Raw genomic sequence first — 54982 nt, forward strand, 5'->3', positions numbered from 1 at the left:
GGGTGACCATAGATTTTTTATGCACCTTCGGTGTCGCTGGCCAGATTACTGCGCCCGTTTTTATCGTAGCGATGTGTCGGTGCTGAATTTGAAGATATTTTTGCAGACCGTTTCTGTGAAGCGTGTAAACTGATAGCTCATCAGCTGTCGCTCAAGACGTTGACCAGGCACCAGTGGCCGGTGGCAACGGATGCTTAAGAGATAGCAACGCTTTCTGATAAGCTTTTGCGTAATTCTCAACATCATATGGGGAACAAGATGCGGATTAAAGCCTTACTGGGTCTCTCGGCAGCGGTGCTGCTGGCAGGGTGCAGCAGCACCAATGAACTGACCTCCGCAGGTCAACAGGTCAAATTCACCGATACCAAGCCCGCGGCAGAATGCCAATTGGTCGGCGAAGTGACCGGCACTCAGAGCAACTGGTTGTCCGGGAGCGGTGGTGAAGGCAGTTCCATGCGTGGCGCGGCCAACGATCTGCGCAACAAGGCAGCGGCAATGGGCGGCAACGTGATTTACGGTGCGACCAGCCCAAGCCAGAACCTGCTTTCAAGTTTTGCACCGCTGGACAGCAAAATGATCGGCCAGGTGTATAAGTGCCCATAACGCAGGCATCAGCAGCCGTATAAAACAAAAGAGGAATGCCCAGGCATTCCTCTTTTTGCATTGATGCTGGCAACTCAACTTTGCATCAGGCGCAGATCTAGCGGGGTTTTGCTTGGCTCGCCGCCAACCTCACGGGTCAGGCGCGGTACCAGATAGCCGGAAACCTTGCTGAGCAAACTTTTCATGATTGCTCGGGCCTCGTCGTCGCTGACCATGAAATGCGCCGACCCCTGCACTTTATCCAACACATGGATGTAATAGGGCAGGATCCCCGCATCAAACAATGCGTTGCTCAGCGCCGCCAGCGTATCGGCATCATCATTGATCCCTCGCAGCAGCACGCTCTGGTTCAGCAGCGTTACTCCTGCATTACGCAACTGTGCCATACTGGCGCGCAGCGATTGGTCAATCTCGTTGGCATGATTGATATGAGTGACCATCAGCACCTGCAGGCGCGATGCTGAGAAGCGTTGGCACAGCGCGGCGGTGATACGGGCTGGTATTACTACCGGTAAACGGGTATGAATACGCAGGCGTTTAAGATGTGGGATAGCTTCCAGTTCCCCGATCAGCCAATCCAGTTCATGGTCTTTGGCCATCAGCGGATCGCCACCGGAGAAAATAATTTCATCCAGTTCCGGGTGTTGACGGATATACTCCACCGCTTGAAGCCAGTTTGCCTTGTTGCCCTGGTTCTCCTGATAGGGGAAATGACGGCGGAAACAGTAGCGGCAGTTAACCGCACAGCCGCCTTTGACCAGCAGCAGGGCACGATTGCGATATTTATGCAGCAACCCCGGCACCACGCTGCGCTGTTCATCCAGCGGATCGGTCGTGAAGCCTGGGGCATTGATGAATTCTGCGCTGGCGGTGAGTACCTGGCGCAGCAACGGGTCATTGGCATCGCCGGGTTGCATGCGCGCAGCAAAGGCACGCGGCACGCGTAGCGCAAACAGGCGGCGTGCATCGCGCCCCTGCGGCAGTTCCGGGTGCGTATTTAGTGACAGAAGCTGCAGTAATTCATCGGGGTCGGTAATAACATCGGCGAGTTGATGCAACCAATCTTCTCTATGCGCCGTGTTTTGGGTTATAATGTGTGCCATTTTTTTGGCTAAGCTACCAGTTTAAATTTTCAGAGGGCCATCATGGCGACTTATTCTAGCAACGATTTCCGTCCGGGTCTTAAAATCATGTTCGAAGGCGAACCTTACGCTATCGAATCCAGCGAGTTCGTAAAACCAGGCAAAGGCCAGGCTTTTGCTCGCGTTAAAATGCGTCGCCTGCTGACTGGCACCCGCGTTGAGAAAACCTTCAAATCTACCGATTCCTGCGAAGGCGCGGACGTGGTAGATACCAACATGAACTACCTGTACAACGACGGTGAGTTCTACCACTTCATGCACCCTGAGACTTTTGAACAGCATCAGGTTGAAGAGAAAACCGTTTCTGACGTCGCGAAATGGCTGCAAGACAATGCGGAATGTATCGTCACCCTCTGGGATGGCCGTCCTATCGCTGTGCTGCCACCGAACTTTATCGAAGCAGAAATCACCGATACCGATCCAGGCCTGAAAGGTGACACCGCAGGTACCGGCGGCAAACCCGCTACCCTGAGCACTGGCGCAGTGGTTAAAGTGCCATTGTTCGTGCAGATTGGTGAAGTGATCAAGGTTGACACCCGCTCTGGCGAATACGTCTCCCGCGTTAAATAAGTTTCAAGGCAGAGGAACCCCCGTGGTTCCTCTGTTTTATCCTTTCCCGTCACACGTTGGCAGATCCGCATGATGAAGAAAACGCTGTTGGTCGTGGTCTCTCTGTTGTTGCTGATGTCTCTCAGCGGCTGCAACACCTTCCGTGGTTTTGGTGAAGACGTGCAACACCTTGGCGGCGCGATTTCCCGTGGTGCCAGCTGATATCGATTAGCGCCATTAATCGGATAATGCAGAAAAATCCGTTTATTCCGGCAACCCTCCTGATTTTTACTACGCTTAGAGAGCTACACTTTTTCACTAATAACGAATAAGGGTAATCTTATGCTGAAGAAAACTATTTTCGCCATTTTCTCTTTGTTGATCCTGTCATCGCTGGTGGGCTGCAATACTACCGAAGGCGTGGGCAAAGATGTTGAAGCTGGTGGTCAGGCGATCCAGCGTAGCGCACAGTAAATTCCTTTGGGTTCAACGGTATTCCACGGCAACGCTTGAATATCCCTTCCGTGGAATACCCATTTCATCGCCTTGTTTGTTATAATCAACGCCTTCAATCAGCCAAGTGGGACGACCCGCCTGCGCTTCTGTTGTCTGGGGACGACCCCACAGTTCTGGAGCCAGTTTCATGGCATGGATTATTTTGCTTTTTGCGGGCCTGTTAGAGGTCGTCTGGGCTATTGGCCTGAAATATACCCACGGTTTTACCCGTTTGACCCCCAGTTTGATTACCGTCGCTGCGATGGTGGTGAGCATGGTGTTGCTGGCGCACGCCATGAAAACGCTGCCCGCGGGCACGGCTTACGCCGTGTGGACCGGGATAGGTGCGGTAGGTGCGGCGGTAATGGGCATGATCCTGCTCGGTGAGTCGACCAACATCATGCGCATTCTCAGTCTGTGTCTGATCGTTGCCGGGATCCTGGGGCTAAAATTCAGCAGTCAGTGAGTGGGCTGCTGATTTACCCAGATCAGTGCTGCGGTATCAAACCCGTAGCCTTTGGCAATTTGCACTAGTCTGTCGCGCGTGGCGGCTTCTATCGTCGGCGTGCGCGACAGTATCCACAGATAGTTGCGGTTTGGGCCTGCCACCAAGGCATAGCGATACTGCGGATCGAGATCGATGACGTTATAGCCGCCATAGAAAGGGCCGAAGAATGAGACTTTCAGCGAGGCCGTCTGCGGTGAGCCGATAAAGTACGCCTTGCCTACGCTTTCCTTCCACTGTTGTTTCTTACTGTCATAACCCCGGTTAATCACCTTCAGACCGCCGTCTTCACGTGGGCTGTAGTTGGCCGTGACCTGCTCCAAGCCTCGTTCAAAGCTGTGATCCAGACGCGCGATTTCATACCAGGTGCCGAGATAGCGTTTGGCTTCGAAGTTGTCTACCACCTTGACGTCCTTCGGGGGTGTCACGCTACAGGCAACGGAAACCAGAGCAGATAACATGACGCAAAGCTTTGACCAGAAACGCATGGGGGACTCCTGTTTAGCAGTAACAGTTAAACAGTGTAGTCGAAAGGAGGGAAGCAGGCGACCAACGGAAGTTGGCCGCCAGAGGTCTTACAGTGTGACGACCCCGATCAGGGTAACCACGCTCAGAATGGCTGCCAGGCCATAGAATACCCATTTGCCCGCAGGCACGTGGACTTTCAGATCGTGCATGGCATGGTGGATACGGTGTAGCCCGCACCACAATGGCAGAATGATCATCAGCAGCAGGAACAGGCGGCCGATCCAGCTTTGGCAAAACGCCAACACGCGGTCATAGCCTAAAGCTTCGCCGGGGAACAGGCCAAGTGGCAGCAGAATGCCGACCAGCAGCACGATAGCCGGAGCAACGATCGCGCCCCACATACCGCCAGCACCAAATAATCCCCAGAAAACCGGCTCGTCAGAGCGCTTAGGTGATTGATTTATCATGTTTCCTCCGGATTACAGTAACGCTACGGCGAGAATGATCACGGTGACGACGATCGTCACTGCCCACAGCGCCTTAACGATTGGCTCCGGCCCCATTTTCTCGCTGTTTACTACGATGTTGGCAGCTTTTGGCGCCAAATCGAACCAGGTTTTGGTATGCAGCGCGGCGGCCAGCAGGGCGATGACGTTAATCAACAGCACCACCGGGTTTTGCAGGAAGCCGACAAAACCGGCCCAGTTTTCCGGGCCGCCCTTCAGGGCAAAGACGCCGTAGATCAGCACCAGGCTGAACCACACCGCCAGCACCGAAGTGCCTTCACGCAGCATGTAGAAACGGTAGAAACCCAGCTTTTGCCACCAGGTTGGCGTCATGGTACGCACATAGGGCTTACGTTGTGTTGTCATTGCTGTCTCCCCTCCCTTATTGCGGTTTCAGCATTGCGATCATGAAGTCTTTGGCACTCTCAACCTTGCCCTGCTGGATCGCAGCGGCCGGATCGACGTGTTTTGGACAGACTTCAGAGCAGTAGCCAACAAACGTACAGGACCAGACACCGTTCTGGCCGTTAAGCAGCGGCATACGCTGTTTCTTGCCGTGGTCACGGTTATCCAGGTTATAGCGGTGTGCCAGCGTAATGGCTGCCGGGCCGATAAATTCCTGATTGAGGCCGAACTGTGGGCAAGCGGCGTAGCACAGGCCGCAGTTGATGCAGCCAGAGAACTGGTGATACTTCGCCATTTGCGCCGGGGTTTGCACGTTCGGGCCATCTTCCGGCTTGCGATCGTTACCGATGATATAAGGCTTGATCGCTTCCAGGCTCTCGATGAAGTGGGTCATATCCACCACCAGATCGCGCTCGATCGGGAAGTTACCCAGCGCCTCAACCTTCATGCCGTCGGTATATTCACGCAGGAAGGTTTTACAGGCCAGTTTCGGCACACGGTTGACCATCATGCCGCAAGAACCACAGATGGCCATACGGCACGACCAGCGGTAGGACAGGTCTGGCGCCAGGTTATCTTTGATATAGCCCAGTGCGTCCAGCAGCGAAGTCTGCTCATCGTAAGGTACGCTGAAGGTCTCGAAATGCGGCTCGGCGTCGCGTTCCGGGTTATAGCGCATGACCTCGATTTTCAGGGTTTTCAGCTCAGCCATTCGCCTGCTCCTTATCCTTTCTCTCTTTGTCCTGCGCTTCGGCTGCTGCGCCATAGACACGCTTGGCCGGTGGCAGTTTGGTAATTTTCACGTCGCTGTACTCCAGGCGTGGTGCGCCGTTCGGGTTATGGAACGCCAGCGTGTGTTTCAGGAAGTTTACGTCGTCACGCTCGGTACAACCTTCGTCGAGACGCTGGTGTGCGCCGCGTGATTCTTTACGGTTGAAGGCCGAGTGCGCCATACATTCGGCAACGTCCAGGCCGTAGCCCAGTTCGATGGTGTACAGCAGGTCGGTATTGAAAACGCTGGAGTTGTCGGTGATTTTGACGCGTTTGAATCGCTCCTTCAGCTCTGCCAGCTTATCGATGGTTTTCTGCATCAGCTCCGGCGTACGGTAGATACCGCAGCCTTCTTCCATCGACAGACCCATTTCGTCGCGGATCTTCGACCAGTTCTCGCTACCTTCCTGTTTCATCAGGTTGCTGAGACGGGTTTCCACGTCGCGGCCTTGCGCTTCGAGCGCGCTGCCGTTGGCCGGGCCGCTTTCCAATGCGCGGCGGGCTGCGTGCTCACCGGCCACACGCCCAAATACCACCAGCTCAGCCAGTGAGTTGGAGCCCAGGCGGTTTGCGCCGTGCAGGCCAACCGAGGAACATTCGCCGACGGCGAACAGCCCTTTGATACGGGTTTCACAGTTCTGATCGGTTTCGATACCGCCCATGGTGTAGTGCGCGGTTGGGCGTACCGGGATTGGATCCTTGACCGGATCGACGCCCACGTAAGCTTTTGACAGCTCACAGATGAACGGCAGACGCTCCAGCAGTTTCTTCTCGCCCAGGTGGCGCAGATCCAGATAGACCACGTCGCCGCGCGGTGTGGCGATGGTGCGGCCAGCACGCCATTCGTGCCAGAAAGCCTGCGATACTTTGTCACGCGGGCCCAGCTCCATATATTTGTTCTTTGGCTCGCCCAACGGGGTTTCCGGGCCCATGCCGTAGTCTTGCAGGTAGCGGTAGCCATCTTTGTTAACCAGTATACCGCCTTCACCGCGGCAGCCTTCGGTCATCAGGATGCCGGAGCCTGGCAGGCCGGTTGGGTGATATTGCACGAACTCCATGTCACGCAGTGGCACGCCGTGGTGGAACGCCATCCCCATACCGTCGCCGGTGACGATGCCGCCGTTGGTGTTATAGCGATAAACGCGGCCTGCACCACCGGTGGCCATAATGACCGCGTTGGCACGGATCTGCACGCGAGTGCCTTCCATCATGTTCATGGCAACCACGCCACGCGCCTGACCATCATCTACCAGCACATCTAATACGAAGTGCTCGTCGAAGCGTTGGATTTGCGGGTATTTCAGCGAGGTCTGGAACAGGGTGTGCAGCATGTGGAAGCCGGTTTTATCGGCGGCGAACCAGGTACGTTCGATCTTCATGCCACCAAAGCGGCGCACGTTGATTGAACCGTCCGGTTTACGGCTCCAAGGGCAGCCCCATTGCTCCAACTGAGCCATTTCACGTGGGCAGCTGTGAACAAAGTGATCGACCACGTCCTGCTCACACAGCCAGTCGCCACCGGCTACGGTGTCCTGGAAGTGATAGTCGTAGCTGTCGTGATCCTGAGTGACTGCAGCGGAGCCCCCTTCGGCGGCTACCGTGTGGCTGCGCATCGGATAAACTTTTGATATCAGCGCGATTTTCAGTTGGGGATTGGCTTCCGCGGCGGCTATGGCTGCCCGTAGACCAGCTCCCCCGGCACCAATGATGGCTAGGTCGGCGTTAAAGGTTTGCACTGCACTCCTCCAATATTCTTGTTAAAACGACAAATTAATAATCTATGCTTAATATTTATAAAAATGCTTCGGGTGCTAAGCTTATTCAGTGACTTGTTAGACTAAAGACTAAGAATAGATAACTGCTACTCAATATAGGGTTATGACTATACCTAAAGTTAAGTAGTAGAAATTTGATGTGATCGATTGTTTTGTCTTTTAACCGTTACGCAAGAGGCATTCCTGCAAAAAGAACGCGTTGCATCGCCTTTGTCTTCGATTAAAGCGATTACCGGTGGTTTATATGGCTTATATGTTTTTTATTATTTTAATGTAGACCAGTGCACACAATAGCCAAGAATTTGTTTGCTTGAGAGGATGCGAGTAGACTGCACCCCCTGTTTGATTTCGGAGTAATTACCATGAGCGAAACGGCAAGCTGGCAGCCAAGTGCACCCATCGCCAATTTGTTGAAGCGCGCAGCGATACTGGCTGAGATCCGGCGCTTCTTTGCCGATCGTGGGGTGTTGGAAGTTGAGACCCCGGCCATGAGCCAGGCGACGGTCACCGACATCCACCTGGTGCCGTTCCAGACGCGTTTCGTCGGCCCGGGCGCGGCAGATGGCCTGACGCTGTACATGATGACCAGCCCGGAATACCACATGAAGCGCCTGCTGGCGGCCGGTAGCGGCCCGATCTATCAGCTGGGGCGCAGCTTCCGTAATGAAGAAGCGGGGCGGCATCACAACCCTGAGTTCACCATGCTGGAATGGTATCGCCCGCACTACGATATGTACCGCCTGATGAATGAAGTGGACGATCTGCTGCAACAGGTGCTGGATTGCGATAGTGCGGAAACCCTGTCCTATCAGCAGGCGTTCCTGCGTCATCTGGATCTCGATCCGCTGTCGGCGGAAAAGGCACAACTGCGTGAGGCGGCGGCCAAGCTCGATCTGAGCAATATTGCCGATACGGAAGAAGACCGCGATAACTTGCTGCAACTGCTGTTCACCGTGGGCGTCGAACCGCATATCGGCCGTGATAAACCGGCATTCGTTTACCACTTCCCGGCCTCACAGGCCTCACTGGCAGAGATCAGCACGGAAGATCACCGTGTCGCCGAGCGGTTTGAGGTTTATTTCAAAGGTCTTGAGCTGGCGAATGGTTTCCGCGAGTTGACCGACGGCGATGAGCAACGTCAGCGCTTTACCCAGGACAATCGTAAACGCGTGGCGCGTGGCCTGCCGGAGCACCCGATTGATAACAACCTGCTGGATGCGTTGAAGCATGGTATGCCGGAGTGTGCTGGCGTGGCGCTGGGGGTCGATCGTTTGGTGATGCTGGCATTGGGAGCGGAAAGCCTGAGCGAAGTGATTGCGTTTCCGGTTAGCCGAGCGTAACCAGATACGTAGGGAGCCGATAAACTTCCACTAGACTCACTACGTAGGGGCGCTGCACGCTGCGCCCGTTTAATTGCTTTGTCATCAGTTTAAAGGGTTCGGCTTGCCGAACCCTTTTTGCATTTATAGCCCGCCCGATTCGCGGCGTGTGTTGCGCGGTGGCGTTGATGCAGGCGTGCGGCCATTGCTGGTCATGCGCGACAGCGTCTCGGTGCGAACCTGGAACGGTGGGTATGGCAGCGTGATGCCGTGCTCACGGTAACCGGCCAGGATGAGCTGGTGGATCTCGTGACGTAACGGCATGCGGTGGCCCATTTCGGCAGCGTAGATACGCAGCTCGAAGATCTGGATACCCTGTTGCAGATCGACCAGATAGGCTTCCGGTGCCGGGTTATCGAGCACCAGTGAGCAGCGCTCCGCCGAGTTGATCAGGATCTTGGTCACCTCTTCCGTATTCGCTTCTGCCGGTGCCGGTACGGTCAATACCACACGGGTCAGCGTATCCGACAGCGACCAGTTGATAAACTGTTCGGTGATAAACGCCTTGTTGGGCACAATGATCTCTTTGCGGTCCCAGTCTGAAATGGTGGTGGCGCGGGTATTGATCTTGGTGACGGTACCCGTCAGGTTTCGGATGGTGACCGTATCGCCGATGCGGATCGGTTTTTCAAACAGAATGATCAGGCCAGAGATAAAGTTGGAGAAGATCTCCTGCATACCAAAGCCCAAGCCCACGCTGAGCGCGGTGACCACCCATTGCAGTTTCGACCATTCAATACCGATCCAGGCAAAGCTGAGGATCGCGCCGAATAGCAGCAACAGATACTTGGTGATGGTGGTAATGGCATAGCCGGTGCCAGGCGTCAGATCCAGGTGCTGCAACACCGCCAGCTCCAGCAACGCAGGCAGGTTACGCACCAACTGCATGGTGACGATCAGCACCAGGATGGCGATCAGCAGCGCCCCCATGGTGATCGGTTGGGCGATATCGATACCATTCACTGTGGAGGTGACATCCCACAGCTTGATATTTTCCAGGAAGCCGAAGGCCGAGTGGATCTCGGACCACAGGACGATCACCGAGACCAGGGCCACCATCGTCAGGATCGAGCGCACCAGCCGCAACGACTGGGCGCTGATGGCGTCCAGATCGATTTCTGTGTCATCCACCTCTAACGCACCTTCGATGCTGTTCGGGGTATGTGAAGACTCATCTTCGCCTTTGGCACGCTGCGCCAGGATATCGGCACGGCGCTGTTTGGCACGGTCAAAGGCGATGCGACGGCGTTGGATCAGCATCCAGCGACGGATAATGTGGTAAATCACCAGCAGCAGGAACCAGATGGCGACCGAGGTTTCCAGACGCGCCAGCAGCTTCTGCGCGGTAGTCAGATAGCCGACGGTGGCCGCCAGCGCGGCAATCAGCGGTGCGGAAAGCAGTAGCCCCCACAGCGCGGTGTTGATCACGTTCTCGCCGGAGCCTTTCTTATCCAGATACAGCGGAATACCGGCTCGTTTCAGGCTGTTGGTGACCAACGCCAGCGCCAGACACAGCAGGATGAAGCACAGGCGGCCCAGAGTATTGGAGAATTCGCGATCGTTAAAATTGTCGAAAGAGATCAGCGCCATAATCAACGGCACGATCAGCCAGATCGACATCTGATAATAACGCATGGCGCGGGAAACCTGCTTCGCCGGCCAACGGAAATGGACGATGAACAACCCTTGCGGATGGGCAAAGGCCGCGCTAATCATACAGACCCACAGCACTGGCAGCGTGGCGGTGACGCCTTCCCCGATCGCGACGGCCACTGGATACGGCCAGGCGTTCTGCAAGCCGAAGCCCAAAGCAGCCCACAACACCGGTAGCGGTAATGCCACCAGAATTGACCAAAATACGGTGCGCAGCGTCAGCAGGAATTCATCCTGCGTGACCTTGCCTACTCTGCTGCTGGCTCGCGCCAGGAACGCATGGTAATGCTTGCGCGAACTGATGCTGAAGATCACCAACAGCACCGCACCAAACAGCGGGATCAAGGTTTCCCGGCTAGTGACCATCATCACGAAGGCACCGCTGAGCTGCGTCAGGGTATCCAATGACAGCACACGAGTCAGATCCTGCGCCACGTTTAGCGGATACGACAGGGTGATGGGGCTGATGTCTGGCACCCAGAACAGATAACGGTGCGCCGCATCCTGGATTTCGTTCAACGCATCGATCAACTGGGTGTTGGCTACCTTCAGTTTGGTCAACTCAAGGATCTGGGTATCGCAGCCGGACAGTAGCGAATTCAGCAGTTCACGCTGAGTGCGTAGCTGAGCATCGACGATACGCTGTTGGGCACTGGTCAGTGGCGAGCCGTCATCCTGCTTAAACTCTTTAGCCCGCTGTGGCAGGCTTTCCAGTTGGCTTTCAAACCGCAGGCGCTGTACCCGCAGATCGGCCATGGCGTTGTCCAACTGTTGGGGCTTTGGCATCTCTGGCAAGGTGGCAACCTGGGCGCGCAGGGTTTCCCCCAGCGCGGTAGAGGCGCTCAGCCATTGGGATTGCTCGATGATGGTGCTCAACGCCTGGCGTACCTGCAACGTTTGTGCGGCGGCCTGGCGCTGTTGGGAAGAGATCAGATCCATCTGCTGCGCCTGATCGTTCAGCGCGGCGGACAGTTCGCGGTTGATTTGCAGCTGCTTGCGCAGGCTGGCGGGCAAATCGCCATTCTGTTCGGCCAATTGCTCGGTTTTTTCCAGCGCCCGTTCTGCTTCTCGCTGGCGTTGGCTATTGAGGTTGTTACGCAATGCCTGAAGTTGGACATCAATTTTTGCATGGCGGGTCTTGTAGACATCGGCACGCATCCGCGCCAATTCCTGACGGTTATTGGCCGAGAGCTGAGCCAACTCCAGCTCATCCACTTTCGCTTTACGTGCCGCCGCCTCAGCCTGTAATACGGCAAGCTGAGCCAGCGCCAATGGAGTGGTCTGGTTATTACCTTGTGCCTGCAAGCGACGCTGTACTTCCGTTAACGCGCGGCGGGCTTCGGTTTGCTGCTGTGGCAGTTGGCTGAGAGAATCGCTGATTTCGCGCGTGCGGTCCTGCTCCTGTTGCAACAGACGGGCCTGTTCCAGCAGTTGGCTGCTGGTTTGCAGGATCAACTGCTCCAGATCGCTGGCGGGCAGGTTCTCGCCGTTGGGCAGGATTTTGGCTTCTTCGATGGTGAGCTGACGGCGCAGTTCCTGCGTCATCTTCGGGAAATCGTCGATCACCCGCTGATACTGCTGGGAATTGTTCTGCGACTCTTTGCGTTCGGTGAGCCAGTTGAGGGCACTTTGCAGCGCCTCAACCGTTTCCGCCTGATTAGGCGCGTTTTTATTGCCCTCGGCCAGCTTCAGTTCTTGCCGTAACTGGGACTCGTTGGGGATCGTGGCGGCCAGCACCGGCTGGATCAGTAGCAGGCTGAGCAATAACGAGATAATCAGGCGCACAGCATCAATTCCCTTAGGTCTGCGGTGTGACGGTTGCGTCTGGCGCGGCCGCGGTTTCTGCAAAAACCTGGCCCATGCGAGTCACGGTGCCGTTGTTCAGGTGTGGAGCGAACTGCACGCTGCCGGGTGTGAACAGGTTGATGACCGTGGAACCAAGTTTGAAGCGGCCCATCTCTTCACCTTTGACCAGTTTGATCGCGCCTTCCATGCCTTCGGCCGGGTAGGTCCAACGGCGGATGATGCCTTCGCGTGGTGGTGTGACGGTACCGGCCCAGACGGTTTCGATGCTGCCGACAATAGTGGCACCGACCAGGATCTGCACCATCGGCCCAAAGGCGGTATCAAATACGCAGATCACCCGCTCATTGCGCGCAAACAGGTTTGGTACGTTGGCGGCGGTCAGCGGATTGACCGAGAACAGATCGCCCGGCACATAGATCATTTCGCACAGCACGCCGTCGCAAGGCATATGGACGCGATGGTAGTCGCTTGGGGCCAGGTAAGTGGTGGCGAACAGACCGTTACGGAAAGGTTCCGCCAACAGATAGTTGCCTGCCAACAGGGCTTCCAGCGTGTAATTATGGCCTTTGGCCTGGAAAATCTGATCGTCGCGGATCGCACCGAGCTGGCTGATGGCACCATCTGCTGGCAGTGCCAGCACGTGAGGTTCCGCTACGATCGGGCGTGCGCCGTCACGTAATGGGCGAACGAAGAACTCATTGAACGTGGCATAGGAGGCCAAATCCGGGTTCTGTGCTTCCTGCATCTGAACGCGGTAATAGCGGGCGAACGCTTTTACCACCAGCGTTGTCAACCAACCGGCTTGTTTATCTGCGCCCCAGCCTGCCAGGCGGGTTAACGCCAGCTTTGGCAGCCAATACTGTAATTTAATTTTGATGCTATCCAGCACATTAACCTCTTAAAAGGGGATATCAGAGCGGGTGTGGCGATGAGCGCACATCCGCACGGTGGATCAGTTAGTTGCGTCCGGGAAGTTTTTGCGGGTTTTAACCTGCGCCATGCTTTCCAGGATGCGGTGATAGTTGTCGAAACGCTCTTTGGCTATCGCGCCACTTTCCATCGCGGCACGAATGGCGCAACCCGGATCGGTGTCGTGACGGCAGTCACGGAATTTACAACCGCCTAAATAGTCGCGGAATTCGACATAGGCCTGAGTGACCTGCTCTGGATCCAAGTGCCACAGGCCGAATTCGCGTACGCCAGGGGAGTCGATTACATCACCACCGTGTTGGAAGTGATACAACCGCGCAGCCGTGGTGGTATGTTGCCCCAGGCCGGAGACGTCGGAAACCTGATTTACCAGAATTTGCTTTTCTGTCTGTGGCAGCAGGGCATTCAACAGGCTGGACTTGCCCACGCCAGACTGCCCGGCAAAGATGCTGATGCGCCCGGCCAGTGCCTGCTCAAAGGCTTCCATCCCTTCACGGGTCTGGCTGGACACTTCCAGAACTCGATAGCCGATATGACGATAGATATCCATCATGCCGTCGACCGTTTTGCGCGCTTCGGCATCCAGCAGATCGATCTTGTTGAGGACGATCAGCGGCTCGACTTCCAGCGTTTCGCAGGCGACCAGGTAGCGATCGATCATATTGAGGGAAAGTTCGGGTAAAATGGCCGAAACGATGACGATCTGATCGATATTGGCGGCGATAGGTTTAACACCGTCGTAGATATCTGGGCGGTTCAGCACCGAGGTACGTTCGTGCACCGCCTCAACGATGCCTTTAACTCCTGCATGGGTGCCTACGCCAGGGCGCCAGACCACGCGATCGCCGGTAACCAGCGACCGTAAGGTACGGCGAATGTTGCAGCGATGCTGGGTGCCGTCTGCGGCTTCAACGTCGGCGTGCATGCCAAAACGGCTGATCACGATCCCGTCTTGTGGTTCGCCCAATTGGGAATCATCCAGTTCCGGCTTATTGTCAGTGCGCCTCAGGCGGCGCTGATGGTTGGCCTGTACGCGGCGTTCTTGACCTTTGGACAGTTTGTTCTTACTCACTGAGCCTCACTTGAATCGGCATTTATCGCTCGGGGCGAGCAAAAAGGCTATGATACACACTATTTTATATTAAATAACCGTTGTTGGCCGCCACGCACGTTGGCATTGACCACGGGCAAACCCGTGGTTTGTTTATCTTTCGGCTTTTACGCAGGAAAAATCATGACAGGAAACGAAAACAACCTGATTTGGATCGATCTGGAGATGACCGGGTTGGACCCTGAACGCGATCGCATTATCGAGATTGCGACGTTGGTGACCGACGCCAACTTGAATATCCTTGCCGAAGGACCGGTGATCGCAGTGCATCAATCTGATGAGCAACTGGCACTGATGGATGACTGGAATGTGCGGACTCATACCGGCAGCGGGCTGGTGGAGCGGGTCAAAGCCAGCCAGCATGATGACCGTGCCGCCGAGTTGGCCACCATCGCTTTTCTGCAAGCGTGGGTTCCTGCGGGTAAATCCCCTATTTGTGGCAACAGCGTGGGTCAGGATCGCCGTTTCCTGTTCCGCTATATGCCGCTGCTGGAAGCCTACTTTCATTATCGCTATCTGGATGTCAGCACCTTGAAGGAACTGGCACGCCGCTGGAAACCGGAGATCCTGCCAGGCTTCAAAAAGCAAGGCACCCATCAGGCGCTGGATGATATCCGTGAATCCGTTGCGGAACTGGCGTACTACCGCGAGCATTTTATTCAGTTGTAATGCGTGTAGTGCCCCTGAGCGCCTTGTTGGCGCTTAATCCACCATTTAGGTGTTTAAAGCAGCAATCAAACAAAAAACGCGTTTTTTTGCTTTCAGGGGCTTGCAGCAGAAAGGATTTCTCGTATAATGCGCACCCCGTACCGATGAAGAATTTCATTCTATTCACCATCGTTGCGCCGGGCGGGAATAGCTCAGTTGGTAGAGCACGACCTTGCCAAGGTCGGGGTCGCGAGTTCGAGTCTCGTTTCCCGCTCCAAATTCAACAATGCTGCTGATGTAGCATGATGAAGAAAAAGTAGTTAAAGTAGTACCCATGCGACGCGGGAATAGCTCAGTTGGTAGAGCACGACCTTGCCAAGGTCGGGGTCGCGAGTTCGAGTCTCGTTTCCCGCTCCAAAAATTTCAAAGGCCATGCTGTTAATTGTTGGCCGGATGCTCAAGCATCTCAATGCGGGAATAGCTCAGTTGGTAGAGCACGACCTTGCCAAGGTCGGGGTCGCGAGTTCGAGTCTCGTTTCCCGCTCCAATTTCTTCTTATCAAAACGTCAAACTTCATAAAATAGCGCCCGAAAGGCACTGATACGTTCAGTTTTCTGCAACGTCCATACGCCTGTCCGCATCGTTACCATGAAAATGATCGGGTTCTACCGTCGTTTCAGGGTTAATAACTGAGGACTTCAACGTTTGAAAATCAGGTCATAGCCAGGCTGCCGAGTTATTGCTGTGCGGAAGGCAAAACAAGCTTGAAATCGGCGTCGAATGTGTCTAGAATCAGCCCGCTGTGTGAGGACCGATGAATAAAACTTGGCCTTTTAAGCACCTTCTATAGTTAAATCCCCATACTCGTTTTCCTCGGATAAAGTCAGCTCCACGCGGCTTTAGGCGCGGTTTTCTTTTCGGTTATACATTGCCAGACAAAATGTTGTGAACAGAGTTATCCACAGCTTACGGACATAATGCCTGCAGTTTAAAAAAGCAACATCGCGCAATCAAAATTTTTATCTTGTTGATAAAAATCAATATTTATTTCTTATAAAACGTTATCTCGATCACTTGCTCTTTTTGTTACGCTTGAAAGACAACGCATTTTTATTTTTATGCACAAATCCACAGGGTAGGTGTGGTGGTTTTTTAAGCATCCCTCGGTAATCCTTTCTCGACGGCCCTAATTAAACGTTTTTTCTGCATAGTCTGCACTTCAACCGCCACGGCTTCACGACGCGCCAGCTGTTGAGCCAGTGCCCAGTGGATATGCTCGTCCAACATCGGATCCTGACCTTGTCGGGCCTGCAAGCTGAGGACGATCTGATCTAAATAGGGGGCATTGCCGAGGGCGACCGCGATATTGCGTAACCAACGCAAATGGCCGATACGTCGGATCGCCGATCCTTCGGTGATACGCAGAAACTTCTCTTCGTTCCAACCAAACAGTTCGATCAGTTGCGGGGCATGCAGCGCAGCGCGTGGGCTGAAATCGTCTTCATCGGTCAGTTGTGAAAAGCGATTCCATGGGCAAATCAGCTGGCAATCGTCGCAACCATAGATGCGATTGCCCATCAGTGGCCGGAACTCTTCTGGGATCGCGCCTTCCAGCTCGATGGTCAGGTAGGAGATGCAGCGCCGGGCATCAACGGTATAAGGGGCAACGATGGCGCCGGTCGGGCAAGTGGTGATGCATGCCACACAGCGGCCGCACTGTTCTTCCTGCGGCTTATCCACCGGCAAGGGCAGGTCGATCAATAACTCCCCCAGAAAGAACCAGGAACCCGCTTCGCGGTTGAGGATCAGTGAGTGTTTACCAACCCAGCCAATACCGGCCTTTGAGGCCAATGCGCGCTCCATGATCGGCGCCGAATCCACAAAGGGGCGGAAATTCAGCTCACCGCAGTAAGCCTGGATTTGATCGCCGAGCTTTTTTAGCCGTTGGCGCAGCAGTTTGTGATAATCGCGCCCTAGCGCATAGCGGCTAACGTAGCCCAGCTCTGGGTTGTTTAACGTACTGGCGAACGCGGCTTTAGCGGGCAGATAGTTCATGCGCACGCTGATGACCCGCAGCGTGCCGGGCAATAATTCGTGTGGCCGTGCGCGCATCATGCCGTGACGTGCCATCCACTCCATCTCACCGTGGTATTGCTTATCCAGCCATACCTGCAATCTGGGCTCTTCCGCGCTGAGATCGGTATCGCAGATCCCAACCTGCTGGAATCCTAGCGATTGCCCCCATTGCTTGATATGTTGGGCTAATTGATCGAGATCGAGGGGGTGTGTCATGACGGGCCATAGTGAGAAACAGTACTGCTCCAGTTTACCACACTCTGTTTGGTCTGCGGACTGGATCCGGCAGGCAGAACCTGCCGCCGCCGCTTCCTTGGGCCTTTCGTTATATTCGTTAATGCAGCGTGCTGGCGCGGCTGCCTATGAGCTGGCGTGTGACCGGTATCCGGCCAGCAGGCATTGGCTGGTGCTGTGTGGGCATGGCAATAACGGTGGTGATGGCTATGTGGTTGCGCGTCTGGCTCGTGCGGCGGGTATCAAGGTGACTCTCATTGCTTGCGAAGGGGGTCGTTCACTACCGCCTGAAGCGTCTGCTGCCCGGCAAGCCTGGTTGGAAAGCGGCGGTGAAGTTCTACCTGCGACCAGCCGTTGGCCTGTGGATTTCGATCTCATCATCGATGGTTTGTTAGGCACCGGATTGGGGGCAGCCCCCAGAGCACCTTATGATGCCCTGATCGAGGCGGCCAACCGAGCCGATGCGCCGGTGATTGCTTTGGATATTCCGTCTGGCCTGCTGGCTGAAAGCGGAGCCGTGCCGGGAGCCACTATCCGCGCAACCCACACATTGACGTTTATTGCTCTCAAGCCTGGGCTGCTGACCGGGCAGGCACGCGATTGGGTGGGGCAATTGCACTACAGTACGCTAGGATTGACGGACTGGCTGGCATTACAGTCCCCACAGATTGAGCGGCTGACGGCTGGCGATGTAGACCGGTGGCTGAAGCCTCGCCGTCCTTGTTCTCATAAAGGGGAGCATGGTCGTTTGTTGCTGGTTGGCGGGGATCACGGTTTTGGCGGGGCAATCCGCATGGCGGCGGAAGCGGCATTGCGTGCGGGGGCCGGATTAGTGCGAGTGCTTACTCACAGTGAGAACATCGGGCCGCTGCTGACCGCACGGCCTGAACTGATGGTGCAACGGCTGAGTGATGATACCCTGCAACAGGCGCTTGACTGGGCCGATGTGGTGGTGATTGGCCCGGGGCTTGGCCAGGGCGATTGGGGTCATAATGCGTTGAAGCAGCTGCAAGCCAGTGATAAACCAACCTTATGGGATGCGGATGCGCTTAACTTGCTGGCATTACACCCTGAGAAGCGTCAGAATCGTATCATTACCCCGCACCCTGGCGAAGCCGCACGATTATTGAGCTGCCGCACCGCTGATATTGAGAGTGATCGCTTACTTGCAACCCGCAGGCTGGTGGCGCAATACGGCGGCGTTGTGGTGCTGAAAGGCGCAGGCACGTTGATCGCCGATGAGCATGGAGAGATGGCGATCGCCGACGTTGGCAACGCGGGCATGGCGTCCGGTGGCATGGGAGATGTGCTGTCGGGTATCATTGGCGGTTTGCTGGCGCAAAAGCTGGCGCTGTATGATGCCGCCTGCGCGGGCTGTGTCGTGCACGGTGCTGCTGCGGATAGCGTGGCAGAACAACAAGGAACAAGAGGATTACTGGCAACCGATCTGCTGCCGATGATCCCACATTACGTTAACCCTCAGTTGGCAAAATAGACATTATCGAATGAAAGAACTCGTTTTACCGCTGCCGGATGAGGCAGCCACAGTCGCACTGGGTGCCGTGTTGGCCCAGGCGTGCGATCGTGCCAGTGTGATTTATCTTTATGGCGATTTGGGTGCCGGTAAAACCACCTTCAGCCGCGGCTTTTTGCAGGCGTTAGGCCATCAGGGCAATGTAAAAAGCCCGACCTATACGCTGGTCGAACCCTATGCGCTGCAACCGCTGGCGGTATTTCACTTTGATCTTTACCGCTTGGCCGACCCGGAAGAACTCGAATTTATGGGTATCCGTGACTATTTTGCCCAGGACTCGATTTGCCTGGTGGAATGGCCACAGCAGGGTACCGGCGTGCTGCCCGATCCCGATCTGGAACTGCATCTCAGTTACCATGACGAAGGGCGTCAGGCGCAACTCCAGGCGGTTTCAGCCTATGGCGAACAGCTATTAGATCGTATCCAGGGGCAACAAGGATGACGCAGCAATGAGGTATGGGTTCAGAAGAGTTGCTGTTATTGCCTTGCTTGCGCTACTGGGGCCGTTTGGTGCCTGGGCGGCGTCGTCTCTCTCCGATGTCAAGGTGACCAACGCCCAGCGGGAGGCGATAGTTTCGGTGAGCTTTACCGGCCCGCCTGACTACGCCTTTGCCACGCTGCATGGGCCGGATCGGGTCGTACTGGATGTTAACCAAACGGGCAAGGTGGGTGGCCTGCCGTTGAACTTCAGCGGCCAGAATCTGCTAAAAAGCATTCGTTCCAGCAAGCCGAAAGATGCGCAAAGCGTCCGTTTGGTGTTTGATTTAACCCAGCGCGCCAAAACTCGCACCAGCACCAGGCAGGAAGGCAACACTTACATCGTGGTGTTCACTGTCACCTCTGAAGCCACCCCTGTCCGTAAGGCCCCGGTACCAGTACCTGTGCCGGTGGTGAAAGAGCCAGTGCGTAAAGCGGCGGCTACACAGAGCGAAGCAAATCCATTCACTCCTAAGTCGGCTGTGGTATCAGGTACGGCAACCGGAGTGACTCCGCGCAGTAGCCGGGTATCCGCCGGTTCTGGCGATCGGGTGGTGGTAGCGATCGATGCCGGCCACGGTGGGCAAGATCCTGGCGCTATCGGGCCAAACGGCCTGAAAGAGAAAAACGTCACTATCGCTATTGCGCATCGCCTGCGTGCGCTGTTGGATGCCGATCCGATGTTCAAAGCGGTGATGACCCGTAACGGGGATTACTTCATTTCAGTGATGGGGCGCTCTGACGTGGCGCGTAAGCAGGGAGCCAACGTGTTGGTTTCCATCCACGCGGATGCCGCACCTAACCGTAGCGCTAAAGGGGCTTCGGTTTGGGTGTTGTCTAATCGCCGGGCCAACAGCGAAATGGCCGGTTGGTTGGAACAACACGAGAAACAGTCCGAATTGCTCGGCGGTGCGGGCGATCTGCTGGCCAATAGCCAGGCCGATCCTTATCTGAGTCAGGCCGTGCTGGATCTGCAGTTTGGCCATTCGCAGCGCGTCGGTTATGACGTGGCCGTCAAGGTATTACAGCAGTTACAGGTCGTAGGGTCATTGCACAAACGCCGTCCGGAACACGCCAGCCTGGGAGTGCTGCGTTCACCGGATATTCCATCCTTGCTGGTGGAAACCGGGTTTATCAGTAATAGCACGGAGGAGCGACTGCTGGGCAGTAGCGCATATCAGGATAAAATTGCACGGGCGATCCACAACGGCCTGCGCAGTTATTTCCTGGCGCATCCGCTACAAGCCGACCCAAAGGTGGAAAACCGCCCGCTGGACGTCGCAGCGGCGGTTAACTCCACAACAGAAGATCTCAGACAGGCTGATCCGGTGACCAACCCGGTCAGAAGTAGCGCCAGCACCGGCAAAACGCAGATCCACGTGGTGAAGCGGGCGGAAACGCTTTCCGGCATTGCCGATAGCTATGGCACCAGCATGGCGGCGTTGCGCGATCTGAACAAACTGAAAAAAGACGGTGTCTGGGTTGGCCAGCGCCTGAAGGTTCCCGCTGGGAAAAAGGTGGCGGCGCTGGTTCAGACCAAGGCCAAAAGCACCAAACCGGGCAAACATAAAGTGACTCGTGGTGATACGCTGTCATCTATCGCGGCGCATTATGGTGTCAGCGTCAGCGAGCTTAAACGGGTTAACAAATTAAAGTCGGATGTTGCGCCGCTGGATCGGACGCTGATCATTCCGCAGGCTTGATGCCAAACACAGAGGGAGCCGCATGCCTATCCAGGTATTACCGCCACAGCTAGCCAACCAGATTGCCGCCGGAGAAGTGGTCGAAAGGCCTGCGTCGGTAGTGAAAGAACTGGTAGAAAACAGCCTGGATGCCGGGGCAACGCGGATCGATATTGATATCGAACGCGGCGGAGCCAAACTGATCCGCATCCGTGATAACGGTTGCGGCATTGGCAAAGCCGACCTGGCCTTGGCGCTGGCGCGCCATGCCACCAGTAAAATCAGCACGCTTGATGATCTGGAGGCGATTGTCAGCCTGGGGTTCCGTGGTGAAGCGTTGGCCAGTATCAGCTCGGTGTCCCGTTTGACGTTGACCTCACGTACGGCGGAACAGAGCGAAGCCTGGCAAGCCTACGCCGAAGGGCGCGATCAGGCGGTTACCGTTAAACCAGCTGCTCATCCCGTGGGCAGTACGCTGGAAGTGCTCGATCTGTTTTACAACACCCCTGCGCGGCGTAAATTCATGCGCACGGAAAAAACCGAATTCGGCCATATCGACGAAGTGGTGCGGCGCATTGCGCTGGCCCGTTTCGATGTGGCGATCAACCTCAGCCATAACGGCAAGCTGATGCGTCAATATCGCGCAGCCAAAGAGGAAAGCCAGCATGAGCGGCGTCTGGCCAGCATTTGTGGCCCGGCCTTCTTGCAGCATGCGTTGGCGATTTCCTGGCAGCATGGCGATCTGAGCATCCGCGGTTGGGTCGCCGATCCGCAAGGGGCGCGCCAGCTTGACGAAATGCAGTATTGCTACGTTAACAGCCGGATGATGCGCGATCGGCTGATTAATCATGCCATCCGTCAGGCGTATCAGGATCAGTTAAAAGACGATCAGCAGCCCGCCTATGTGTTGTATCTGGAAGTGGACCCGCATCAGGTGGATGTTAACGTCCATCCGGCCAAGCACGAGGTGCGTTTCCATCAGGCTCGGTTGGTGCATGACTTTATCTACCAGGCCGTCACCACGGTATTGCAGCAGGTGGGCAATACCGAACTGCCGTTAGTAGAAGAAAAGGGTGGGCAGGAAACTCCGACCTGGCAGCCGGAGAATCGTGTTGCTGCCGGTGGTAATCATTTCTCCCAGCCTGTGCCACAGCGTGAACGTCAGCCTGCTGCATCCACTGCGGCCCGTGAACGTGCACCGCAGCCCGCCTATCAGGCCGGTGCGGCTTATCAAAAACGTGAAGGCGAACTGTATGGCAAGCTGTTGCAGGCTACGCCACCCACCGAGACGGTAAAACAGCCGCTGTTCCCACCGGTTAATACCGTGCAGGAAACTCCGCTCGCCGGGAGCCAGCACAGTTTTGGTCGCGTTCTGATGATTTGCCCACCAAGCTATGCGCTGGTTGAACAGCGTCAGCAACTGGCATTACTGAATCTGACCATGGCCGAACGCTGGCTGCGTCAGGCACAGCTCTGCCCGCCGGAAGAAGGCTTACGGCCACAGCCGCTGCTGATCCCGATTAAACTGACGCTGAATAAACATGAAGCGGCCGCCTGCGTGCAACACCAGGCGCTGCTGGTCAAAATGGGGCTGGAACTGCAATCCGAACACGGGCGTGTGACCTTGCGCGCAGTGCCTTTACCATTACGCCAACAAAATTTACAAAAGTTGATACCCGAGCTGTTAGGCTATCTGGCCGAACATCAGGAGATGTCGCCGACGATGCTATCCATCTGGATCGCCAGCCAATTAGGCAGCGAACATGAAGAGTGGAACAGATCGCAAGCGATACAATTATTGACAGAAGTTGAACGACTTTGTCCGCAACTGGTCAAATCCCCTCCTGCCGCTCTTTTACAACCCGTTGATTTGCAGGCTGCATTGGCAGCACTTAAGCATGACTGAAACTGAAATGAATTCTCGTCCCCCTGCCATTTTTATCATGGGGCCCACGGCCTCTGGCAAAACTGCCCTGGCGATGGCGCTGCGTGAGCGGCTGCCCGTCGAGCTGATCAGTGTCGATTCCGCCCTGATTTATCGCGGTATGGATATTGGCACTGCCAAGCCCTCGGCGGAAGAGTTAGCCCAGGCACCACACCGGTTGATTGATATCCGCGATCCTGCGCAAGCGTATTCGGCGGCGGATTTCCGTGCCGATGCATTGCAGGAAATGGCCGATATTACTGCCGCCGGGCGTATTCCGCTGTTGGTAGGGGGCACAATGCTTTATTTTAAGGCGTTGCTGGAAGGTTTATCGCCGTTACCCTCTGCCGATCCGGCAGTGCGTGAGCAGATCGAGCAGCAGGCGGCGGAGTACGGTTGGGAGGCTTTGCACCGTCAATTGCAGGCGATCGACCCGGTTGCAGCCTTGCGTATTCATCCGAATGATCCACAGAGACTCTCCAGAGCACTGGAAGTTTTTTTCATTTCGGGTAAAACTTTAACTGAGCTGACTAAAATTTCAGGTGAATCGTTGCCGTATCATGTTCACCAATTTGCGATAGCGCCAGTCAGCCGGGAGTTGTTACATCAACGTATCGAGCTGCGGTTCAATCAGATGTTGGCGGCGGGTTTTGAGGCGGAAGCGCGTGCACTTTTTGCACGGGGTGATTTGCATACGGATTTGCCTTCCATTCGCTGTGTCGGTTATCGCCAGATGTGGTCATATTTTTCTGGTGAGATTAGTTACGATGAGATGGTTTTTCGAGGTATTTGCGCAACACGTCAGTTGGCCAAACGCCAGATGACCTGGTTACGGGGTTGGGAGTCGGTTCGGTGGTTGGACAGTGAAAAGCCGGGAGAGGCTTTGGACTCGGTAACACAGGTTGTTAGTGCATAGGTTGAGTGATTGTGTACAATTGATGAGTATTCAGCGCGCAAATTTTTTAGGTCGTTTATTTTGAGCCGATAGGTTCTTAGTTAAAAACAACAAACAAATAAGGAAAAGATAGAATGGCTAAGGGGCAATCTTTGCAAGATCCGTTCCTGAACGCATTGCGTCGTGAACGTGTTCCGGTTTCTATTTATTTGGTGAATGGTATTAAGCTGCAAGGCCAGATTGAGTCTTTTGACCAGTTTGTCATCCTGTTGAAGAACACGGTGAGCCAGATGGTTTATAAGCACGCTATCTCTACCGTTGTTCCATCGCGCCCGGTATCGCACCACAGCAACACCCCGAGCAGCGGCGGCACCAGCAATTATCACCATGGTAACAACCCGTCTGCGCCGCAACAGCCGCAGCAGGAAAGCGATGACGCTGAATAAAGCGCGTTGCGAGTCAACCATGACGGGGAGCATAAGCAGCGAAGTGCTGTTTATGTCCCCCAAACTCGCGGTTTTGTTCCGTTTGAGAGGTTGCACGCTTGTTTGACCGTTATGAAGCCGGTGAGCAGGCCGTACTGGTTCATATCTATTTCTCACAAGACAAAAATACGGAAGATCTCAGTGAGTTCGAATCACTGGTGTCCTCTGCGGGCGTCGAGGCTTTGCAAGTGGTTACTGGTAGCCGCAAAGCACCTCACCCAAAATTCTTTGTCGGTGAAGGAAAGGCCGAAGAAATTGCAGATGCGGTGAAAGCCAGCGGCGCGTCTGTTGTCCTGTTTGATCATTCCCTTTCCGCAGCGCAGGAGAGAAATCTTGAGCGCCTGTGTGAATGCCGGGTGATCGATCGCACCGGGTTGATTCTAGACATCTTTGCCCAGCGTGCCCGTACCCATGAAGGTAAGCTGCAGGTAGAGTTGGCGCAGTTGCGTCATATTGCCACCCGTCTGGTTCGTGGTTGGACTCACCTTGAGCGTCAGAAAGGGGGTATTGGCCTGCGCGGGCCAGGGGAGACCCAGTTAGAGACCGACCGTCGTCTGCTACGCGATCGTATCAGCCTGATCCTGCGCCGTCTTGAACGCGTAGAGAAGCAGCGCGATCAAGGGCGACGAGCGCGTACCCGTGCCGATGTGCCAACCGTATCGCTGGTGGGTTACACCAACGCCGGCAAATCAACCCTGTTTAACCGAATTACGTCTGCCGGAGTGTATGTGGCGGACCAGCTATTTGCCACCCTGGATCCTACCCTGCGCCGTATTGAAGTAGCGGACGTAGGTGATACCGTGTTGGCGGATACCGTAGGCTTTATCCGGCACTTGCCGCACGATCTGGTTGCCGCGTTTAAAGCGACGCTGCAAGAGACGCGCCAGGCTTCTCTGTTGTTACATGTGATCGACGCCGCGGATACCCGGGTGGAAGAGAACATCGAAGCGGTGAACGCCGTGCTGGCAGAGATTGAGTCGGATGAGATCCCTACACTGTTAGTGATGAACAAAATAGATATGCTGGATGATTTTGTCCCGCGTATCGATCGCAACGAGGAAAATCTACCGATCCGAGTGTGGCTGTCCGCCGCCAGCGGCGAAGGTATCTCGTTGCTATTTCAGGCGTTGACGGAGCGCTTATCGGGGGAAATCGCGCATTTTGAGCTGCGCTTACCGCCACAGGCAGGCCGTCTTCGTAGCCGTTTCTACCAGCTTCAGGCAATTGAGAAAGAATGGAATGAAGAGGACGGCAGTATCGGCGTGGTGGTGCGTATGCCGATCGTGGAGTGGCGTCGCCTCTGCAAGCAGGAACAGGAACTGATTAGCTTTATCGTATGATCATATCCTGTTACATTTGTGTGCTCGCTCAACAGATAGAGTGGGCTAAGCATTAGCCTGAAGTACCCAATCACAGAATAATGGAGCTAAAACATGGCGTGGAATCAGCCCGGTAATAACGGACAGGACCGCGACCCGTGGGGGAGCAGCAATAACAATGGCGGCAACTCTGGCGGTAACAATAAAGGCGGTCGCGATCAAGGGCCACCGGATTTAGACGATATCTTCCGCAAGCTGAGCAAGAAATTGAGCAGCCTGGGCGGCGGCGGTAAAGGCTCCAACGGTAATAACAGCGGTGGCACGGGCTCAATCGGGCCGGGCTTCAGCGGCAAAATTTTCGGTATCGCTGCGGTAGCAGTGGTGGTGATCTGGGCCGCCAGCGGCTTCTACACCATCAAAGAAGCCGAGCGCGGTGTCGTTACTCGCTTTGGTAAGTTCAGCCATCTGGTGCAGCCAGGTCTGAACTGGAAGCCGACGTTTATCGATCAGGTTCGCCCGGTTAACGTGGAGTCGGTCCGTGACCTGTCTGCGTCCGGTGTGATGCTGACGTCCGATGAGAACGTGGTGCGCGTCGAGATGAACGTGCAGTATCGCGTTTCCGATCCGGCAGCCTATCTGTTCAGCGTAACCGATGCCAACGACAGCCTGAGACAGGCGACAGACAGCGCATTGCGTGGTGTTATCGGTAAATACACCATGGACAAGATCCTGACCGAAGGCCGTACCATCGTACGTAGCGACACTCAGCGTGTACTGGAAGAAACCATTCGTCCGTACAAGATGGGTATCACGCTTCTGGACGTCAACTTCCAGGCTGCACGTCCGCCGGAAGAGGTGAAAGCCGCGTTTGATGATGCGATCGCCGCACGTGAGAACGAGCAGCAATCCATTCGTGAAGCAGAAGCCTACGCCAACGAAGTTCAGCCGCGTGCCAACGGTGCTGCACAGCGCCTGCTGGAAAATGCGCGCGCCTACCAGGCCCAGACCGTTCTGGAAGCCCAGGGTGAGGTGGCTCGTTTCGCCAAGCTGTTGCCAGAGTACAAATCTGCCCCGGAAATTACCCGTGAGCGTTTGTACATCGAAACCATGGAAAGAGTGCTGAGCCACACCCGTAAGGTGTTGGTGGCAGACAACAAAGGCAATAACAATCTGATGGTGCTGCCACTGGATCAGATGCTGCGCGGTGCTGGTAAGCCAGCCGCCGAAGGTAGCAGAGATGCCGGTCAGAACCTTCTCGCCCCTGCGCCAGCCTCCACGCCTTCAGCGGATGCGAGCACCAGCAGTTCCAGCAGTGGTTCCATCATGGACCAGCGCCGGGCTAATGCGCAGCGTAGCGACAACACACGCGTAGGGAGAGAATAATCAATGCGTAAGTCTTTCATAGTTATCCTCGCGGTAGTGTTGGTCGCCCTCTACGCCTCAATGTTTGTGGTTCAGGAAGGCGAGCGCGGTATCGTGCTGCGTTTCAGTAAAGTTCTGCGCGACAGCGAAAACAAACCGCTGGTCTACGCACCGGGTCTGCACTTCAAGATCCCGTTTATTGAAACCGTGAAAATGCTGGATGCGCGTATCCAGACCATGGACAACCAGGCCGATCGCTTCGTTACCAGCGAGAAGAAAGACCTGATCGTCGACTCTTACCTGAAATGGCGTATCAGTGATTTCAGCCGCTACTACCTGGCCACCGGTGGTGGTGACGTTTCTCAGGCAGAGCTGCTGCTGAAACGTAAGTTCAATGACCGTCTGCGTTCCGAGATTGGCCGTTTGGACGTGCGTGATATCGTTACCGACTCCCGTGGTCGCCTGATGGCGGACGTGCGTGATGCGCTGAACACCGGTACCGTGGGTGACGAAGAAGAAGTCGCTACCACCGAAGCCGATGATGCTATCGCTTCTGCCGCAGCCCGTGTTGAGCGTGAGACCACTGGCAAACAGCCAGCGGTTAACCCGAACAGCATGGCGGCATTGGGTATTGAAGTGGTGGACGTACGTATCAAGCAGATCAACCTACCTGCGGAAGTCTCCGACGCGATCTTCCAGCGTATGCGTGCAGAACGTGAAGCGGTAGCCCGTCGTCACCGTTCACAAGGTAAAGAAGAGGCCGAGAAGCTCAAAGCCACCGCCGACTACGAAGTGACCCGTACCATCGCGGAAGCCGAGCGTCAGGCACGTATCACCCGCGGTGCGGGCGATGCGGAAGCGGCCAAACTGTTTGCCGATGCCTTCAGCCAGGATCCGGATTTCTATGCCTTCATCCGTAGCCTGCGTGCTTATGAAACCAGCTTCGGTCCTGGCAACCAGGACGTGTTGGTCCTGAGCCCGGACAGCGATTTCTTCCGCTATATGAAGTCGCCGGTCGCTACGCGTAAGTAAGCGCGACAGCCGATCACCAAGGCCCGTCTAAACGCGGGCCTTTCTTTTTTTGGGGGGAAGGATGAATTCAACGATCTGGCTGGCGCTTGGGCTGGTTTTGGTGCTGGAAGGGTTGGGGCCGATGTTGTTCCCGCAGGCCTGGCGTAAAATGATCCAGGCGATGTCGCAATTACCCGACTCCACGTTGCGGCGTTTTGGTGGGGGATTAGTGGTTGCAGGCTGTGTGATCTACTACATGTTGCGTGCCCGCACGGGGGTTTAAAGTTTAGCCGAAAAAGTACGCAATCGTATGCTAAAAGTGCTGAAACTGAAGATTTACGGTGGTAGAATCCATTTTTAAGCAACCTGGTGAATTTAAAATGGGTAAGAACGTCGTCGTACTGGGCACCCAATGGGGTGACGAAGGTAAGGGTAAGGTCGTAGACCTGCTGACTGAACGGGCTCAATATGTTGTGCGCTATCAAGGTGGTCATAACGCTGGCCACACTCTGGTTATCAACGGTGAAAAAACCGTTCTTCATTTAATTCCTTCAGGTATCCTGCGTGAAAACGTGACCAGCGTCATCGGCAACGGTGTGGTTCTGGCTCCGGACGCGTTGATGAAGGAAATGGGTGAGCTCGAAGCGCGCGGCATCCCGGTACGCGAACGTCTGTTACTGTCTGAAGCCTGCCCGCTGATCCTGCCTTATCACGTCGCGTTGGACAATGCGCGTGAAAAAGCGCGTGGCGCCAAAGCGATCGGCACCACCGGTCGTGGTATCGGTCCGGCTTATGAAGACAAAGTTGCCCGTCGCGGTCTGCGCGTTGGCGATCTGTTCGATAAAGCCACTTTCGCCGTTAAGCTGAAAGACATCATCGATTACCACAACTTCCAACTGGTCAACTACTACAAAGTTGAAGCCGTCGATTATCAGACGACTCTCGACTATGTGTTGTCGATTGCCGACATCCTGACCGGGATGGTAGTAGACGTTTCCGAACTGCTGGACGGTGCGCGCAAGCGTGGCGACCTGATCATGTTCGAAGGCGCACAGGGCACGTTGCTGGATATCGATCACGGTACCTATCCGTACGTGACCTCTTCCAACACCACCGCGGGTGGCGTGGCAACCGGTTCTGGCATTGGCCCACGTTACGTGGACTACGTGCTGGGCATCGTGAAAGCCTACTCTACCCGTGTAGGTGCAGGTCCGTTCCCAACCGAACTGTTCGACGAAACTGGTGAATACCTGTGCAAACAGGGTAACGAGTTTGGTGCCACCACTGGCCGCCGCCGTCGTACTGGCTGGCTGGATGCGGTTGCCGTTCGTCGTGCCGTGCAGATCAACTCCCTGTCTGGCTTCTGCCTGACCAAGCTGGACGTGTTGGACGGCCTGAAAGAAGTGAAAATCTGTGTGGGCTATCGCATGCCAGATGGCCGCGAAATGACCACCACGCCGTTGGCGGCAGAAGGTTGGGATGGTATCGAGCCAATCTACGAAAGCATGCCAGGCTGGAGCGAAACGACTTTTGGTGTGAAAGACTACAGCAAACTGCCACAGGCAGCGCTGGACTACATCAAACGCATCGAAGAGCTGACTGAAGTACCGGTAGATATCATCTCTACTGGCCCAGACCGTAGCGAAACCATGATCCTGCGCGATCCGTTCGACGCATAATCTGTTTGCTCTGCTGTCACCAAACAAACCGGGCCAAGTCCCGGTTTGTTTGCCTCATGTATCCTCCTCGATAGCGTTTTTACCTCACAAAATCCTTTCGTAGCTCCGGTTGAGAGTCGGCTATGCGCTAAATAATTAGCTGCGAACTCTCCGGCTGGTTTATCATCCAATAAGATAGTAAAGAAAATCGCCGAGAATCGGCATATCAAAAGGGTATGTTGTACCCCAGAGGTTGACGTGCAGTTAACAAGTTTTACTGATTATGGCCTGCGGGCATTGATCTACATGGCCTCGTTGCCAGCGGACAAGATGACCAGCATCTCCGAGGTTACGGAGGTATACGGCGTTTCCCGTAACCATATGGTAAAAATTATCAATCAGCTAAGCCGTGAAGGCTTTGTGACCGCCGTGCGGGGTAAAAACGGCGGGATACGCTTGGGCAAACCGGCTGAGAGCATCCGTATTGGCGACGTGGTGCGAGCGCTGGAGCCGCTCTCGTTGGTTAATTGCAGCGGCGATTTTTGCCATATCACCCCTGCCTGCCGTTTGAAGCAAGTGCTCCAGCAGGCAGTAAAGAATTTCCTTGAGGAGTTGGATAGTCACACGCTGGCCGATATGGTCGAAGACAATCCACCGCTCTACAAGCTTTTGCTTGTCGAATAAAGCGTTGCTGAGAAGACAAGGCTCAGCGACACCCTGCTGATGACAACGGAGGAACCTCAATGTCACAAGATCCATTCCTGGAACGAGAAGCAGAAAAATATGAATCCCCAATTCCTAGCCGCGAATTTATCCTGGCCCATTTGGCGAAACGTGAAACGCCAGCCAGCCGCGAAGAGTTGGGCAATGAACTGAACTTATCCGGCGAAGAAGCGCTGGAAGCCCTGCGCCGTCGCCTGCGCGCGATGGAACGTGATGGCCAGTTGGTCTTTACCCGCCGCCAGTGCTATGCCCTGCCGGAGCGTCTGGACCTGCTGCGCGGCACCGTGATCGGCCACCGCGACGGTTTTGGCTTCCTGCGGGTTGAAGGGCGTAAAGACGACCTTTACCTCTCTGCCGAACAAATGAAAATGGCCATCCACGGTGATGTGGTGCTGGCTCAACCGCTAGGCGAAGATCGCAAAGGCCGCCGTGAAGCGCGTATCGTGCGCGTACTGGTGCCAAAAACCAGCCAGATTGTTGGCCGCTACTTCACCGATGCCGGCACTGGCTTTGTGGTGCCGGATGACGGCCGCCTGAGCTTCGATATCCTGATCCCGGCCGATGGGGTCAGCGGAGCGCGCATGGGCTTCATGGTCGTGGTGGAACTGACTCAACGCCCAACGCGCCGCACCAAAGCCGTGGGCAAGATTGTCGAGATCCTGGGCGATAAAATGGGTACCAGCATGGCGGTAGATATCGCGCTGCGTACCCACGAGATCCCGCATACCTGGCCACCTCAGGTGGAGAAGCAGGTTGCCGATCTCAGCGAGCAAGTGCCGGAAGCGGCCAAGAAAGGGCGCGTGGATCTGCGCCACTTGCCACTGGTCACTATTGATGGCGAAGACGCCCGCGATTTCGATGATGCGGTCTACTGCGAGAAGAAACGCGGTGGTGGCTGGCGTCTGTGGGTTGCGATTGCCGACGTCAGCTATTATGTGCGTCCACGCACCGCGCTGGATGACGAAGCCCGTAGCCGTGGTACTTCGGTCTACTTCCCGTCGGAAGTGGTGCCTATGCTGCCAGAAGTGCTCTCCAACGGCCTTTGCTCACTTAACCCGCAGGTCGATCGCCTGTGCATGGTGTGTGAGATGACCATCTCCGCAGCGGGCCGTCTGTCTTCGTTTAAATTCTACGAAGCGGTGATGAGCTCTCATGCGCGCTTAACCTACACCAAGGTCTGGCATATTCTGCAGGGCGACCAGGAGCTGCGTGAGCAGTATCATCCGCTGGTCAAACACCTTCAGGAACTGCATGCGCTGTATAAGGTGCTGGATCAGGCTCGTGCCGAACGTGGTGGTATCGCCTTCGAAACCGAAGAAGCCAAGTTTATCTTCAACGCCGAACGCCGTATCGAACGTGTAGAGCCAACGGTCCGTAATGACGCGCACAAACTGATCGAAGAGTGCATGATCATGGCGAACGTGGCAGCGGCACGCTTTGTTGAGAAGCATAACGAACCCGCGTTGTTCCGTGTGCACGATCGCCCAAGTGACGATCATATCTCCGCGCTGCGCAGCGTGTTGAGCGAACTGGGTCTGACCCTGGGTGGAGGCCTGAAGCCGCAGCCGAAAGATTACGCCACCTTGATGGATGAAGTATCAGAACGTCCGGATCGTGAAATGCTGCAAACCATGTTGCTGCGTTCGATGAAACAAGCGATCTACGATCCGGAAAACCGCGGTCACTTCGGCCTGGCACTGGCTTCATATGGTCACTTTACCTCGCCGATCCGTCGTTATCCGGACTTGGCGTTGCACCGTGCCATCAAGTACGTGTTGGCGAAGGAACAAGGCGAGCAGAAAGAGCGTTGGACGCCGACCGGTGGCTGGCACAGCGATCTGGAAGAAATGCTGCAACTGGGCATGCACTGCTCGATGACCGAGCGCCGTGCCGATGAAGCCACACGCAACGTGGCAGACTGGTTGAAGTGCGACTTTATGCAGGACCACGTCGGTGAAGTGTTTAGCGGCGTGATTGCCAGCGTCACCGGCTTTGGTTTCTTTGTCCGCTTGAGCGATCTGTTTATCGATGGCCTGGTACACGTGTCTACGTTGGATAACGATTACTATCGTTACGATAATATTGGCCAGCGCCTGATCGGCGAATCTTCCGGCATGGTTTATCGCCTGGGGGATACGGTTGAGATCCGCGTTGAAGCCGTGCATATGGATGAACGCAAGATCGACTTCGCGCTGGTTTCCAGCACCCGCAAGCCGCGCGGTGAAGGTAAAACCGAGCGTGAACGCGCTAAAAATGGTGGTCAGCGTACGCTGCGCGACGGTGCTGGCGCAGGCCGTAGCCAGGCACAACGTAAACGCCGTGGTGGCAAGACGCCAGCCAACTTTGAGCCAGACAGTGCCTTCCGTAAAAAAGAAGGAGCCAAGGCCAAGCCCGCAGCCAAGGCCAAAGCCGCAGACAAGGTGAAACCGGACCCGAAGGCGAAAGCCAAAAAAGCGTCTGATAAAACCAAAAAGATAGCGGCGGCGACCAAAGCCAAGCGTGCCAGCAAGAAGAAAGGTGCCGAGCAGGGTTAACCTGCCGCACGTTATTATCCCCGGCCGGGTGACCCCCGGCCGCACAGTTAAAAGAGCATCATGAGCGAAATTATCTACGGTATTCACGCTGTCAAAGCCCTGCTAGACAACGATCCACAGCGTTTCCTGGAAGTGTTTATTCTCAAGGGGCGTGACGATCGTCGCTTGCAGCCTTTGATTGCCGAGCTGGAAGCCACCGGTATTGTGATCCAGGTGGCCAACCGCCAATGGTTGGACGAGAAGGTCGAAGGGGCCGTTCACCAGGGCATTATTGCTCGGGTACGTGAAGGGCGTAAGTATCAGGAGAACGATCTGCCAGGGCTGCTGGAAAGCGTTGAGACGCCATTCCTGCTGGTGCTGGACGGCGTCACCGATCCCCATAACCTGGGTGCTTGCCTGCGTAGCGCCGATGCTGCCGGTGTGCATGCGGTGATCGTCCCACGCGATCGTTCTGCCCAACTGAACGCGACGGCGAAGAAAGTGGCCTGCGGTGCGGCAGAGAACGTCCCGTTAATCACCGTCACCAACCTGGCTCGTACCTTGCGTTTGCTGCAAGAGATGAACGTTTGGATCGTGGGTACGGCGGGTGAGGCCGACCACACGCTGTATCAAAGCAAAATGACTGGCCCGATGGCGTTGGTCATGGGGGCGGAAGGCGAAGGTATGCGTCGTTTGACCCGTGAACATTGCGACGAACTGATCAGCATTCCGATGGCCGGTACGGTTTCCTCGCTGAACGTCTCGGTTGCTACCGGTGTCTGCCTGTTTGAAGCGGTACGCCAGCGCAGCTGATGATGAATAGGGGCGAGCCTTCGCCCCTGACTCGAATTTCCCATCTTGTGACCCCACCTGCGGCAGAAATCCACCTGACGGCCATAATTACCCCTGAAGCGTTAATCAGGGAGCAAGCTCATGGTCTGGACTACGCATACCGTATTTAACCAACCCAAGCCCTTGGGGAACAGCAACCTTTTCCTGTCCGATACGCCGCTGCGTGAAGCGTTGCAGCGCGAGTTGGCGGGGTGGGATAGCGATGTGCTGGCCTCGCTGGGGCAGCAGTTGGGCACGCAGGAGTCACTGGAACTGGGGCGATTAGCCAACACCAATCCACCGGAGTTGCTGCGCTATGACGCCACCGGGCAACGGCTGGACGACGTGCGCTTTCACCCGGCCTGGCACATCCTGATGCAGGGGCTGGTGGCTAATCGGGTGCATAACTTGCCGTGGCAGGAAGATGCCCGTATCGGCTCGTTCGTGGCCCGTGCCGCCCGCTTTGTATTGCACGCTCAGGTGGAGGCTGGCACGCTCTGCCCAATCACCATGACCTTTGGTGCTATCCCGCTGCTACAGCGTTCCCTGCCAAAAGAGTATCAATCCTGGCTTTCCCCTTTACTTTCAGATCGCTATGACCCTCACATGCTGCCGGGTGCGCAAAAGCGTGGGCTGTTGATCGGCATGGGGATGACGGAAAAGCAGGGCGGTTCGGACGTACTGAGTAATACCACCTCCGCCGTACCACTCGCCAGCCGTGGCAATGGGGAAGCGTACCGCTTGGTGGGGCACAAATGGTTCTTCTCGGTGCCGCAAAGTGACGCTCATCTGGTGTTAGCGCAGACGGACGGAGGGCTTTCCTGCTTCTTCCTGCCGCGGCTGTTGCCCGATGGTACGCGCAATGCGATTCGCCTGGAGCGGCTGAAAGATAAATTGGGCAACCGGTCTAATGCTAGCAGCGAAGCCGAGTTTCAGGACGCTACGGCTTGGTTGTTGGGCGATGAAGGCGATGGTGTCAGGCAAATCCTCAAAATGGGCGGAATGACCCGTTTCGATTGCGCTCTGGGGAGTCATGGCCTGATGCGCCGTGGCCTGTCGGTGGCGTTGTACCATGCGCTACAGCGGCAGGCGTTTGGCAAACGGTTGATTGAACAACCATTGATGCGGCAGGTGTTGGCGCGTATGGCGTTACGGCTGGAAGGGCATACCGCTTTGCTGTTCCGTTTAGCACGAGCCTGGGAGAGCCGGGGGCATGAAGGTGAAGGGGTTTATAGCCGTTTACTGACACCGGCGGCGAAATACAGCATCTGCCGTCAGGGGGCACCATTTATCGGCGAAACGATGGAAGTGCTGGGCGGGATTGGCTATTGCGAAGACAGTGAGCTGCCCCGCCTGTACCGCGAAGTGCCGGTCAACAGCATTTGGGAAGGATCTGGCAATATCATGTGCCTAGACGTAATGCGCAGTCTGCATAAGCTGCCCGGCGCCTTGGAGTTGTTGCAGCAGGAACTGTTGCCGGTACGTGGGCAGAATCGGTTGTTCGATCGCGCCTGGCGGCAATGGCAACAGCGTATGCGCCAACCGCGTGAAGAAATGGGACGCCTGTTAACCCAGCAGTTGTTCGATCTGTGCTGTGCCGCTCAGTTGTTGCAGCATGGCAGCCCGTCGATCGGTGATGCCTGGTGCCATCTCACGCTGGATTATCGCGGTGAGATGGTGTTGCCGGAGAGCGTGTGCGACGCTTTGCTTAACCGCGCTATCGGCGCCTAATTCTGCCCCTCACCCCAACCCTCTCCCCAAAAAGGAGAGGGAGCTAGTTCAGCGTTGTGGGTAGGTTATGTGGCCCTGCGTAGGGGCGCTGCATGCTGCGCCCGTGCTAAGGTCAGATGTAGGAGTCAATGGGGAGCACATTCGGTCCCCTCTCCCTTTGGGAGAGGGTTAGGGTGAGGGGCATTTCACCGTTACCGATAAAGTATCGCCTGAGAATACCACTGGCCCGGCACGATGGTTTCGCTGTTCATGATGATCATGTAATAGCGCGCCCCGCTGGCATTGGCCTTACGCTGGATCTCGGCTTCCACGTTCATCGGGCTGCCATGCACCACAGCGCTTATCGTCGCCATTTTGTCCAGTTCAGTAGTTTGGGCACGGGTGATCTCCTGTGCCTGATCTGTGGGCGGTGGAGGGGGGGTGGGTGTGGTTTTAAATACGCTGCAACCAGACAACAGGCCAAACAGTAATAGGGTAATCAAGGAACGGGAAAGATGCATGGCTGGCCTCATCACTATTTGACATAGAGTAGAACGGGTTGGACTAAAGTTTCGGGCCGTTTTTTGCCATCATAGTGAAGATTAGCCACAGGGGGAATACATGATCGAGATCTATGATGAGCGGGTAGGTGACATTGCTGTGATCCATGCGGTGCCTGCCGGGCAATATGAGCAGCCGTTACCGACGATCTTTTTCTACCACGGTTATACCTCGTCGAAAGAGGTATACGCCTATTTTGCTTATGCGTTAGCCAAGGCCGGTTTCCGAGTGGTATTGCCCGATTGTGCGATGCATGGTGAGCGATTTGACGGTGATGAAGCGTGGCGGTTGGCACATTTCTGGGAAATCCTCAAAAGTAATGTCGATGAATTACCCGCGCTCAAGACGCATTTTGTGCAGCATGGGTTGATCGATGGGGATCGTATCGGCGTGGCAGGGGCTTCGATGGGCGGCATGACCACGTTGGGGGCCTTTACCCGTTATCCCTGGATAAAAGCGGCCGCCAGTCTGATGGGGTCCGGCTTCTTTACTTCATTGGCGCAGACGCTGTATCCACCCTTGGGTACACGGGGCGAGCCTTTGGAACAAGCTGCGTTCAAGGCACGCCTTGCGCCGCTGGCCGATTACGAAGTTGAGCATCATTGGCAGAGCTTTGCCGAGCGGCCACTGCTGTTATGGCATGGGGAAACCGATGATGTGGTGCCAGCAATAGAGAGTGAACGCCTTGCTGGCGAGCTGCGCCTGCGCGGCCTGGATCGGCGGCTGACCTACCTCACTGAACCGCAAGTGCGCCACCGCATTACTCCTGGAGCCTTGGCTGCTACTACTGCCTTCTTCCGGGATTCGCTGTAAAAAGCCCCCGAGGGAGGGGGCAAGCCTGGCTGTGCGCCGCCTCTTGGAGCGGCTGGTTTCCCTGGTGTTGCCTATGCGGTTAGCGGTAAAGCTCGGCGCTGACGTGGATAGACGCGGTGCTGCCGGGCTCATGCAGGGCAACAATACGGTAGGCGGTGGCGCCGCGTTGGTCGGCAATCTTGTTGATTTGGGATGTCGCGTCATCTGGCGAAACGACTTCCTGATCCAGGCTGACAAAGCCAATGCTTTGGCGCTCGGTAGCCTGGTGCGAGGTGATCTCAGTGGCGGCCATGGCGTTGGCGGACAGCAGCAGCGCGATAGCGGTAGCGATGGTAATACGTTTCATAGGTGCCTCTCTTAACTCTTTGCTACGGCGACGTGCCTCTTGGCCCGTTCCGTCAAACTGCCTATTTAGCAAAAAGTTATTTATCAGTATTGAACAACTTCAACCCTTGTTCGCTGCGCTTTCTGCGGCGGATAACTTAACTTTAGTCCGATAGTCAGGATTAAAAAGGGTGAGATTTTGATGGCCTTATTCAAAAAATATGATAATGATTTACGGTGTGCTGATGATTTTATTGAAGGATTTTTAAAACCTATGGATCGACATACATCGCTTTCTCTGCCAGCAAATCGTGCTATTTCTCGTGGCCTTACGTATAAACCTCAATAAATCCTACTCAGTCCTTGAGTTCCCCACCCTACGCCGGTATGATTACGCGTCATTTTTCAGCCGCACACATACACACGTTCCTTGCTTCCATGGGCCGCGGTTGACCCTGACAGGAGGCTGAATAATCCGTAAGGAGCAATTCGATGCGTCATTACGAAATCGTTTTTATGGTCCATCCTGACCAAAGCGAACAGGTTCCGGGCATGATCGAGCGTTACAGTGCTACCATCACTAACGCGCAAGGTCAGATTCACCGTCTGGAAGACTGGGGCCGCCGTCAACTGGCTTACCCGATCAACAAACTGCACAAAGCCCACTACGTTCTGCTGAACGTTGAAGCTCCGCAGGAAGCGATCGATGAGCTGGAAACTAACTTCCGCTTCAACGACGCCGTTATCCGTAGCATGGTTATGCGCGTTAAGCACGCGGTAACTGAAGCATCTCCGATGGTTAAAGCGAAAGACGAACGTCGTGGCGATCGCCGCGAAGACTTCGCTAACGAAACCGCAGATGATGCAGATGCTGGGGATTCTGAAGAGTAATTGCTGCTGTGACGGCTAATCGTCTGGTGTTGTCTGGCACAGTGTGCAAGACGCCGGTGCGAAAAGTGAGTCCTTCCGGCATACCCCACTGCCAGTTTGTGCTAGAGCACAGATCGACGCAGATGGAGGCCGGATTCAGCAGGCAAGCATGGTGCCGAATGCCCGTGGTTGTCAGCGGACAACAGTCACAAGCTTTAACTCAAAGATTAACGGTCGGCAGTCAGGTAACCGTTCAAGGCTTCGTTAGCTGCCATCAAGGGCGCAACGGGCTGAACAAATTGGTCCTGCATGCCGAGCAGATTGAATTGATAGATTCTGGAGACTAGCCAAATGGCACGTTATTTCCGTCGTCGCAAGTTCTGCCGTTTCACAGCGGAAGGCGTTCAAGAGATTGACTATAAAGACATCGCTACGCTGAAAAACTACATCACTGAAAGTGGTAAAATTGTCCCGAGCCGTATCACCGGTACTCGTGCAAAATATCAGCGCCAGCTGGCCCGTGCTATCAAGCGCGCGCGCTACCTGTCTTTGTTGCCGTACACTGATCGTCATCAGTAATCGGCCACTGTCCATTAACGACTTTGAGAGGATAAGGTAATGCAAGTTATTCTGCTTGATAAAGTAGCAAACCTGGGCAGCCTGGGTGATCAAGTTAACGTTAAAGCGGGTTATGCCCGTAACTTCCTGGTACCACAGGGCAAAGCTGTTCCTGCTACCAAGAAAAACGTCGAGTTCTTCGAAGCACGCCGTGCAGAGCTGGAAGCCAAACTGGCTGACGTTCTGGCAGCTGCTGAAGCTCGCGCAACTCAGATCAACGAACTGGGTTCAGTCACCATCGCGTCTAAATCAGGCGACGAAGGTAAACTGTTCGGCTCTATCGGCACCCGCGACATCGCTGACGCAGTTACTGCGGCAGGCGTTGAAGTTGCCAAGAGCGAAGTTCGTCTGCCGAACGGCGTTCTGCGTACCACTGGTGAGCACGAAGTGCACTTCCAGGTACACAGCGACGTGTTCGCACAGCTGAATGTAGTTGTGGTTGCTGAAGCTTAATCGGCTTTAGTACACCAAGTTAAAACGCCAGCCTAGTGCTGGCGTTTTGCTTTTCAGCGCCGGGTAAAACGCGTTACTCTGGAGTCATCTGTTGGCATGGAGAGGCGAAAATGGCAGAAATTATCTTACAGCGCGTCTACGATTTCAGCGCACCGGCACCGGAGCACTGCTACCTGACCGATAGGCTTTGGCCGCGTGGTGTCAGTAAGGAAAGGTTGCAGGGCGTCGTCTGGCTCAAGCAGGTGGCACCGGATACGGCGCTACGTCAGTGGTTTCATCAGCATACCGACCAGTGGGATGAGTTTGTGGCACTGTATCGCCAGCAACTGGCCGTTAATGATGCCTGGCAGCCGCTGGTGGCGTTGTTAAGAGAAGGTAAGCCGTTGACCCTGCTGTATGGCAGCAAGGACACACAGCACAACCAGGGGGTTGTACTGCGTGATTTTCTGCTGGATCAGATTAAAGACTAACGGACGCGCAGGTAGCTGCCGTCGCTTTGGCGGCGGAACAGGGCTTCACTATTATCCACGGTGGTGACCGAGAGCGCGGTGATCACGCCGTTGGCATTACGTTCGACACGCACTTCCTGCCCGGCCTTCAGATTGCTGAGCGGCTTATCGTTCCCTTCCACCCGCGCCATGGCAAACACCTCGTTCACCGGTAGGTTATTGTCTCGGAACAGCTGCGCCAGGGTTTGACCTGCCTGGATCTGATAACGCTGCCAGTCACCGTTTTCTGTTGATGTCTGCTGCCCATCGTTTTGCAACTGAGCCTGTAACGGGATTTCGTTCCCTTGGCTGGTGACCGGGAACGGGCGCGCGTTATCGTCGGAATACGGCCACAGCAGCGACAGTAGCAAGATAGCGCCGAAAATAATCACCCAACGGCGGTGAAAATAGGGCAGAGGTTCCATCCAGTGGAGGCTGTCCGGCAGGTGCCATATTTTCAACAGCAGGGCTTTAACCTGTTGCCCTTTACTGTGCGATTGCTGCGGTTGCGAGTCCGGCTCTTCGCTGGTTTCAGGCGTTTCCGGTGCCGGGCCAGGCTTCAGGCGTTGGCTCAGATTCAGCCAGGTGCGCAGCAACGGCTGGTAGACACGGATGGTTTTCCTTCTCCTGGGCGCGATTCTGCCCATGGGTGACCTCTCTTCAACTGCGTAAAATTGTCACTTTACAAAAAGTGTAGCGCTGACCCCAGTATACCCTATGGATTTCAAGCCGCTACAGCTGGCCGAGAGAATAATGACAGTAAACGTTAACAACAGGTTATTGCTTCTTTTTCTACGACAAAAGTCATCATTCTCCACACAAGATTTTACCCAGCTTTGCGGCACTGTTATGCTGCGCTTTCGACTTTTTACAGACTAAAGGAAAACCCCATGACAACCCCTTCTTTTGATAGCGTTGAAGCGCAAGCAAGTTACGGGATTGGTTTACAGGTCGGTCAGCAACTGCAAGAATCCGGCCTGCAAGGTTTACAACCAGAAGCTCTGCTGGCTGGCCTGCGTGACGCGCTGGAAGGGAATGCCCCGGCGGTTCCGGTAGATGTGGTTCATCGTGCGCTGCGCGAAATCCACGAACGTGCGGATGCTGTGCGCCTTGAGCGTCAGCAGGCGATGGCCGTTGAAGGCCAGAAGTTCCTGGAAGATAACGCCAAGCGTGATGAAGTGACGCTGACCGAGTCTGGCCTGCAGTTTTCCGTGCTGGAGCAGGGCAATGGCCCAATCCCATCTCGTCAGGATCGTGTGCGTGTGCATTACACCGGTCGCCTGATTAATGGTGATGTCTTCGACAGCTCTGTTGAACGTGGTCAACCGGCTGAATTCCCGGTTAGCGGCGTGATCCCTGGTTGGATCGAAGCCCTGACCCTGATGCCGGTGGGCTCCAAGTGGCAGCTGTATATCCCTCACAACCTGGCCTATGGCGAGCGTGGTGCCGGTGCATCCATCCCGCCATTCAGCGCGCTGGTGTTTGACGTTGAGCTGATCGAAATCCTGTAATTCTCGGCCAGTCCCCTCTCCCTTTGGGAGAGGGTTAGGGTGAGGGGGTTATCTGCCGCTCAGAGCGCGAGGGAACAGCAGATTGTTCTCCAGATGGATATGCTCCATCAGATCGCTGATAAACGTATTGATACCGTTGTACAGCGCTTGCCAGGTATTGCATGCCCCTTCCGGTGGCGTGACGTTGTTGGTGAGGAACTTCACCACTTCCAACTGTTCGCCAGCCTCATCATGTTCATGCTCCATCACCGAAATCGGCCCCGCCGCCTGCTGCCCCATCCCTTGTTTAATCAGTGGGAACAGGATCTGTTCTTCCTTCATCATGTGATTTTCCAGATCGACACGGATCAGGTTTAGCTGCTTGGCCAGCCCGCGTGGGCAGCTAGGCTTATCGCCATGGACGCGTTCGACCTTTTCCGCCATCAACACCAACTCTGCCAACTGTTCCCGATGGCGCTGGTGGTAGCGTGGCAGGATGTAATCAATGATTTCCGACAGTGGAGCCAGACGCCAATCGCGGGTATCCACGGGCTCTGCCGCCAACGCTGCCAACTCACTTTCCAACTTATCCAGATCCAGTTCTTTACGGCTGGCAGCGCGCTCCAGGGTTTGTTTACCCCCGCAGCAGAAGTCCAAATCGTAGTCGCGGAACAGTTTGCTGGCACGTGGGATAGCGATGGCCAGTGCGCCTAAGGATTGGTTACGGTAATCCATGATGATGCCTCTTTAAAGGAAGAAATCTATAACATGTATTTTAAATGCAATTTAAAGGATGTGCCATGGATAAAAAGGGGTAGCACCAAAAAGGCGCGCCGTAACGCGCCTGATGGTTAATTACTTGGCTTGCAGGTCGACCCGATACAGCTCAAAGCCGATGCTGTCGTTACCCACGGACTTCATTGGGTACTGCGCGTTATCTTTAATAAACGCGGCAGCCTTCTCGCTTGGGGAGGTTTCGAAACGGATATCCAGCGGCTTGCTGCTCTGGAAGCTGGCCAAACGCCAGTTGTTGTCCGCCTGCGGGTGCACCGCGCCGTGCTTCTGGGTTTCTGCGCTGATGTAGGCCGCTAATACCGCACGGTTTTCATCCGGTGAAGCAAAGGCGATATGCTTGTCGCCCGTGCCGGCAAACTTGCCACCGTAGGCGCGGTAGTTGTTGGTTGCCACCAGGAACCGGGCATCAGGATCGATCGCTTTGCCGTTGAAGGTCAGATCCTTGATGCGCTCTGCCTGGCCATTAATCAGCGTACACTCCCCGTCGTAACGTGCCGGTTGGCTGACGTCGATCTGATAATTGACGCCGTCGATCACGTCAAAATTATAGGTGCGGAAACCGTCCCAATTGATCAGCCCCTGCGGTTTGCTGCTGTTAACGTCAATTTGGTTGAACTGCCCGGCGGAACATTCCAACCACTCCTTCACTTCCCTACCGCTGGCTTTAACGACGACCAGAGTATTGGGGTAAAGATAGAGATCGGCGGCATTACGGAAGGTGAGCTGGCCTTGTTCCACCTCGACAAAGCTGGCGGGATCGTTCTTGCGGCCACCCACTTTGAACGGTGCGGCGGCGGCCAACACCGGCAGATCGGCCAGATCCGGATCGCCTTGAATGTAGTGCTCAACGTAGGCTCTTTGCGCATTATTGACGATCTGCACGGTAGGATCGTCCTGGATCAGGGCCAGATAGCTATACATATTGCCGTCGGACTTACCGATCGGCTTGCTGACAAACTCACGTGTGCCCTTATGATCCTCCTCTAGCACTTTAACCAGAGTGGGATCTTCTGCTGCCAACGAACGTTTGTTCTCTTTGTCATAAATCGGTCTGGCTTGTGCTTTCGCTGCGGTAACCTTCCATTGGCCCTCATCATTATTCAATTGCAGATCCACGATGCCGAGATGATCGCCCCATTGGCCCGGCATCACCGCAGGTACGCCATTGAGCAAACCTTTATCAATATCTGCCCCTTGGATATTGGCGAAGTCCTTGCTGGGGAACACGGCATGAGCATGGCCGAACATGATGGCATCGATACCTGGCACCTGGCTGAGGTAGTACACCGAGTTTTCCGCCATCGCCTTATAGGGATCGCTGGAAAGGCCAGAGTGAGGGATGGCGACGATCACATCGGCCCCTTGTTTGCGCATTTCCGGTACGTAGCGTTTGGCGGTTTCGGTGATGTCGTTGACGGTCACTTTCCCCTGCAGATTGGCTTTGTCCCAGACCAGGATCTGTGGCGGTACAAAACCGATATAGCCGATACGTAAAGTATGTGCTTTGCCTTCACGGTCTTTTACCGGGGTATCGACAATAATGTAGGGAGTGAACAGCGGTTTTTGCGTAGCGGCATCGATGACGTTGGCGTTGACGTAGGGGAATTTGGCCCCGGCCAAGGCATGCTTCAGATAATCCAGCCCGTAGTTGAATTCATGGTTCCCGATATTGCCTACTACGTAATCCAGCGTATTCATCGCCTTGTAGACCGGATGGATATCGCCAGCTTTCAATCCATTGGCGGCTGCATAGTCAGCCATTGGACTGCCCTGGATAATATCGCCATTATCGACCAGCACGCTGTTGGTCACCTGCTTGCGGGCGTGTTCGATCAGGCTGGCGGTTCGCACCAGGCCGAATTTATCGGTGGGCTTATCCTTGTAATAGTCGAAGTCCATCATATTGCCATGCAGGTCGGTTGTTTCCAGCACGCGCAGGTCAACTGTGGCTGCCTGCGCCGATGCGCAAACCAGCAGAGCCAGGGCTGATAGTCCCAGAGGGCGCTTGATCATGGTTCTCTCCATTGGGTTATTCTTCGAGGGGTATCTCAAATGGGTATGTAATTATCATTATCACTCTCAACAAACTGTGAAGTCTGGCAGAAACTGGCCGAATGTAACGCACAGATATGCAAAGTTGTGACGAAGAAGACTTGAAGAAATACCGCAGCTTAGCGGGTTAAGATGGATATTCTGTGGAAAAATAACTAGGCTGCAAGTTATCGATGAGGGAAATTTCCCACGGAACTGAATGTCTGAGGTGCACTATGTTGGAACAGATTTGCCAGCTGTCCCGCGAAGCGGGTACGGCGATCATGGCGGTATATCATGGTGAACAACCGCTTGATATGGCACAGAAAAAAGATGATTCACCGGTGACCGCTGCGGATCTGGCTGCGCATCATATTATCAAACGGGGCCTGGCGGCGTTGACGCCGGAGATCCCGTTGCTATCGGAGGAAGATCCTCCCGCCTGGGAAGTCCGCCGCAACTGGACACGTTACTGGCTGGTCGATCCGTTGGACGGCACAAAAGAGTTTTTAAACCGCAATGGTGAGTTCACGGTCAATATTGCACTGATCGAAGAGGGTGAGGCGGTAATGGGCGTGGTCTACGCCCCGGCGATGGACGTGCTGTATCTGGCCGAACGCGGCAAGGCCTGGAAGGAAGAAGGGGGCCGGCGCCTTGAGATTAGCGTCAGCAATGCCGAGCCACCGTTGGTGGTGGTCAGCCGCTCCCATAGCGATGATGAATTACAGGATTACCTGCAACAGTTGGGCGCACACCAAACCATCTCGGTAGGCTCATCGCTGAAGTTCTGCCTGGTGGCGGAAGGGCGGGCGCAACTTTACCCACGCTTTGGGCCAACCAATATCTGGGATACGGCGGCAGGGCACGCGGTGGCGGTAGCGGCCGGGGCACAGATCCACGATTGGCAGGGCAAGCCGTTGCTGTACACCCCGCGTGAGTCTTTCCTCAACCCAGGATTCCGGGTTTCACTGTTTTAGACCGTGTCCCGCCGATCGCCGCGCGGGACGCCGTTTAAACGCTATTTCAGCAACTGGTGCAGCATCTCCATCACCTGCTGCACCTCTTGCGGCGTCAGTGCGCCATCTTTGGCAAACTGGATTTTGCCTTCTTTATCAAGCACCACAATCGCCGAGCCTTTTGGCTGCAAATCCCAGGCTTTTTTGACGTTGCCATTGCTGTCGACAATGAACTGCGACCAGGGGAACTCCTTCTTATTACCTTCAATGCTGTTACGCACAAAGACGGCGGTGCCGATGATGGCGTCGTCGGTATTGACGATGGTCGTCGTTTGGTAACGATCGTGCGGTAACTTGGCGGCCTTGATGGCTTCAATCAGCGGATCGTTCAGCTCTTTGGCCGACGTGCGGCCGGCAATATGTTGCACCACTCGCACTTTTCCACCGAGCTGCGCGCTATTCCAGCCTTTGTAGCTAAACTTGTTATCAACGTAGTCCAGTTCTCCTTTATCGCTGACGCCAATCGGTGCCACGCGCTGTTGGAGCTGAAAGTTGTGAGCAGAGGCCAACATTGGGGCCAACAGCAGCGATATAATTAGCATGCTATTTTTCATGCATTCTCCTGCAGAGGGAAATAAGTATCAATTTGACGTCGAGTGAGTAAAGCATAGGTGCTCATCCGAGGTCTGTCCTGTTAGCCGGATCGCAGTTTTTCCCTTCGGAGGGCAATCACGTGCTTTTTGAATGGATATACTGCAAAGGTTATAAATAGGTATACACAATTCTGTCAGTAAGTGTAAATCCAGGATAGAAATCCAGGCAGAGTTGAACGAAATGGTCTTTACTCAGTCTACTTGAAAGCAATCAAGTTGCGCTCCGAATGTCGAGGTGGCCACTTTGGCCGCTCGCTGAGCGCATGGATCCAACGGGAGGAGAGTAACAACTATGAGAATCTTCCAGCGTTATAACCCACTGAAAGTGGCGACGTATGTAAAAACCCTGTTCCGGGGGCGGCTGTACATCAAGGATGTGGGGGCGTTCGAGTTCGACAAGGGGAAAATCCTGTTGCCGAAAATTCGTGACAAGCGCCACTTCAACGTGATGTCAGAGGTCAACCGGCAGGTGCTGTTGCTGCAGACAGAGATGGGCTAAAAACGCGATCTATGGAGTACCCTGCAAAGAAATAACTGCGGCCCCTTTGGGGCCGCTACTGTTTTATTCCTGGGGCGTTTCGTCCGGGGCTTTCGGCAGCACGGTGATCGGTTTGTCGACCAGTCGGGTGACCAATAGCTGGTCAATTTTGTAGCTGTCGATATCGACCACTTCAAACTTGTAACCGGCATACTTCACAAAATCGGTGCGTTTCGGGATCTTGCGCAGCATGTACATCATAAAGCCGCCGATGGTTTCGTAGTTGCCAGCCTGTGGGAACTCATCGATATGTAGCACCCGCATCACGTCTTCGATTGGCGTCCCGCCTTCAATCAGCCATGAGTTCTCATCACGCGTGACGATCTGCTCTTCCTGCCCCTGGCCGACCAGGTCGCCCATCAGCGTGGTCATCACGTCGTTCAGTGTGATAATACCGACCACCAAAGCATATTCATTGAGGATCACCGCAAAGTCTTCACCGGCGGTTTTAAAGCTTTCCAGCGCCTCTGACAGGGTCAAGGTATCCGGTACGATCAACGCCGAGCGGATCTGGACGCCGCTGCTCAGCACCAGGCTCTGGTTACCCAAAACGCGGTTCAGCAGGTCTTTGGAGTCGACATAGCCGACCACCTGATCGATATGCCCGTCGCAGACCAGGAACTTGGAGTGCGGATGGGTGGAGATCTTTTCTTTAATACTGTCTTCGCTTTCGCGCAGATCGAAGTAAATCACGCTCTCACGGGAAGTCATCGAAGAGGGCACGGTACGTGATTCCAACTCGAAGACGTTTTCAATCAGCTCATGTTCCTGTTTACGCAGTACCCCAGCTAGCGCGCCGGCTTCCACCACCGCGTAAATGTCTTCGGAGGTGATGTCGTCTTTGCGCATCATCGGCAGCTTGAACATGCGGAAGATCAGGTTGGCCATGCCGTTGAAGAACCAGACCAGCGGGCGGAACAGCATGATCGAGAAACGCATCGGGTTGATGATCCGGACGGCAACCGTCTCTGGTGCAATCATACCGATGCGCTTCGGCGTTAAATCCGCGAACAGGATGAACAGACTGGTCACCATCACAAACGAACACATAAAGCTGATTTGCTCGGAGAGTTCAGGAGACAGGAAACGGTCGAAAAGCACTTTGAAGCTGGGGGAGAAGGCAGCATCACCGACGATACCGCCGAGGATGGCGACGGCGTTAAGGCCGATTTGCACCACGGTGAAGAAGATACCCGGCGTTTCCTGCAGCTTGAGGACTCTGGCGGCGTTGATGTTACCTTCATCAGCCATCAGTTTGAGTTTGATCTTGCGTGATGCAGCCAGAGAGATTTCTGAAAGCGAGAAAAACGCACTCACTGCGATCAGAAAAAGAATCAGTAAAATACTGTTTAACATAGTCTATCCATTGGTGCCGACGAGATGGCGGCGCTCTTTCGGAGGGGTAATACCGTGTAAAAATTGAGTCAAGGGGGCGTTGTCTGACGCGCCCACAAAAGTAGGGCCGCAAACGCGACCCCACACAGTATAGCAGTTGCCCCTCAAGGGCCGCCAGTGGTTAAAAATTAACAGTTTACCCCTGCGGCGGCAGACAAACTCCAATCCCACCCAGGCCACAATAGCCGCCCGGATTCTTATGCAGGTATTGCTGGTGGTCATCTTCTGCATAGTAGAAAGGTAATGCGGGTGCGATTTCGGTGGTGATGGTACGTTTGTCACCCGCCTTATCCATCGCCTGCTGGAAGCGTTGCAGGCTTTGCTCGGCTTCGGCCTGTTGTTCCGCGTCCAGGTAGTAGATAGCAGAGCGGTATTGGGTACCGATATCTCCGCCCTGGCGCATACCCTGCGCAGGATCGTGGTTTTCCCAGAAGACCTGCAACAGCTGGCGGTAGCTGATGACCTGCGGGTCAAACACTATGCGCACCACTTCGGCATGCCCAGTCTGACCGCTGCATACTTCACGATAGGTTGGATTTGGCGTATAGCCACCGCTGTAACCCGCGGCAGTGCTATAAATCCCCGGCTGCTGCCAGTACAGGCGTTCAACGCCCCAAAAGCAGCCCATGCCGAAGATGGCCGTTGCCATCCCTTCGGGCACCAAGGTCATGGAATGGCCGGTCACTTGGTTAAGCGTAGCGACGGGCATCGGCGTAGTACGGCCAGGCAGCGCGCTCGCCTTATCGATGTTTTTAGACTTATCAAAAGATTGCACCACGTTTGACTCCTGTTGCCATAATAAGAATTAGCCTAATAGAGACGCGTGTCAGTTGTAACTGGTCGCTTCTTTGCTCACAATAAGCCCTATCTAACGTTATGTATCAGCTTAACGCAGTATTTTGAGCGCCAAAAGCTAAGAATGCGTCTTGTTTTCGGTAACGGGCGATGTCGTCTGGGCAACGTCTGGGATCTAAAGGTAAAGTGGGCAGTCTGATAGCGCAGCACCGCCCCAGCACCAGAGCAAAGGTACTGGCAGGACAGAAAAATCAATTAAGGAGCACCTGTGCCACGATATCGTGTCCTTTGCGTTTTATGTGCGCTATTCGTAACACCGTCAGTGTTTGCGGCGAATGTGCGGCTTCAGGTGGACGGCCTGAGTGGGGATTTGGAACGCAACGTGCGTGTGCGTCTTTCGGCGATCACGCCGGAAGAGGTTAATGCCGAGGGGCGTTTTCGCGCCCGAGTGGATGCAGCCATCCGTCAGGGGCTACGGCCTCTGGGATATTATGAACCCACCATTGACTTCACTTTCGACGATAATCCAAAACTCTCGCGTCCGGTGCTGCATGCTCACGTCACTCCGGGTGAACCGGTGCGCATTGCCGGATCGACTATCACGCTGGAAGGTGGCGCAAAAACCGATGAAGATTATCTTCGTCTGGTCAGAACCGGGCGGCCAACCGTGGGCGAAATCCTCAACCACGGCCAATACGACAGTTTTAAAGGCTCTTTGACCGGGATCGCGCTGCGCAAAGGCTATTTCGATGCCAACATGAAAAAGAGCCAGCTTGGTGTGGCGCAAGAGCTGCATAAAGCGTTCTGGGACATTGATTATGACAGCGGCGATCGTTATCACTTCGGCAAGGTGATTTTCAAAGGCTCGCAAATCCGCGAAGACTATCTGCAAAACCTGGTGCCGTTTCACCAGGGCGATTACTACAGCTCAAACGATCTGGCCGAACTGAACCGCCGTTTGTCCGCTACCGGTTGGTTTAACTCAGTGGTGGTTTCCCCTGATTTCACTGATGCCAGAGAGAGCAAAATTTTGCCGCTAGATGCGCTGGTGACTCCGCGTAGCAGCAATATTGTGGAACTGGGCGGTGGTTTCTCTACCGATATTGGCCCTCGGGTGCGTGGTACCTGGCGCAAGCCCTGGCTGAACGATCAGGGCCACAGCCTGGCCACCACCGCCAGTATTTCTGCACCAGAACAGCAGTTGGATCTGACCTACAAGATCCCGTTGCTGCGTAGCCCGCTTGAGCAGTATTACTTGCTGCAAGCCGGTTTCAAACGTACGGACCTGAACGATACCAAATCTGACAGTACCAAGGTCGTAGCCTCACGTAACTGGGATCTCTCCAGCGGTTGGCAGCGCGCGATTAACCTCAGCTGGCGCCTGGACCACTTTACCCAGGGTGCCGTCACCAATACCACCATGCTGCTTTATCCTGGGGTTGCCATCAACCGTACGCGTTCACGCGGCGGCCTGATGCCGGTGTGGGGCGATAGTCAGCGCTATTCCATTGACGTGTCGGATACCACTTGGGGCTCTGGGGTCGATTTTGCGTTGATGCAGGCGCAGAACGTCTGGATCCGCACGCTGGCGGAGAAAAACCGCTTTGTGATCCGGGGTCAGGTAGGCTGGATTGAAACCAACGATTTCGACAAGGTGCCACCGGATTTACGCTTCTTCGCCGGGGGGGACCGCAGCATCCGTGGTTATAAATTCCAGGGTATTTCTCCACGTAGCGATGACGGCAAGCTGACCGGCGCGTCGAAAATGGTGACGGGTTCGCTGGAATATCAATATAACGTCACCGGCCGCTGGTGGGGAGCAATGTTTGTCGATTCCGGGCAGGCAGTGAATAGTTTTACCGACACTAAATTAAAGACCGGCGCGGGCGTAGGCGTGCGCTGGGAGTCGCCGGTCGGGCCGGTGAAACTGGATATTGCCGCGCCGGTTGGGGATCCAGAGACCCACGGCCTACAGTTCTATATCGGTTTGGGGCCTGAGCTATGAGCCTGATAAAAAAGATTTGTCTGGGGTTTTTAATCCTGCTGTTGCTGCTGATCGGTACGTTGGTGTTTTTACTTGGTACCACGTCTGGCCTGCATATGGTGATCAACGGTGCTGCCCGCTGGGTGCCCGGGTTGGAAATTGCGGCGGTCAGTGGTGGTTGGCGCGATCTGACCTTGAAAGGCGTGAAGTATCAGATGCCGGGTGTGGCGGTCAACGCCGGGCAGTTCCATCTCTCGCTCAATCTTTCCTGTTTGAAACGCAGTTCTCTGTGCGTGAATGCGCTGACCGCGCAGGATGTCGATGTGGTGGTGAAAACCGCCGAAATGGCTCCTTCCGCACCGGCTGTGGAAAACAGCGAGCCACTTACCGAGCTTCGCACTCCTTATCCTATCACCTTGAGCAAGCTGGCTTTGAACAATGTCAAAGTCACCGTGGATGACACCGCGATCTCGCTTGGGGAATTCAGTACCGGAGCACAGTGGCAAGAACGAGCGTTGACGCTGACGCCAACCACGATCCGGGCAGTGTTGATTGCATTGCCAAAAACGCCGGTGAATCCTTTGCCGGAAGCACTTCAGCCTGCAGCGGAGAAGGTGGCAGAAAAAGTCACCGTTGCGCCTGCGTTGGTACCACCGCCAGTAGAAGAAAAGCCGTTGGCTGAAACCTTGAAAGCGCTGTTTGCCAAGCCGTTGTTGCCGGATCTGCCAGAAATTCGCCTGCCGCTCGATATTACTATCCAGGAAATCAACGGTGAGCAGCTGCATCTGACCGGAGATACCGAAGTCTCCATTACCCGTTTGCAGCTACAGGCCAGCACCAAAGATCAGCATATTCAGCTGGATCGCTTTGACGTGAGATCGCCGCAGGGCATGCTTTCCGCCAAAGGGCAGGCAACGCTGACCGGCAACTGGCCGGTAGAGATGGTGGCCAACAGCACGCTAAACATCGATCCGCTGAAAGGCGAGAAGGTGAAGCTGAATGTGACGGGTGGCCTGCGTGAAGAACTGAAGGTGGCGCTTAACCTGTCAGGCCCGGTCGGCGCGCAGTTGGATGTACAGACTCAACTGGCGGAGGCTGGCTTGCCATTGGCGCTGACCCTGCAAAGCAAGCAGCTGAAATGGCCACTGACCGGCGAGGCACAGTATCAGGTTAATGACTTCCGCCTGCGCTTTAACGGCAAGGCCGAAGATTATGCGTTATCCACCCGTGCCAACTTCAAGGGCCAGGATCTGCCTCCGGCAGTGCTACAGCTCGATGGTAAGGGCAATCTTGAGCAGTTCAGGCTCGAGCGCCTGCGGCTGGTGGCGCTGGAAGGAAACACCGATCTGACGGCGCTGGTGGACTGGAGCAAGGCGATCAGCTGGACCTCACAGCTGACGCTGTCGGGCATTAACACCGCCAAGCAATGGCCGGAATGGCCCGCGCGGCTGGAAGGTAAAATCACCACTCGTGGCAGCCTGCACGGCGGCAGTTGGCAATTGCAGGTGCCGGTGTTGCAGTTAGACGGCAACGTGAAACAAAACAAGGTATCGGCGCGCGGCTCCCTGCGTGGCAATGCGGCGGGGCAGTGGACGATCCCTGGCATCGATCTGGCGTTAGGGCGTAATACGCTCAGCGTTAAAGGCCAATTGGACGAGAAAAGCTGGGTGCTGGATGCCATTGTTGATGCGGCGCATCTCGACGGTGCGTTGCCGGGCCTTGCTGGTAATGTCCGCGGGCAGTTGAAACTGCGCGGGAATTTGCAGGCTCCGCAGCTGTTGACAGATCTGACCGCAACAGGCTTGCAATGGCAGGCGCTGCACATCAATCGGGTGAAGATCGACGGTGATGTCCGTTCCAGCGATCAGATCCAGGGGCAGTTGGCGGTACGAGTAGAGCAACTTAAGCAGGATGCGTTACAGATCAATCTGTTGACGTTAGATGCCAGAGGCAGCGAGCGGCAGCACCGGCTACAAGTGAATATCGATGGCAAGCCGGTTTCCGGGCAGTTGGCCCTGGAAGGTAGCTTCGATCGTCAGCAACAGCGTTGGCGCGGCAACCTGAACAACACTCGCTTTGACACACCGGTGGGCGAATGGCGTCTGACCAGAGCCATCGCGTTGGATTACCAGAATGCACAACAAATGGTCAGTGTCGGACCGCATTGCTGGGTGAACCCGAACGCCGAGCTGTGCGTACCAAGAACTATTGAGGCGGGGGCGAGTGGCCAGGCTAGCGTGGTACTCAACCGCTTCGACCTGGCGATGATCAAACCGTTCCTGGGGCCGGATACTGCCATGAGCGGCGTCTTCAGCGGCCAGGCAGACGTCAGCTGGCAGCCGGGGGGCGCGTTACCTCAGGCGAGAGTCTCGCTGGTGGGGAGAGGGGTGAAAGTGGTGCAGCAAGTGCAGGGTAGCGCATTGCCGATCGCCTTTGACACACTGAACCTCAATGCGGGCCTGAACAATGGCCGGGCGCAGGCTGACTGGCTGATCAAACTGACCAATAACGGCCAATTTGCCGGCAACGTGCAGATCACCGATCCGCAGGTGCGCCGAGCCATCAGCGGCAACGTCAATATCACCAACGTTTCGCTGGCGCTGCTTAACCCGATACTGACGCAGGGTGAGAAGGCGGCGGGGATGCTGAATGCCAACCTGCAATTAGGGGGCAACGCGCAGAACCCGCTGGTCTTTGGCCGTCTGGCGCTGGATAAGGTGGCGATCGTTGGCCACTGGATGCCATTCGATATGACCGATGGTCGTCTGGCGCTGAATTTCAACGGGATGACGTCGACTCTGGAAGGGTTACTGGCGACCACGCATGGTCAACTTAATCTGTCTGGGGATGCCGACTGGCGGGATATCAACGCTTGGCGTGCGCGGATTGCCGCCAAGGGCGATCGGCTGCGGGTAACTCTGCCACCGATGGTCCGTATCGATGTTTCGCCGGATGTGGTGTTTGAAGCCACGCCGCAGCTGTTCTCACTCAACGGTAGCGTAGCCATCCCTTGGGCGCGCATTACGGTGCAGGAGCTGCCAGAAAGCGCGGTCGGGGTTTCTTCTGACGAAGTGATGCTGGATAACCAGCTCAAGCCGATCCAGCCGGCGACGGCGGGGATCCCAATCAACAGCAATCTGACGATCCGCGTGGGTAACGACGTGCGGCTCGATGCCTTCGGCCTGAAAGCCAGCCTGCGTGGCGATCTGCGCGTGGCGCAAGACCGCAATGGCCTGGGGGTGCACGGCCAGATTAATATTCCATCCGGGCGTTTCCATGCTTATGGTCAGGATCTGATCGTACGTAAAGGCCAACTGCTCTTCTCTGGGCCACCGGATCAACCGCTGCTGAATATCGAAGCGATCCGTAATCCGGATGCGACGGAAAATGACGTCACCGCAGGCGTTCGCGTCACTGGCATGGCCGATGCGCCAAGGCTGGAAGTGTTCTCCGATCCTGCCATGTCTCAGCAAGAAGCCCTGTCTTACCTGCTGCGCGGCCAGGGATTAGGGGCTGGCGGCGCTGATGGCAACGCCATGACCTCAATGTTAATTGGTATGGGGGTTGCACAAAGTGGTCAACTTGTGGGTAAAATCGGCGAGGCGTTTGGCGTAAGTAATCTGGCCCTTGATACCGAAGGAGTTGGTGACAGCTCTCAGGTGGTGGTGAGCGGCTATGTCCTCCCCGGCTTACAAGTAAAATATGGGGTGGGGATTTTCGACTCATTGGCCACGCTGACGTTGCGATACCGCCTGATGCCTAGGTTGTATCTGGAAGCGGTGTCTGGTTTAGACCAGGCACTCGATGTGCTCTATCAGTTTGAGTTTTAGCTATGCGAATCATTGTCTACGGCAGTTTACGACGCAAACAGGGAAACAGCCATTGGATGACCAACGCCCAATGGTTGGGTGAACATGAGTTAGAAGGCTACCAGCTGTATAATCTGGGCCACTACCCGGCGGCGATCCCTGGAGAGGGCACGGTACACTGTGAAGTGTATCGTATTAACTCATCGATTCTGGCCGAGCTGGACGAATTGAAAAGCAATACCAAAGATTACAAGCGCGAGCTGATCGGCACGCCTTATGGCAGTGCGTGGATCTACCTGTATCGACACAGCGTGGACGGTTTTCCGCGGATTGAAAGCGGTGACTGGCTAAAGCGGCTTGACGAAAAGCAGTAAAAAAAACACCGCTCATCTGGGCGGTGTTTTTTCATCACGGGCGAGAATTACTTCTTGGCGCGTTCGAAAGAAGCGACGATCTCAGCTTTGGCTGCGGCAGCATCTGCCCAACCATCAACTTTCACCCATTTGCCTTTTTCCAGATCTTTGTAGTGCTCAAAGAAGTGGGTGATCTGCGCTTTCAGCAGTTCTGGCAGGTCGTTCACATCTTTAATGTGATCGTACTCTTTGGTCAGTTTGCTGTGCGGTACGGCAACCAGCTTCGCATCTTCACCGGCTTCGTCGGTCATTTTCAGCACGCCAACTGGACGGCAGCGGATCACTGAGCCTGGTTGCAGTGGGTACGGAGTTGGCACCAACACGTCTACCGGATCACCATCCAGTGACAGGGTGTGGTTGATGTAACCGTAGTTGCACGGGTAGAACATCGCCGTGGACATGAAACGGTCAACGAACAGCGAGCCGGTTTCTTTGTCGATTTCGTATTTGATTGGATCGGCGTTAGCCGGGATTTCGATAACTACGTAGATGTCTTCTGGCAGGTCTTTGCCAGCAGGGACCAGGTTCAAGCTCATGTCGGTTTCCTTTAATCAAACCAGAAATGGAGTGGCGGCTATTATAGCCAAAACGTCCTCAAAGTACTCCCATTTTTCGGGACATGAAGCTGCACCAGTACTGCATAGTACACACAAAATGTACCACATTTCGGTACAGAGCTGAAGTCACAGGTCAGTGGCTATGTTGCTGTGGGTTTGGCTGCTTGTTAGAGCTTACGAAAGTACTGAATAGTGGCTAACAGAGTGCGGGATTTGTTCGTGCCAATCTTGTAAAGCAGGCTGGTTAGTCACGATTGCT

General features: G+C 55.2%; 54 protein-coding genes and 3 tRNA genes. 38 read left to right on the forward strand and 19 right to left on the reverse strand.

The features are described from left to right. The first annotated feature begins 258 nt into the window (after window positions 1-258). Complete coding sequence (locus tag U869_RS0115385; RefSeq protein WP_025122327.1) at window positions 259-603, forward strand: DUF4156 domain-containing protein; 345 nt, start codon at window positions 259-261, stop codon at window positions 601-603. 74 nt (window positions 604-677) lie between these two features. On the opposite strand, the gene epmB is transcribed toward U869_RS0115385, so the two are convergent. After that, window positions 678-1706 carry an EF-P beta-lysylation protein EpmB gene (gene epmB / locus U869_RS0115390; RefSeq protein ID WP_025122326.1) on the reverse strand — a complete coding sequence of 343 codons (1029 nt, stop codon included), beginning with the start codon at window positions 1704-1706 and terminating at the stop codon, window positions 678-680. A gap of 42 nt (window positions 1707-1748) precedes the next feature. Here epmB and efp point away from each other — a divergent pair, with 42 nt between their 5' ends. The 4 genes from efp to sugE all read left to right on the forward strand — a co-directional run bounded on the left by efp (window position 1749) and on the right by sugE (window position 3255). After that, a complete protein-coding gene (efp, locus tag U869_RS0115395; RefSeq protein ID WP_025122325.1) occupies window positions 1749-2315 on the forward strand; it encodes an elongation factor P in 567 nt (188 codons plus the stop codon). A 69-nt stretch (window positions 2316-2384) separates the two neighbouring features. Beyond that, entirely contained in the window at window positions 2385-2516 is a 132-nt protein-coding gene (locus tag U869_RS0115400) for an entericidin A/B family lipoprotein (RefSeq protein ID WP_025122324.1), read from the forward strand. A gap of 120 nt (window positions 2517-2636) precedes the next feature. Next, window positions 2637-2768, forward strand: a complete 132-nt coding sequence (locus U869_RS0115405; RefSeq protein WP_021807577.1) for an entericidin A/B family lipoprotein — start codon at window positions 2637-2639, stop codon at window positions 2766-2768. A gap of 169 nt (window positions 2769-2937) precedes the next feature. After that, window positions 2938-3255 carry a quaternary ammonium compound efflux SMR transporter SugE gene (gene sugE, locus U869_RS0115415; protein ID WP_025122323.1) on the forward strand — a complete coding sequence of 106 codons (318 nt, stop codon included), beginning with the start codon at window positions 2938-2940 and terminating at the stop codon, window positions 3253-3255. Here sugE and blc read toward each other — a convergent pair. From blc to frdA, 5 genes are all read right to left on the reverse strand, one after another. After that, entirely contained in the window at window positions 3249-3782 is a 534-nt protein-coding gene (gene blc, locus U869_RS0115420) for an outer membrane lipoprotein Blc (protein ID WP_025122322.1), read from the reverse strand. The genes sugE and blc overlap by 7 nt on opposite strands. A gap of 87 nt (window positions 3783-3869) precedes the next feature. Continuing rightward, on the reverse strand, window positions 3870-4229 hold the full coding sequence (gene frdD, locus U869_RS0115425) for a fumarate reductase subunit FrdD (protein ID WP_025122321.1): 360 nt from the start codon (window positions 4227-4229) through the stop codon (window positions 3870-3872). Window positions 4230-4241: 12 nt separating this feature from the next. Next, a complete protein-coding gene (frdC, locus tag U869_RS0115430) occupies window positions 4242-4634 on the reverse strand; it encodes a fumarate reductase subunit FrdC (RefSeq protein ID WP_025122320.1) in 393 nt (130 codons plus the stop codon). Between the two features lie 16 nt (window positions 4635-4650). Continuing rightward, the gene (locus tag U869_RS0115435; protein WP_024484774.1) at window positions 4651-5385 is read right to left on the reverse strand and encodes a succinate dehydrogenase/fumarate reductase iron-sulfur subunit; all 735 of its coding nucleotides are present in this window, start codon (window positions 5383-5385) and stop codon (window positions 4651-4653) included. Continuing rightward, window positions 5378-7180 (reverse strand): fumarate reductase (quinol) flavoprotein subunit, encoded by a 1803-nt coding sequence (gene frdA, locus U869_RS0115440; RefSeq protein WP_025122319.1) that lies wholly within the window; start codon window positions 7178-7180, stop codon window positions 5378-5380. Before frdA ends, U869_RS0115435 begins: the two co-directional genes overlap by 8 nt. A 401-nt stretch (window positions 7181-7581) precedes the next feature. On the opposite strand from frdA, the gene epmA reads away from it, so the two are divergent. After that, window positions 7582-8559: an elongation factor P--(R)-beta-lysine ligase gene (gene epmA, locus U869_RS0115445; RefSeq protein WP_025122318.1), complete on the forward strand. Its 978-nt coding sequence runs from the start codon at window positions 7582-7584 to the stop codon at window positions 8557-8559. Window positions 8560-8682: 123 nt separating this feature from the next. Here epmA and mscM read toward each other — a convergent pair whose 3' ends face one another. The 3 genes from mscM to rsgA form a co-directional block, all read right to left on the reverse strand. Further along, complete coding sequence (gene mscM / locus U869_RS0115450) at window positions 8683-12036, reverse strand: miniconductance mechanosensitive channel MscM (RefSeq protein ID WP_025122317.1); 3354 nt, start codon at window positions 12034-12036, stop codon at window positions 8683-8685. Between the two features lie 13 nt (window positions 12037-12049). Further along, the gene (gene asd, locus U869_RS0115455) at window positions 12050-12946 is read right to left on the reverse strand and encodes an archaetidylserine decarboxylase (protein ID WP_025122316.1); all 897 of its coding nucleotides are present in this window, start codon (window positions 12944-12946) and stop codon (window positions 12050-12052) included. A 63-nt stretch (window positions 12947-13009) separates the two neighbouring features. After that, entirely contained in the window at window positions 13010-14059 is a 1050-nt protein-coding gene (gene rsgA, locus U869_RS0115460) for a small ribosomal subunit biogenesis GTPase RsgA (protein ID WP_025122315.1), read from the reverse strand. Between the two features lie 162 nt (window positions 14060-14221). Here rsgA and orn point away from each other — a divergent pair, with 162 nt between their 5' ends. The 4 genes from orn to U869_RS0115480 all read left to right on the forward strand — a co-directional run bounded on the left by orn (window position 14222) and on the right by U869_RS0115480 (window position 15293). After that, the gene (orn, locus tag U869_RS0115465; protein WP_024530195.1) at window positions 14222-14767 is read left to right on the forward strand and encodes an oligoribonuclease; all 546 of its coding nucleotides are present in this window, start codon (window positions 14222-14224) and stop codon (window positions 14765-14767) included. A gap of 180 nt (window positions 14768-14947) precedes the next feature. Further along, window positions 14948-15023 (forward strand) — tRNA-Gly (locus tag U869_RS0115470). A gap of 64 nt (window positions 15024-15087) precedes the next feature. Then, a tRNA-Gly gene (locus tag U869_RS0115475) sits at window positions 15088-15163 on the forward strand. Between the two features lie 54 nt (window positions 15164-15217). Continuing rightward, window positions 15218-15293 (forward strand) — tRNA-Gly (locus U869_RS0115480). 605 nt (window positions 15294-15898) lie between these two features. On the opposite strand, the gene queG is transcribed toward U869_RS0115480, so the two are convergent. Further along, complete coding sequence (gene queG, locus U869_RS0115485; RefSeq protein WP_025122314.1) at window positions 15899-17038, reverse strand: tRNA epoxyqueuosine(34) reductase QueG; 1140 nt, start codon at window positions 17036-17038, stop codon at window positions 15899-15901. Between queG and nnr the strand changes: the two genes are divergently transcribed. The 15 genes from nnr (at window position 17037) to U869_RS0115560 (ending at window position 35201) form a co-directional block, all read left to right on the forward strand. After that, the gene (gene nnr, locus U869_RS0115490) at window positions 17037-18551 is read left to right on the forward strand and encodes a bifunctional ADP-dependent NAD(P)H-hydrate dehydratase/NAD(P)H-hydrate epimerase (protein WP_025122313.1); all 1515 of its coding nucleotides are present in this window, start codon (window positions 17037-17039) and stop codon (window positions 18549-18551) included. The genes queG and nnr overlap by 2 nt on opposite strands. A 10-nt stretch (window positions 18552-18561) precedes the next feature. Further along, on the forward strand, window positions 18562-19032 hold the full coding sequence (gene tsaE / locus U869_RS0115495; protein WP_025122312.1) for a tRNA (adenosine(37)-N6)-threonylcarbamoyltransferase complex ATPase subunit type 1 TsaE: 471 nt from the start codon (window positions 18562-18564) through the stop codon (window positions 19030-19032). A 7-nt stretch (window positions 19033-19039) separates the two neighbouring features. Next, window positions 19040-20770 (forward strand): N-acetylmuramoyl-L-alanine amidase AmiB, encoded by a 1731-nt coding sequence (gene amiB / locus U869_RS0115500; RefSeq protein WP_025122311.1) that lies wholly within the window; start codon window positions 19040-19042, stop codon window positions 20768-20770. A gap of 22 nt (window positions 20771-20792) precedes the next feature. Further along, window positions 20793-22655 (forward strand): DNA mismatch repair endonuclease MutL, encoded by a 1863-nt coding sequence (gene mutL / locus U869_RS0115505; RefSeq protein ID WP_025122310.1) that lies wholly within the window; start codon window positions 20793-20795, stop codon window positions 22653-22655. Then, on the forward strand, window positions 22648-23589 hold the full coding sequence (miaA, locus tag U869_RS0115510; RefSeq protein ID WP_025122309.1) for a tRNA (adenosine(37)-N6)-dimethylallyltransferase MiaA: 942 nt from the start codon (window positions 22648-22650) through the stop codon (window positions 23587-23589). The genes mutL and miaA overlap by 8 nt, the downstream gene beginning before the upstream one ends. Before the next feature lie 113 nt (window positions 23590-23702). Then, window positions 23703-24014 (forward strand): RNA chaperone Hfq, encoded by a 312-nt coding sequence (gene hfq, locus U869_RS0115515; RefSeq protein ID WP_021179001.1) that lies wholly within the window; start codon window positions 23703-23705, stop codon window positions 24012-24014. 98 nt (window positions 24015-24112) lie between these two features. Continuing rightward, window positions 24113-25393, forward strand: coding sequence for a ribosome rescue GTPase HflX (gene hflX, locus U869_RS0115520; protein ID WP_025122308.1), 1281 nt, complete (start codon window positions 24113-24115; stop codon window positions 25391-25393). Between the two features lie 93 nt (window positions 25394-25486). Beyond that, window positions 25487-26755: an FtsH protease activity modulator HflK gene (gene hflK, locus U869_RS0115525; RefSeq protein ID WP_025122307.1), complete on the forward strand. Its 1269-nt coding sequence runs from the start codon at window positions 25487-25489 to the stop codon at window positions 26753-26755. Window positions 26756-26758: 3 nt separating this feature from the next. After that, window positions 26759-27766 carry a protease modulator HflC gene (gene hflC / locus U869_RS0115530; RefSeq protein ID WP_025122306.1) on the forward strand — a complete coding sequence of 336 codons (1008 nt, stop codon included), beginning with the start codon at window positions 26759-26761 and terminating at the stop codon, window positions 27764-27766. A 61-nt stretch (window positions 27767-27827) separates the two neighbouring features. Continuing rightward, window positions 27828-28028, forward strand: coding sequence for a DUF2065 domain-containing protein (locus tag U869_RS0115535; protein ID WP_025122305.1), 201 nt, complete (start codon window positions 27828-27830; stop codon window positions 28026-28028). A gap of 97 nt (window positions 28029-28125) precedes the next feature. Beyond that, window positions 28126-29424 (forward strand): adenylosuccinate synthase, encoded by a 1299-nt coding sequence (locus U869_RS0115540; protein ID WP_025122304.1) that lies wholly within the window; start codon window positions 28126-28128, stop codon window positions 29422-29424. Window positions 29425-29661: 237 nt separating this feature from the next. Then, window positions 29662-30087 (forward strand): nitric oxide-sensing transcriptional repressor NsrR, encoded by a 426-nt coding sequence (gene nsrR / locus U869_RS0115545; RefSeq protein WP_025122303.1) that lies wholly within the window; start codon window positions 29662-29664, stop codon window positions 30085-30087. 59 nt (window positions 30088-30146) lie between these two features. Next, complete coding sequence (gene rnr, locus U869_RS0115550) at window positions 30147-32660, forward strand: ribonuclease R (protein ID WP_025122302.1); 2514 nt, start codon at window positions 30147-30149, stop codon at window positions 32658-32660. A 60-nt stretch (window positions 32661-32720) separates the two neighbouring features. Then, window positions 32721-33452 carry a 23S rRNA (guanosine(2251)-2'-O)-methyltransferase RlmB gene (rlmB, locus tag U869_RS0115555; RefSeq protein ID WP_025122301.1) on the forward strand — a complete coding sequence of 244 codons (732 nt, stop codon included), beginning with the start codon at window positions 32721-32723 and terminating at the stop codon, window positions 33450-33452. Between the two features lie 120 nt (window positions 33453-33572). Continuing rightward, window positions 33573-35201, forward strand: coding sequence for an isovaleryl-CoA dehydrogenase (locus U869_RS0115560; RefSeq protein ID WP_025122300.1), 1629 nt, complete (start codon window positions 33573-33575; stop codon window positions 35199-35201). A 191-nt stretch (window positions 35202-35392) separates the two neighbouring features. On the opposite strand, the gene bsmA is transcribed toward U869_RS0115560, so the two are convergent. After that, window positions 35393-35701, reverse strand: coding sequence for a biofilm peroxide resistance protein BsmA (gene bsmA / locus U869_RS0115565; RefSeq protein ID WP_025122299.1), 309 nt, complete (start codon window positions 35699-35701; stop codon window positions 35393-35395). 100 nt (window positions 35702-35801) lie between these two features. Between bsmA and yjfP the strand changes: the two genes are divergently transcribed. After that, a complete protein-coding gene (gene yjfP / locus U869_RS0115570) occupies window positions 35802-36554 on the forward strand; it encodes an esterase (RefSeq protein ID WP_025122298.1) in 753 nt (250 codons plus the stop codon). Between the two features lie 79 nt (window positions 36555-36633). On the opposite strand, the gene U869_RS0115575 is transcribed toward yjfP, so the two are convergent. Further along, on the reverse strand, window positions 36634-36900 hold the full coding sequence (locus U869_RS0115575; RefSeq protein WP_025122297.1) for a DUF1471 domain-containing protein: 267 nt from the start codon (window positions 36898-36900) through the stop codon (window positions 36634-36636). 180 nt (window positions 36901-37080) lie between these two features. Here U869_RS0115575 and U869_RS32215 point away from each other — a divergent pair, with 180 nt between their 5' ends. The 6 genes from U869_RS32215 (at window position 37081) to U869_RS0115595 (ending at window position 39289) form a co-directional block, all read left to right on the forward strand. Continuing rightward, window positions 37081-37227 carry a hypothetical protein gene (locus U869_RS32215; RefSeq protein ID WP_157834740.1) on the forward strand — a complete coding sequence of 49 codons (147 nt, stop codon included), beginning with the start codon at window positions 37081-37083 and terminating at the stop codon, window positions 37225-37227. A gap of 143 nt (window positions 37228-37370) precedes the next feature. Further along, a complete protein-coding gene (gene rpsF / locus U869_RS0115580) occupies window positions 37371-37769 on the forward strand; it encodes a 30S ribosomal protein S6 (RefSeq protein WP_004933634.1) in 399 nt (132 codons plus the stop codon). 8 nt (window positions 37770-37777) lie between these two features. Further along, window positions 37778-38095 carry a primosomal replication protein N gene (priB, locus tag U869_RS30825; protein ID WP_071998244.1) on the forward strand — a complete coding sequence of 106 codons (318 nt, stop codon included), beginning with the start codon at window positions 37778-37780 and terminating at the stop codon, window positions 38093-38095. Between the two features lie 4 nt (window positions 38096-38099). Further along, window positions 38100-38327, forward strand: coding sequence for a 30S ribosomal protein S18 (gene rpsR, locus U869_RS0115585; RefSeq protein ID WP_000135199.1), 228 nt, complete (start codon window positions 38100-38102; stop codon window positions 38325-38327). A gap of 39 nt (window positions 38328-38366) precedes the next feature. Continuing rightward, window positions 38367-38819 (forward strand): 50S ribosomal protein L9, encoded by a 453-nt coding sequence (rplI, locus tag U869_RS0115590; protein ID WP_025122296.1) that lies wholly within the window; start codon window positions 38367-38369, stop codon window positions 38817-38819. A gap of 110 nt (window positions 38820-38929) precedes the next feature. Continuing rightward, window positions 38930-39289: a DUF488 domain-containing protein gene (locus tag U869_RS0115595; RefSeq protein WP_025122295.1), complete on the forward strand. Its 360-nt coding sequence runs from the start codon at window positions 38930-38932 to the stop codon at window positions 39287-39289. Here U869_RS0115595 and U869_RS0115600 read toward each other — a convergent pair. After that, the gene (locus U869_RS0115600) at window positions 39286-39954 is read right to left on the reverse strand and encodes an OapA family protein (protein WP_025122294.1); all 669 of its coding nucleotides are present in this window, start codon (window positions 39952-39954) and stop codon (window positions 39286-39288) included. The two genes, U869_RS0115595 and U869_RS0115600, sit on opposite strands and share 4 nt — an antisense overlap. 243 nt (window positions 39955-40197) lie before the next feature. Between U869_RS0115600 and U869_RS0115605 the strand changes: the two genes are divergently transcribed. Next, on the forward strand, window positions 40198-40818 hold the full coding sequence (locus tag U869_RS0115605) for a peptidylprolyl isomerase (protein WP_025122293.1): 621 nt from the start codon (window positions 40198-40200) through the stop codon (window positions 40816-40818). A gap of 48 nt (window positions 40819-40866) precedes the next feature. On the opposite strand, the gene ytfE is transcribed toward U869_RS0115605, so the two are convergent. Then, entirely contained in the window at window positions 40867-41532 is a 666-nt protein-coding gene (gene ytfE, locus U869_RS0115610; protein WP_025122292.1) for an iron-sulfur cluster repair protein YtfE, read from the reverse strand. Window positions 41533-41652: 120 nt separating this feature from the next. Continuing rightward, on the reverse strand, window positions 41653-43605 hold the full coding sequence (locus U869_RS0115615) for a bifunctional 2',3'-cyclic-nucleotide 2'-phosphodiesterase/3'-nucleotidase (RefSeq protein ID WP_025122291.1): 1953 nt from the start codon (window positions 43603-43605) through the stop codon (window positions 41653-41655). A gap of 254 nt (window positions 43606-43859) precedes the next feature. On the opposite strand from U869_RS0115615, the gene cysQ reads away from it, so the two are divergent. After that, complete coding sequence (gene cysQ / locus U869_RS0115620) at window positions 43860-44600, forward strand: 3'(2'),5'-bisphosphate nucleotidase CysQ (protein ID WP_025122290.1); 741 nt, start codon at window positions 43860-43862, stop codon at window positions 44598-44600. A 41-nt stretch (window positions 44601-44641) separates the two neighbouring features. On the opposite strand, the gene U869_RS0115625 is transcribed toward cysQ, so the two are convergent. Beyond that, entirely contained in the window at window positions 44642-45193 is a 552-nt protein-coding gene (locus U869_RS0115625; protein ID WP_025122289.1) for a YtfJ family protein, read from the reverse strand. Between the two features lie 331 nt (window positions 45194-45524). Here U869_RS0115625 and U869_RS0115630 point away from each other — a divergent pair, with 331 nt between their 5' ends. Then, the gene (locus tag U869_RS0115630) at window positions 45525-45731 is read left to right on the forward strand and encodes a DUF1107 domain-containing protein (RefSeq protein WP_025122288.1); all 207 of its coding nucleotides are present in this window, start codon (window positions 45525-45527) and stop codon (window positions 45729-45731) included. A 63-nt stretch (window positions 45732-45794) separates the two neighbouring features. On the opposite strand, the gene U869_RS0115635 is transcribed toward U869_RS0115630, so the two are convergent. Both U869_RS0115635 and msrA read right to left on the reverse strand, forming a co-directional pair. Further along, a complete protein-coding gene (locus tag U869_RS0115635; RefSeq protein WP_025122287.1) occupies window positions 45795-47126 on the reverse strand; it encodes a hemolysin family protein in 1332 nt (443 codons plus the stop codon). A 175-nt stretch (window positions 47127-47301) separates the two neighbouring features. After that, the gene (gene msrA, locus U869_RS0115640; protein ID WP_115650735.1) at window positions 47302-47940 is read right to left on the reverse strand and encodes a peptide-methionine (S)-S-oxide reductase MsrA; all 639 of its coding nucleotides are present in this window, start codon (window positions 47938-47940) and stop codon (window positions 47302-47304) included. A 288-nt stretch (window positions 47941-48228) separates the two neighbouring features. On the opposite strand from msrA, the gene U869_RS0115645 reads away from it, so the two are divergent. Genes U869_RS0115645 through U869_RS0115655 form a run of 3 tightly spaced genes read left to right on the forward strand, consistent with a single transcriptional unit; the run spans window position 48229 to window position 54127 of the window. Next, window positions 48229-49965 carry an autotransporter assembly complex family protein gene (locus tag U869_RS0115645; protein ID WP_025122285.1) on the forward strand — a complete coding sequence of 579 codons (1737 nt, stop codon included), beginning with the start codon at window positions 48229-48231 and terminating at the stop codon, window positions 49963-49965. Then, window positions 49962-53774: a translocation/assembly module TamB domain-containing protein gene (locus tag U869_RS0115650; RefSeq protein WP_025122284.1), complete on the forward strand. Its 3813-nt coding sequence runs from the start codon at window positions 49962-49964 to the stop codon at window positions 53772-53774. The genes U869_RS0115645 and U869_RS0115650 overlap by 4 nt, the downstream gene beginning before the upstream one ends. A gap of 2 nt (window positions 53775-53776) precedes the next feature. Further along, window positions 53777-54127 (forward strand): gamma-glutamylcyclotransferase, encoded by a 351-nt coding sequence (locus U869_RS0115655; protein ID WP_025122283.1) that lies wholly within the window; start codon window positions 53777-53779, stop codon window positions 54125-54127. 47 nt (window positions 54128-54174) lie between these two features. On the opposite strand, the gene ppa is transcribed toward U869_RS0115655, so the two are convergent. After that, entirely contained in the window at window positions 54175-54702 is a 528-nt protein-coding gene (gene ppa / locus U869_RS0115660; protein WP_024483356.1) for an inorganic diphosphatase, read from the reverse strand. Window positions 54703-54982 lie beyond the last annotated feature (280 nt).

The organism is Serratia sp. H1w (assembly GCF_000633355.1).
Lineage (GTDB): Bacteria > Pseudomonadota > Gammaproteobacteria > Enterobacterales > Enterobacteriaceae > Chania.

What these genes read in the sequence shown, in the direction of transcription:
- U869_RS0115385 (WP_025122327.1), top strand. Translation starts at nt 259, where the DNA reads ATGCGGATTAAAGCCTTACTGGGTCTCTCGGCAGCGGTGCTGCTGGCA.
- epmB (WP_025122326.1), bottom strand. Translation starts at nt 1,706, where the DNA reads ATGGCACACATTATAACCCAAAACACGGCGCATAGAGAAGATTGGTTG.
- efp (WP_025122325.1), top strand. Translation starts at nt 1,749, where the DNA reads ATGGCGACTTATTCTAGCAACGATTTCCGTCCGGGTCTTAAAATCATG.
- U869_RS0115400 (WP_025122324.1), top strand. Translation starts at nt 2,385, where the DNA reads ATGATGAAGAAAACGCTGTTGGTCGTGGTCTCTCTGTTGTTGCTGATG.
- U869_RS0115405 (WP_021807577.1), top strand. Translation starts at nt 2,637, where the DNA reads ATGCTGAAGAAAACTATTTTCGCCATTTTCTCTTTGTTGATCCTGTCA.
- sugE (WP_025122323.1), top strand. Translation starts at nt 2,938, where the DNA reads ATGGCATGGATTATTTTGCTTTTTGCGGGCCTGTTAGAGGTCGTCTGG.
- blc (WP_025122322.1), bottom strand. Translation starts at nt 3,782, where the DNA reads ATGCGTTTCTGGTCAAAGCTTTGCGTCATGTTATCTGCTCTGGTTTCC.
- frdD (WP_025122321.1), bottom strand. Translation starts at nt 4,229, where the DNA reads ATGATAAATCAATCACCTAAGCGCTCTGACGAGCCGGTTTTCTGGGGA.
- frdC (WP_025122320.1), bottom strand. Translation starts at nt 4,634, where the DNA reads ATGACAACACAACGTAAGCCCTATGTGCGTACCATGACGCCAACCTGG.
- U869_RS0115435 (WP_024484774.1), bottom strand. Translation starts at nt 5,385, where the DNA reads ATGGCTGAGCTGAAAACCCTGAAAATCGAGGTCATGCGCTATAACCCG.
- epmA (WP_025122318.1), top strand. Translation starts at nt 7,582, where the DNA reads ATGAGCGAAACGGCAAGCTGGCAGCCAAGTGCACCCATCGCCAATTTG.
- orn (WP_024530195.1), top strand. Translation starts at nt 14,222, where the DNA reads ATGACAGGAAACGAAAACAACCTGATTTGGATCGATCTGGAGATGACC.
- nnr (WP_025122313.1), top strand. Translation starts at nt 17,037, where the DNA reads ATGACGGGCCATAGTGAGAAACAGTACTGCTCCAGTTTACCACACTCT.
- queG (WP_025122314.1), bottom strand. Translation starts at nt 17,038, where the DNA reads ATGACACACCCCCTCGATCTCGATCAATTAGCCCAACATATCAAGCAA.
- tsaE (WP_025122312.1), top strand. Translation starts at nt 18,562, where the DNA reads ATGAAAGAACTCGTTTTACCGCTGCCGGATGAGGCAGCCACAGTCGCA.
- amiB (WP_025122311.1), top strand. Translation starts at nt 19,040, where the DNA reads ATGAGGTATGGGTTCAGAAGAGTTGCTGTTATTGCCTTGCTTGCGCTA.
- mutL (WP_025122310.1), top strand. Translation starts at nt 20,793, where the DNA reads ATGCCTATCCAGGTATTACCGCCACAGCTAGCCAACCAGATTGCCGCC.
- miaA (WP_025122309.1), top strand. Translation starts at nt 22,648, where the DNA reads ATGACTGAAACTGAAATGAATTCTCGTCCCCCTGCCATTTTTATCATG.
- hfq (WP_021179001.1), top strand. Translation starts at nt 23,703, where the DNA reads ATGGCTAAGGGGCAATCTTTGCAAGATCCGTTCCTGAACGCATTGCGT.
- hflK (WP_025122307.1), top strand. Translation starts at nt 25,487, where the DNA reads ATGGCGTGGAATCAGCCCGGTAATAACGGACAGGACCGCGACCCGTGG.
- hflC (WP_025122306.1), top strand. Translation starts at nt 26,759, where the DNA reads ATGCGTAAGTCTTTCATAGTTATCCTCGCGGTAGTGTTGGTCGCCCTC.
- U869_RS0115535 (WP_025122305.1), top strand. Translation starts at nt 27,828, where the DNA reads ATGAATTCAACGATCTGGCTGGCGCTTGGGCTGGTTTTGGTGCTGGAA.
- U869_RS0115540 (WP_025122304.1), top strand. Translation starts at nt 28,126, where the DNA reads ATGGGTAAGAACGTCGTCGTACTGGGCACCCAATGGGGTGACGAAGGT.
- rnr (WP_025122302.1), top strand. Translation starts at nt 30,147, where the DNA reads ATGTCACAAGATCCATTCCTGGAACGAGAAGCAGAAAAATATGAATCC.
- rlmB (WP_025122301.1), top strand. Translation starts at nt 32,721, where the DNA reads ATGAGCGAAATTATCTACGGTATTCACGCTGTCAAAGCCCTGCTAGAC.
- U869_RS0115560 (WP_025122300.1), top strand. Translation starts at nt 33,573, where the DNA reads ATGGTCTGGACTACGCATACCGTATTTAACCAACCCAAGCCCTTGGGG.
- bsmA (WP_025122299.1), bottom strand. Translation starts at nt 35,701, where the DNA reads ATGCATCTTTCCCGTTCCTTGATTACCCTATTACTGTTTGGCCTGTTG.
- yjfP (WP_025122298.1), top strand. Translation starts at nt 35,802, where the DNA reads ATGATCGAGATCTATGATGAGCGGGTAGGTGACATTGCTGTGATCCAT.
- U869_RS0115575 (WP_025122297.1), bottom strand. Translation starts at nt 36,900, where the DNA reads ATGAAACGTATTACCATCGCTACCGCTATCGCGCTGCTGCTGTCCGCC.
- U869_RS32215 (WP_157834740.1), top strand. Translation starts at nt 37,081, where the DNA reads ATGGCCTTATTCAAAAAATATGATAATGATTTACGGTGTGCTGATGAT.
- rpsF (WP_004933634.1), top strand. Translation starts at nt 37,371, where the DNA reads ATGCGTCATTACGAAATCGTTTTTATGGTCCATCCTGACCAAAGCGAA.
- rpsR (WP_000135199.1), top strand. Translation starts at nt 38,100, where the DNA reads ATGGCACGTTATTTCCGTCGTCGCAAGTTCTGCCGTTTCACAGCGGAA.
- rplI (WP_025122296.1), top strand. Translation starts at nt 38,367, where the DNA reads ATGCAAGTTATTCTGCTTGATAAAGTAGCAAACCTGGGCAGCCTGGGT.
- U869_RS0115595 (WP_025122295.1), top strand. Translation starts at nt 38,930, where the DNA reads ATGGCAGAAATTATCTTACAGCGCGTCTACGATTTCAGCGCACCGGCA.
- U869_RS0115600 (WP_025122294.1), bottom strand. Translation starts at nt 39,954, where the DNA reads ATGGGCAGAATCGCGCCCAGGAGAAGGAAAACCATCCGTGTCTACCAG.
- U869_RS0115605 (WP_025122293.1), top strand. Translation starts at nt 40,198, where the DNA reads ATGACAACCCCTTCTTTTGATAGCGTTGAAGCGCAAGCAAGTTACGGG.
- ytfE (WP_025122292.1), bottom strand. Translation starts at nt 41,532, where the DNA reads ATGGATTACCGTAACCAATCCTTAGGCGCACTGGCCATCGCTATCCCA.
- U869_RS0115615 (WP_025122291.1), bottom strand. Translation starts at nt 43,605, where the DNA reads ATGATCAAGCGCCCTCTGGGACTATCAGCCCTGGCTCTGCTGGTTTGC.
- cysQ (WP_025122290.1), top strand. Translation starts at nt 43,860, where the DNA reads ATGTTGGAACAGATTTGCCAGCTGTCCCGCGAAGCGGGTACGGCGATC.
- U869_RS0115625 (WP_025122289.1), bottom strand. Translation starts at nt 45,193, where the DNA reads ATGAAAAATAGCATGCTAATTATATCGCTGCTGTTGGCCCCAATGTTG.
- U869_RS0115630 (WP_025122288.1), top strand. Translation starts at nt 45,525, where the DNA reads ATGAGAATCTTCCAGCGTTATAACCCACTGAAAGTGGCGACGTATGTA.
- U869_RS0115635 (WP_025122287.1), bottom strand. Translation starts at nt 47,126, where the DNA reads ATGTTAAACAGTATTTTACTGATTCTTTTTCTGATCGCAGTGAGTGCG.
- U869_RS0115650 (WP_025122284.1), top strand. Translation starts at nt 49,962, where the DNA reads ATGAGCCTGATAAAAAAGATTTGTCTGGGGTTTTTAATCCTGCTGTTG.
- U869_RS0115655 (WP_025122283.1), top strand. Translation starts at nt 53,777, where the DNA reads ATGCGAATCATTGTCTACGGCAGTTTACGACGCAAACAGGGAAACAGC.
- ppa (WP_024483356.1), bottom strand. Translation starts at nt 54,702, where the DNA reads ATGAGCTTGAACCTGGTCCCTGCTGGCAAAGACCTGCCAGAAGACATC.